General features: G+C 38.8%; 53 protein-coding genes, 4 tRNA genes and 1 pseudogene (2 of these 58 only partly in view). 36 read left to right on the top strand and 22 right to left on the bottom strand.

Annotated features, from left to right (window positions below; genetic code table 11):
• The 7 genes from QUE03_RS08585 to dnaQ form a co-directional block, all read right to left on the bottom strand.
• A protein-coding gene (locus QUE03_RS08585) for a transporter substrate-binding domain-containing protein (RefSeq protein ID WP_286267098.1) crosses the window boundary here: on the bottom strand, positions 1-1,917 show its beginning. It extends 4,023 nt beyond the left edge of the window; only the first 1,917 of its 5,940 coding nucleotides appear in the window; it begins with the start codon at positions 1,915-1,917; the stop codon falls past the left edge of the window.
• Positions 1,918-2,159: 242 nt separating this feature from the next.
• A tRNA-Asp gene (locus tag QUE03_RS08580) sits at positions 2,160-2,236 on the bottom strand.
• Positions 2,237-2,277: 41 nt separating this feature from the next.
• Positions 2,278-2,354 (bottom strand) — tRNA-Asp (locus QUE03_RS08575).
• Positions 2,355-2,400: 46 nt separating this feature from the next.
• Positions 2,401-2,477 (bottom strand) — tRNA-Asp (locus QUE03_RS08570).
• 27 nt (positions 2,478-2,504) lie between these two features.
• Positions 2,505-2,581 (bottom strand) — tRNA-Asp (locus QUE03_RS08565).
• Between the two features lie 170 nt (positions 2,582-2,751).
• On the bottom strand, positions 2,752-4,086 hold the full coding sequence (locus QUE03_RS08560) for a TIGR03503 family protein (protein WP_286267096.1): 1,335 nt from the start codon (positions 4,084-4,086) through the stop codon (positions 2,752-2,754).
• Positions 4,086-4,811, bottom strand: a complete 726-nt coding sequence (gene dnaQ / locus QUE03_RS08555; RefSeq protein ID WP_286267094.1) for a DNA polymerase III subunit epsilon — start codon at positions 4,809-4,811, stop codon at positions 4,086-4,088. Before dnaQ ends, QUE03_RS08560 begins: the two co-directional genes overlap by 1 nt.
• 155 nt (positions 4,812-4,966) lie before the next feature.
• Between dnaQ and rnhA the strand changes: the two genes are divergently transcribed.
• Both rnhA and QUE03_RS08545 read left to right on the top strand, forming a co-directional pair.
• A complete protein-coding gene (gene rnhA / locus QUE03_RS08550) occupies positions 4,967-5,434 on the top strand; it encodes a ribonuclease HI (protein WP_286267092.1) in 468 nt (155 codons plus the stop codon).
• 94 nt (positions 5,435-5,528) lie between these two features.
• Positions 5,529-6,401, top strand: coding sequence for an MBL fold metallo-hydrolase (locus QUE03_RS08545; RefSeq protein ID WP_286267089.1), 873 nt, complete (start codon positions 5,529-5,531; stop codon positions 6,399-6,401).
• A gap of 59 nt (positions 6,402-6,460) precedes the next feature.
• Here QUE03_RS08545 and QUE03_RS08540 read toward each other — a convergent pair whose 3' ends face one another.
• Together QUE03_RS08540 and QUE03_RS08535 are read right to left on the bottom strand one after the other, a co-directional pair.
• Positions 6,461-6,949 carry a DUF2919 family protein gene (locus QUE03_RS08540; RefSeq protein ID WP_286267087.1) on the bottom strand — a complete coding sequence of 163 codons (489 nt, stop codon included), beginning with the start codon at positions 6,947-6,949 and terminating at the stop codon, positions 6,461-6,463.
• Positions 6,950-6,953: 4 nt separating this feature from the next.
• Positions 6,954-7,673: a DUF599 domain-containing protein gene (locus QUE03_RS08535; protein ID WP_286267085.1), complete on the bottom strand. Its 720-nt coding sequence runs from the start codon at positions 7,671-7,673 to the stop codon at positions 6,954-6,956.
• A gap of 251 nt (positions 7,674-7,924) precedes the next feature.
• On the opposite strand from QUE03_RS08535, the gene QUE03_RS08530 reads away from it, so the two are divergent.
• From QUE03_RS08530 to QUE03_RS08520, 3 genes are all read left to right on the top strand, one after another.
• Complete coding sequence (locus QUE03_RS08530) at positions 7,925-10,309, top strand: carbohydrate binding family 9 domain-containing protein (RefSeq protein ID WP_286267083.1); 2,385 nt, start codon at positions 7,925-7,927, stop codon at positions 10,307-10,309.
• Between the two features lie 208 nt (positions 10,310-10,517).
• On the top strand, positions 10,518-12,800 hold the full coding sequence (locus tag QUE03_RS08525; RefSeq protein ID WP_286267080.1) for a carbohydrate binding family 9 domain-containing protein: 2,283 nt from the start codon (positions 10,518-10,520) through the stop codon (positions 12,798-12,800).
• Positions 12,801-12,892: 92 nt separating this feature from the next.
• The gene (locus tag QUE03_RS08520) at positions 12,893-14,065 is read left to right on the top strand and encodes a GGDEF domain-containing protein (protein WP_286267078.1); all 1,173 of its coding nucleotides are present in this window, start codon (positions 12,893-12,895) and stop codon (positions 14,063-14,065) included.
• 67 nt (positions 14,066-14,132) lie between these two features.
• Here the strand turns inward: QUE03_RS08520 and QUE03_RS08515 are convergent, their stop codons facing one another.
• The 4 genes from QUE03_RS08515 to QUE03_RS08500 form a co-directional block, all read right to left on the bottom strand.
• The gene (locus QUE03_RS08515; RefSeq protein WP_286267076.1) at positions 14,133-14,636 is read right to left on the bottom strand and encodes a hypothetical protein; all 504 of its coding nucleotides are present in this window, start codon (positions 14,634-14,636) and stop codon (positions 14,133-14,135) included.
• A gap of 49 nt (positions 14,637-14,685) precedes the next feature.
• Positions 14,686-15,969, bottom strand: coding sequence for an RDD family protein (locus tag QUE03_RS08510; protein WP_286267075.1), 1,284 nt, complete (start codon positions 15,967-15,969; stop codon positions 14,686-14,688).
• A 95-nt stretch (positions 15,970-16,064) separates the two neighbouring features.
• On the bottom strand, positions 16,065-17,237 hold the full coding sequence (locus tag QUE03_RS08505; RefSeq protein ID WP_286267073.1) for a vWA domain-containing protein: 1,173 nt from the start codon (positions 17,235-17,237) through the stop codon (positions 16,065-16,067).
• 9 nt (positions 17,238-17,246) lie between these two features.
• On the bottom strand, positions 17,247-18,092 hold the full coding sequence (locus tag QUE03_RS08500; RefSeq protein ID WP_286267071.1) for an AAA family ATPase: 846 nt from the start codon (positions 18,090-18,092) through the stop codon (positions 17,247-17,249).
• A gap of 165 nt (positions 18,093-18,257) precedes the next feature.
• Between QUE03_RS08500 and cysK the strand changes: the two genes are divergently transcribed.
• On the top strand, positions 18,258-19,226 hold the full coding sequence (cysK, locus tag QUE03_RS08495; protein ID WP_286267069.1) for a cysteine synthase A: 969 nt from the start codon (positions 18,258-18,260) through the stop codon (positions 19,224-19,226).
• Positions 19,227-19,382: 156 nt separating this feature from the next.
• Positions 19,383-19,811, top strand: a complete 429-nt coding sequence (locus QUE03_RS08490; RefSeq protein ID WP_286267067.1) for a hypothetical protein — start codon at positions 19,383-19,385, stop codon at positions 19,809-19,811.
• Between the two features lie 43 nt (positions 19,812-19,854).
• Here QUE03_RS08490 and QUE03_RS08485 read toward each other — a convergent pair whose 3' ends face one another.
• Positions 19,855-21,993: a winged helix-turn-helix domain-containing protein gene (locus tag QUE03_RS08485; RefSeq protein WP_286267065.1), complete on the bottom strand. Its 2,139-nt coding sequence runs from the start codon at positions 21,991-21,993 to the stop codon at positions 19,855-19,857.
• Positions 21,994-22,308: 315 nt separating this feature from the next.
• Between QUE03_RS08485 and QUE03_RS08480 the strand changes: the two genes are divergently transcribed.
• Together QUE03_RS08480 and QUE03_RS08475 are read left to right on the top strand one after the other, a co-directional pair.
• Positions 22,309-25,344, top strand: coding sequence for a TonB-dependent receptor domain-containing protein (locus QUE03_RS08480; protein WP_286267063.1), 3,036 nt, complete (start codon positions 22,309-22,311; stop codon positions 25,342-25,344).
• A gap of 127 nt (positions 25,345-25,471) precedes the next feature.
• Positions 25,472-26,551 carry a metallophosphoesterase gene (locus tag QUE03_RS08475; protein ID WP_286267061.1) on the top strand — a complete coding sequence of 360 codons (1,080 nt, stop codon included), beginning with the start codon at positions 25,472-25,474 and terminating at the stop codon, positions 26,549-26,551.
• 72 nt (positions 26,552-26,623) lie between these two features.
• Here QUE03_RS08475 and ggt read toward each other — a convergent pair whose 3' ends face one another.
• Positions 26,624-28,411 carry a gamma-glutamyltransferase gene (ggt, locus tag QUE03_RS08470; protein WP_286267059.1) on the bottom strand — a complete coding sequence of 596 codons (1,788 nt, stop codon included), beginning with the start codon at positions 28,409-28,411 and terminating at the stop codon, positions 26,624-26,626.
• Positions 28,412-28,420: 9 nt separating this feature from the next.
• Entirely contained in the window at positions 28,421-29,032 is a 612-nt protein-coding gene (locus QUE03_RS08465; protein WP_286267057.1) for a tRNA-uridine aminocarboxypropyltransferase, read from the bottom strand.
• A gap of 108 nt (positions 29,033-29,140) precedes the next feature.
• Here QUE03_RS08465 and rrtA point away from each other — a divergent pair, with 108 nt between their 5' ends.
• The 3 genes from rrtA to QUE03_RS08450 all read left to right on the top strand — a co-directional run bounded on the left by rrtA (position 29,141) and on the right by QUE03_RS08450 (position 31,459).
• Complete coding sequence (rrtA, locus tag QUE03_RS08460) at positions 29,141-29,704, top strand: rhombosortase (protein WP_286267055.1); 564 nt, start codon at positions 29,141-29,143, stop codon at positions 29,702-29,704.
• A gap of 108 nt (positions 29,705-29,812) precedes the next feature.
• Positions 29,813-30,595, top strand: coding sequence for a substrate-binding periplasmic protein (locus tag QUE03_RS08455; protein ID WP_286267054.1), 783 nt, complete (start codon positions 29,813-29,815; stop codon positions 30,593-30,595).
• A 114-nt stretch (positions 30,596-30,709) separates the two neighbouring features.
• The gene (locus QUE03_RS08450; protein WP_286267052.1) at positions 30,710-31,459 is read left to right on the top strand and encodes a substrate-binding periplasmic protein; all 750 of its coding nucleotides are present in this window, start codon (positions 30,710-30,712) and stop codon (positions 31,457-31,459) included.
• A 19-nt stretch (positions 31,460-31,478) separates the two neighbouring features.
• On the opposite strand, the gene QUE03_RS08445 is transcribed toward QUE03_RS08450, so the two are convergent.
• The 4 genes from QUE03_RS08445 to QUE03_RS08430 form a co-directional block, all read right to left on the bottom strand.
• A complete protein-coding gene (locus QUE03_RS08445) occupies positions 31,479-32,180 on the bottom strand; it encodes an LrgB family protein (protein WP_286267050.1) in 702 nt (233 codons plus the stop codon).
• A gap of 1 nt (position 32,181) precedes the next feature.
• A complete protein-coding gene (locus QUE03_RS08440; protein WP_286267048.1) occupies positions 32,182-32,556 on the bottom strand; it encodes a CidA/LrgA family protein in 375 nt (124 codons plus the stop codon).
• A gap of 174 nt (positions 32,557-32,730) precedes the next feature.
• On the bottom strand, positions 32,731-35,199 hold the full coding sequence (locus QUE03_RS08435) for a S9 family peptidase (protein WP_286267046.1): 2,469 nt from the start codon (positions 35,197-35,199) through the stop codon (positions 32,731-32,733).
• A gap of 156 nt (positions 35,200-35,355) precedes the next feature.
• Positions 35,356-36,576, bottom strand: a complete 1,221-nt coding sequence (locus QUE03_RS08430) for an EAL and HDOD domain-containing protein (RefSeq protein ID WP_286267044.1) — start codon at positions 36,574-36,576, stop codon at positions 35,356-35,358.
• Positions 36,577-36,828: 252 nt separating this feature from the next.
• Here QUE03_RS08430 and QUE03_RS08425 point away from each other — a divergent pair, with 252 nt between their 5' ends.
• Positions 36,829-39,102, top strand: coding sequence for a YgiQ family radical SAM protein (locus tag QUE03_RS08425; protein WP_286267042.1), 2,274 nt, complete (start codon positions 36,829-36,831; stop codon positions 39,100-39,102).
• A 77-nt stretch (positions 39,103-39,179) separates the two neighbouring features.
• Here QUE03_RS08425 and QUE03_RS08420 read toward each other — a convergent pair.
• A pseudogene (locus QUE03_RS08420) lies at positions 39,180-39,287 on the bottom strand (short chain dehydrogenase); the annotation flags it as partial.
• A gap of 289 nt (positions 39,288-39,576) precedes the next feature.
• Here QUE03_RS08420 and bla point away from each other — a divergent pair.
• The 5 genes from bla (at position 39,577) to QUE03_RS08395 (ending at position 43,348) form a co-directional block, all read left to right on the top strand.
• On the top strand, positions 39,577-40,290 hold the full coding sequence (gene bla, locus QUE03_RS08415) for a subclass B1 metallo-beta-lactamase (protein ID WP_286267041.1): 714 nt from the start codon (positions 39,577-39,579) through the stop codon (positions 40,288-40,290).
• Positions 40,291-40,344: 54 nt separating this feature from the next.
• A complete protein-coding gene (locus QUE03_RS08410) occupies positions 40,345-40,803 on the top strand; it encodes a nuclear transport factor 2 family protein (RefSeq protein ID WP_286267039.1) in 459 nt (152 codons plus the stop codon).
• A gap of 70 nt (positions 40,804-40,873) precedes the next feature.
• Positions 40,874-41,065: a hypothetical protein gene (locus QUE03_RS08405; protein WP_286267037.1), complete on the top strand. Its 192-nt coding sequence runs from the start codon at positions 40,874-40,876 to the stop codon at positions 41,063-41,065.
• Between the two features lie 40 nt (positions 41,066-41,105).
• Positions 41,106-41,660, top strand: a complete 555-nt coding sequence (locus QUE03_RS08400) for a GNAT family N-acetyltransferase (RefSeq protein ID WP_286267035.1) — start codon at positions 41,106-41,108, stop codon at positions 41,658-41,660.
• 101 nt (positions 41,661-41,761) lie between these two features.
• The gene (locus QUE03_RS08395) at positions 41,762-43,348 is read left to right on the top strand and encodes an ABC-F family ATPase (RefSeq protein WP_286267033.1); all 1,587 of its coding nucleotides are present in this window, start codon (positions 41,762-41,764) and stop codon (positions 43,346-43,348) included.
• Positions 43,349-43,419: 71 nt separating this feature from the next.
• Here QUE03_RS08395 and QUE03_RS08390 read toward each other — a convergent pair whose 3' ends face one another.
• On the bottom strand, positions 43,420-44,382 hold the full coding sequence (locus QUE03_RS08390; protein ID WP_286267031.1) for an integron integrase: 963 nt from the start codon (positions 44,380-44,382) through the stop codon (positions 43,420-43,422).
• A 259-nt stretch (positions 44,383-44,641) separates the two neighbouring features.
• On the opposite strand from QUE03_RS08390, the gene QUE03_RS08385 reads away from it, so the two are divergent.
• The 18 genes from QUE03_RS08385 to QUE03_RS08300 form a co-directional block, all read left to right on the top strand.
• Positions 44,642-45,172 (top strand): hypothetical protein, encoded by a 531-nt coding sequence (locus QUE03_RS08385; protein ID WP_286267024.1) that lies wholly within the window; start codon positions 44,642-44,644, stop codon positions 45,170-45,172.
• A 1,048-nt stretch (positions 45,173-46,220) separates the two neighbouring features.
• Positions 46,221-46,535, top strand: coding sequence for a hypothetical protein (locus QUE03_RS08380; RefSeq protein WP_286267029.1), 315 nt, complete (start codon positions 46,221-46,223; stop codon positions 46,533-46,535).
• A gap of 141 nt (positions 46,536-46,676) precedes the next feature.
• A complete protein-coding gene (locus QUE03_RS08375; protein ID WP_286262024.1) occupies positions 46,677-47,270 on the top strand; it encodes a hypothetical protein in 594 nt (197 codons plus the stop codon).
• Positions 47,271-47,376: 106 nt separating this feature from the next.
• The gene (locus tag QUE03_RS08370; protein WP_286267027.1) at positions 47,377-48,117 is read left to right on the top strand and encodes a DUF2335 domain-containing protein; all 741 of its coding nucleotides are present in this window, start codon (positions 47,377-47,379) and stop codon (positions 48,115-48,117) included.
• Positions 48,110-48,469, top strand: coding sequence for a hypothetical protein (locus QUE03_RS08365; RefSeq protein ID WP_286267026.1), 360 nt, complete (start codon positions 48,110-48,112; stop codon positions 48,467-48,469). The genes QUE03_RS08370 and QUE03_RS08365 overlap by 8 nt, the downstream gene beginning before the upstream one ends.
• 118 nt (positions 48,470-48,587) lie before the next feature.
• On the top strand, positions 48,588-49,118 hold the full coding sequence (locus tag QUE03_RS08360; RefSeq protein ID WP_286267024.1) for a hypothetical protein: 531 nt from the start codon (positions 48,588-48,590) through the stop codon (positions 49,116-49,118).
• 124 nt (positions 49,119-49,242) lie between these two features.
• Positions 49,243-49,797, top strand: a complete 555-nt coding sequence (locus tag QUE03_RS08355; RefSeq protein WP_286267022.1) for a nucleoside/nucleotide kinase family protein — start codon at positions 49,243-49,245, stop codon at positions 49,795-49,797.
• Between the two features lie 105 nt (positions 49,798-49,902).
• Complete coding sequence (locus QUE03_RS08350) at positions 49,903-50,277, top strand: hypothetical protein (protein ID WP_286267019.1); 375 nt, start codon at positions 49,903-49,905, stop codon at positions 50,275-50,277.
• 119 nt (positions 50,278-50,396) lie between these two features.
• Entirely contained in the window at positions 50,397-50,750 is a 354-nt protein-coding gene (locus QUE03_RS08345; protein WP_286267017.1) for a 2OG-Fe(II) oxygenase, read from the top strand.
• A gap of 116 nt (positions 50,751-50,866) precedes the next feature.
• Complete coding sequence (locus QUE03_RS08340) at positions 50,867-51,475, top strand: hypothetical protein (RefSeq protein ID WP_286267015.1); 609 nt, start codon at positions 50,867-50,869, stop codon at positions 51,473-51,475.
• A 95-nt stretch (positions 51,476-51,570) separates the two neighbouring features.
• Positions 51,571-52,266, top strand: coding sequence for a hypothetical protein (locus tag QUE03_RS08335; protein ID WP_286267013.1), 696 nt, complete (start codon positions 51,571-51,573; stop codon positions 52,264-52,266).
• Between the two features lie 113 nt (positions 52,267-52,379).
• Positions 52,380-52,751: a hypothetical protein gene (locus tag QUE03_RS08330; protein ID WP_286267011.1), complete on the top strand. Its 372-nt coding sequence runs from the start codon at positions 52,380-52,382 to the stop codon at positions 52,749-52,751.
• A gap of 169 nt (positions 52,752-52,920) precedes the next feature.
• Entirely contained in the window at positions 52,921-53,907 is a 987-nt protein-coding gene (locus QUE03_RS08325; RefSeq protein WP_286267009.1) for a HEPN domain-containing protein, read from the top strand.
• A gap of 98 nt (positions 53,908-54,005) precedes the next feature.
• A complete protein-coding gene (locus QUE03_RS08320) occupies positions 54,006-54,416 on the top strand; it encodes a hypothetical protein (protein WP_286267006.1) in 411 nt (136 codons plus the stop codon).
• Positions 54,417-55,342: 926 nt separating this feature from the next.
• The gene (locus tag QUE03_RS08315; protein ID WP_286267004.1) at positions 55,343-55,777 is read left to right on the top strand and encodes a hypothetical protein; all 435 of its coding nucleotides are present in this window, start codon (positions 55,343-55,345) and stop codon (positions 55,775-55,777) included.
• A gap of 114 nt (positions 55,778-55,891) precedes the next feature.
• A complete protein-coding gene (locus QUE03_RS08310) occupies positions 55,892-56,236 on the top strand; it encodes a hypothetical protein (RefSeq protein ID WP_286267002.1) in 345 nt (114 codons plus the stop codon).
• 778 nt (positions 56,237-57,014) lie between these two features.
• Complete coding sequence (locus tag QUE03_RS08305) at positions 57,015-57,347, top strand: hypothetical protein (protein WP_286267000.1); 333 nt, start codon at positions 57,015-57,017, stop codon at positions 57,345-57,347.
• A 118-nt stretch (positions 57,348-57,465) separates the two neighbouring features.
• Positions 57,466-57,671 carry the 5' portion of a hypothetical protein gene (locus QUE03_RS08300; protein WP_286266997.1) on the top strand. It continues 88 nt past the right edge of the window, so 206 of the gene's 294 nt are visible here — the first part of the coding sequence; its start codon is at positions 57,466-57,468; the stop codon falls past the right edge of the window.

The raw sequence follows: 57,671 nt of genomic DNA, 5'->3' as shown, positions 1-57,671 counted from the left end.
CGTAAAGCGGAGGCCGGTCAATCTAGTTATCTCATCCAATAAATCTTTGGTAGCTCCTTTATATTCGCCAGATGTCGTTGCATATAACAGAGGAAATTGCTCACCAGTAACTCCTAACGTTATTTCTGGATGTTCGGTGATAAAAATGTTTTCAGCGTCACTTAACGTTAAGGTTTTTACCGTTTGGTTGTCATTGAAATTGAACCATTTACTTTGTAAAGACAGCATTTTGTACTCGGGGATATAGTTAACCGCTTTGTCTAAAATACTATGTAATATGATGTTATCTTTATGGGTGGCCAAGCTACTGTGGTTTTCAGGTAAGTGGGTAGTGTTTGCAATAACCGAGGTATTTAGGTTGGTTAGTAACGTTTTTTTAATTAAATAATTACTCGAAGGAAGATCACCGATAAACGCGTCCAGTTGCCCGTTAGAAACACGAAATAATGCGTCAAGTTGCTCGGCAATATAGACAAATTGAATGTCCGGATAGTAAGACTTCAAATATTTTTCTAAAAAATAGCCTTTAAAAATACCAACCTTTTTAAACGATAGTTGCTCCAACGAACTTAACTTTTGCGAATCATGAGAAACAATGGAAGAGAATGTTTGTATAAACGGAGAAGTGAAAAGAAAATGCTTGTCTCGTTCTTTTGTTTTGACAACATTAGCCATCATATCAATTTCTTTATTTTTTAATTTCTCTAAATATTCCAACCACCTATAGCCAACCACGTATTCAACTTCAACACCTAGTAGCTCAGAGATTAATGCTAAATATTCCACGAGTAACCCTGTTGGTTTACTATTATCTATATAGTGAAAAGGTGGGTAGCTGTCTTCGTGTTGGACTGTAATAGAGGCTTTATCAAGGAGGAACTGGCGTTCTTTTTCACTAAGTATGGCTAAAAAGTGTTTATCACCCGCTTTATCGGCTTTTGTAACTGCATGTCCATTTTGAAAAATGTATTGCTTTAATGGCCTAAGTCGCTCAATGCTGCCTGTTGACATCATCATCTCAGACATCGACTTCAATTGTGCGGAATCAATTTGACCGACAGGATACATATTAGCCAAAAATTGTGCTTTGACTGCATGATATTCATACCGAAGCGCCTGTTCCGACTTATGCTGGGTATTATATTTATCCATAATAATCCCAATCATTTCATCACCATGAGTTAACGCATATTGCCAGCCTTTAATACTTGCTTCGACAAAGTCATTTACAAGCTGATGATTCTCGCGTTCAAATGCTAAGGACGTAAACAAATTGAGGTTATTAGTGACTATTCCGTATTGGTTGGGGCTAAACAGCTTGTACTTAAGTTTATCCCGCTCAAGATAAAATGGTTCATTTGTCGAATGGGCAATAAAGGCTGTAAGTTCGCCTTGGCTAAATCGTTCAATAACATTGTTTGAATGAACAATATTGATAGAAGAAATATCGACTTGGTGCCGTCTTAGCATTACTCCGATATTGCCGTCCTTCAGCGCAGACTCTAGCATTACAGCAACACTCTTTCCTTCTAATTGCTTTAAGTTGTCAATGTTAGGTTGAGTGATGAGTACCAAAGGAGATTGCTTAAAGAAGTTAGCAAGCAGCCGAATATCTGCGCCTTTATGAAAATGTTCAACTAGTTCACTGCCATAAACACCAAACTGAGATTTTCCTGAAAGCACCCGTTTCAATAGGCCATTGGTACCACTTGCCTCATTAAACTTAACATCAAGACCAGCAGCACGATAGAAACCTTTCTCCTTTGCGGCATAAAACCCAGCGAAAGTGAATTGATGCTGCCAATACAAGTCAAGTTCTACGCTTTTAAGTGGAGTACTGCCACTTAAGGCAGGATAAATAACCAATAAACACGTGATAACTACTCGCATTACCCGTGGTAACAGTTTGCGGATCACCCTGTAACACTCCCTACAAAATTTTTCGGTAGGTAGTTCAAAATGAAACAGAGTTATGTCAAGAGTTATTGAATCTACACTAACGGTATATTCAACTGTAGATCAGTAATTTAATATTACCAGTAGATAAGACTTTGATTATCAGTCGAATAGATTCAAGTTAACTAGCATTGACTGAAATAAAAAGCTCAGGAGAAATAGCAGGTATTTAAAAGAGGAAGTAATAAATCTGAAAAGTAAATTGGCGGAGTGGACGGGACTCGAACCCGCGACCCCCGGCGTGACAGGCCGGTATTCTAACCAACTGAACTACCACTCCGCGCTATACTCTTCGACGACTGAATTGATTGATATAATAAGTGGCGGAGTGGACGGGACTCGAACCCGCGACCCCCGGCGTGACAGGCCGGTATTCTAACCAACTGAACTACCACTCCGCAGTATTAGCGATGCTAACTTCTTTATTATATCTTGTGTATATCGTGGCGGAGTGGACGGGACTCGAACCCGCGACCCCCGGCGTGACAGGCCGGTATTCTAACCAACTGAACTACCACTCCGCAGAGATACACATGAAACTTTTCGCTTGGCGGAGTGGACGGGACTCGAACCCGCGACCCCCGGCGTGACAGGCCGGTATTCTAACCAACTGAACTACCACTCCGCATCGCAAAACGCTTCAAATCAACAGTATGTCGTTGAATTCGGTGGGGATGATACGGGGATGATATCTTTCCGTCAACCCCTTTTTTAATATTCTTTTTCGACTGCGCAAATGCTGTACAAAGCGATGCGATAAACAACAGAAATTGCTGCTAATTTGATAAATACCGATTAGCTTTTCTTTTTGATTCGCCAGCGATAAAAGCCAAAACCAATAATGAAGACAAAAATAATCACACCATTTGCAATACCAATCGCTATATAGGTTTGTTTGTCTTCCTCTGCTTGCTCGATAGCTTGTTGTTCTAACAGTATTTCCAACTCTTCCTCTTTAGAAAGTTTCGGCAGCAAGGGCTGGTTACCCTCTTCTGTAGATAGCATCGATTCTGAGCCGTCAATTGCAGATTCAATATAAAGCGGGGTGAAACGATCTTCAACGTTAAAGGTAAATTCAGGCACCACTAACCTAAATTCTCGCCCATTGACGGTTTTCCCATAAGCACCAACCCTCACCCTAAAAATACCACCTTCAGTATTTTCTATTTCATGTTCACGTGTTAATCCACTCCCTTCCATAATAGAGAAGGGAATTTCTTGCTTGTCCGGGTAAGTCACCTTGCCTTGAAAAATTACACTGTCAGGATCGACAAACTCATTGGCAATATTAAAAACCGCATGGTGATTTTTTTTCGGGTTCTCACTGATATTCGCCTCAATTGTGATAGGGTTATGTCGAATAATGACTGGCTTTTGCTTTAATTCACGCTTTGCCATCGGTAGCTTGACGTAATAGGTAGGGATCCACTCTCCAGGTGCAAAATCTAGCGTGAATTCCCCAGTAAAAATCGAATCGCCACGATATTCATCCAGATCATATCCGTCATCGCGAAAGGTTGTCAGCTTAATAGGCTTTGCACCAAAATTATCGAAGGCGGTATTATTAGTACTAAAAAAATCGACATCTAAATTAACGACACCACGAAAAGCTGGTGCATCTATGGCATCTTCGCCGTTGAACAATTGGCCGGTAACTTTTAATGTCTCTCCGGCTAGTAAAACTTCAGGTAAAGGCTCGACTTCAATCCTGACTTCTGAAATTACCATAATACGGCTGTTAGGTTCTATCGCTCCAATAGCTTGCCAAGGTCCAGGCATTGGTTTTTTAATCTTTACCATGTCAAAAGTACGGTCGTCGTACCAAGACACTTTATCTTTTGGCAAGCTACCAATCTTAAGTTTACTGCCATCGGGGCGCACGAGAATAATCGGTGGTGTGCCTAATTTGCGATAAAACAATAATGTAATTTCATCTATATTAGCGTCAATCTTAAATCGATTGTCGAAATAAGGGATTTGATTAGCGACATTGCTATCTCGTGCATACTCTATTTCTGAACGCACTTCTTCAGGCATAGCTCTTGGCAGCACATTCTCCTGGGCAATACCGAGGGGTGCCATTATTAGGCTTGTAGCCATCACTAACCGCTTCATAGAGAACAGCGACATTATTTTCGCCAAAGTGGCACTCCTCCTTTTTGTTCAACAATAGCCAACCTTTCTTGATGGGCTAATATTTCATCGGCAGAGGCATGGATAATCTTTAGAGGTTCTCGGTCACTATTTATCCGACGTACCGCATTTGCATCGCCTGACTCATCACCATTACCTGCATTTAAATTGAATGTCGCCTGTTTACGGGTCATTTCAATATAAACATACGCAAGTAACTGCGCATCAATCAAAGCTCCGTGATAAGTACGATCTACCAAACCACTAACTCGATAATGCTTTGCTAAAAAGTCGAGTGTTTTAGGTGAGCCAAATTCATCTTTAGATACTTTAAGCGTATCGGTAACCGTACATATGTCAGCGGTCATTGGCAGGTTTTGTCTTGCCATTGCAAACTCATGATCCATAAAGCCAACATCAAACTTAGCATTATGGATTACAAGTTCTGCGCCTTGAATGAATTCAATAAATTCTTTTGCTACTTGTCCAAATAACGGTTTATCCGCCAGAAATTCATTGGTTAACCCGTGAACATTAATTACTTCTTGCTCCATTTGGAACAGCGGGTTGATATAAGCATGATAAGTGCGGCCAGTTAGTTGACGGTTAACCATCTCAACACAACCAATTTCAACAATACGGTGCCCTTCTCGTGGGTTAATACCCGTTGTTTCTGTATCAAGAATAATTAATCGTTCATCTTTTGTATTATTGGTAGTCAATCTAAAACCTTGCTGCCGACTTGAGATAATAGTGGCATTATAAAGAAAAATCGTAGGATAATGGAAAAGTTACACATAAATTTAGACCATGTCGAGTAACTAGGTTTAAATCCTTACGTTTTTTATAATGACAAATTAATTAGGGCAATACATTAATGCAAAAAGAAGTCATGATTTATACCGATGGGTCTTGTCTGGGTAACCCTGGACCCGGTGGATACGGTGCTGTGTTGAAGTACAAAGAGCATACCAAAGAGCTCGCTCAAGGTTATAAGCTCACAACAAATAACCGAATGGAGTTATTGGCCCCGATTAAAGCTTTGGCTTCTTTGAAAGAGCCTTGCAAAGTAACAATCACCACTGATAGCCAATACGTAAGGCAAGGCATAACAAAATGGATAGAAAATTGGCTCAAGAATAATTGGAAAACCGCAAATAAAAAGCCCGTTAAAAATGTTGATTTGTGGAAGCAACTTTATGAAGAAAACAAAAGACACCTAGTCACCTGGAAATGGGTTAAAGGTCACTCTGGGCACCCTGAGAATGAGCGTTGTGATGATCTTGCTAGAGAAGCAGCAATGGATAAAAAGCTGTTAGAAGATAAAGGCTACGAAGCTAACTAAAGGTTAATATTTAGGAAAACAGGCTGAAAACATTTGACTCCTAGTCATATATAATGAAAATGTAGGTCATTATTACTAAATGACATAAAAAAACATGCAGCCTGTTATTCAACATTTTTTCCATCCCGCCACATTTACCCTAACTTACGTAGTAAGCTGCCCCGAAACCCAAGCCTGTGTCATTATCGATCCCGTGCTAGATTTTGATATATCATCCGGCGAGATTGGCTGTGACTCCGCACAACAAATGCTTAGTTACATTAAGCAGCATAATCTTAAAGTCGTCTATAGCTTAGAAACCCATGCCCACGCAGATCACGTTACCGGTGCTTCATATTTACGAAAACACTTTAACTGTAAAATCGCTTGCAGTGAACAAATCATAAAAATTCAAACAGAGTTTAAGTCGTTATTCAATTTTGAGGAGTTTGCTGACAATGGCTGTCAATTTGATTTTCTGTTAAAAGACAACGATACGCTAGATGTAGGCAAGTTAACGATTAATGTAATGTCAACGCCAGGACATACACCCGATAGCATCACCTATGTTATAGGTGAACATGCCTTTATTGGTGATACCTTATTTATGCCTGACTCCGGCTCTGCAAGGTGTGACTTTCCAGGGGGCTCTGCAGCCCTTCTATACCAATCCATTCAGAAAATTTATGCCCTTGGAGATCATATAAAGTTATACATGTGTCATGATTACCAGCCAAAAGGTCGTGAATTAAGATACCAATGTACGGTTGAAGAACAAAAGTTATACAACATTCAAATTAGCCATCAAATTACAGAAACGGAATATATTGAGAAACGTGAACAACGAGACGCTGGTCTGTCTGTTCCACGCCTTATTTATCCATCATTACAGCTCAACATCAATGCTGGAGATTTGCCAGAAGCAGAATCGAATCAGCGAAGATACTTAAAACTCCCATTGTATCCGGCACAAGCGCTAATCAAGTAACAAGTAACATGTGCGAAGAGGAAACCTTTACCGATTAGGGGCATAACTTATCGGTAAAGTTATTTTTCGGGGATCGCTATTGGGAACTCAGCAAGATTTAATGATAGCCTTTTACTGCGATAACAAAATGTAATAATTAATAAGGTAACTGTCGCTTGAATAGCTAGATACTCAGCCGAAAACAAGGCTAGCGTTATGTAGCCATATGCGCTTACTAATAAATCAAAGCACAATGCAACCACAATAACCTCTCTGGACTTAGGCCAAAACCAAAGAACCCAACGAGGTGCTTCTGGTCTTCTCATGCTAAGAAGAAACAACAAGAAAATTCCTAGCATCCCTGACAGTAAATTTAGATAAAATAACTGCGGATCCGGGTATAAGAACTCTATAACTCCTACTCTATCCTGCATATTACTTACCGACATAACCCAAGCAATATAAGCTCGTAATAGGTAAATTAACGTAAAATAGAATACCTTAGATATCTTTACGCAGTCGTAGCGGTCAAAATCTGAAGGTAATAAATGTCGGTACTGCTCTGGCATGGATTTATTTTAACCTTGCTTCTCTTTCCTTGGTCAAAATATCCTGACCGGCAGTGATAGCGCGTACTGCCTTTGATGTAAATTCACGCTGATATAACGTAAACACCACCACGAGGGTTGCTACCACAAACATCAATGGGTGAAAAAACCAACCGATAACAGCAAGTGAAAAATAAAATGAACGCAGCCCATAGTTATAAGAATGTGCCGCTTGATCTTGCACAATCGCCATTTGTTTTGCGTATTTTTGTAAGTTCACATTCTTGCCTGAAGGATCAATGGGGGCCGCGCCAATCATGACATTCAAAAAACCATATTGTCGCATCGACCACGTCAATTGAAAGAAAGCCAAAATAAATATAAAGGCAAGTAAGCTGAGCTTTAGTTGAATAGCAAAATGATTAGGTTGCTCAGCAAATGGGAGCGAGCCAATCACTTCTTCAAGTTGTTCAACTTGAGCAAACAAGGTCAATACACCAGCTAAAACCAGTAAGGTTGTTGAGGCAAAAAACGCAATATTGCGCTCCAAGTTGGCCAGTAGAGCAGCCTCACCTACTCGAATATCGCGAGTAATTAACTCATACATCCAATGAATTCGATGCTGATGAAGACAACGAGCAATGCAGTTAGTGGTTTTCGCTTTTTTTCGGGCAAATGAAGTATAACCCATCCAAACAATGACAAAAAAGGCGATTGCAATAATGTCTAATAAAGAAAAAGGCATATTCACATGACTATAATTAGAAAGTTATCAATATTATGCCTAAGTTATTTTTTTTAAACTAGACAAAATGAATTACCAACAATTGTTAAACTAGTTAACCACCTATTAACAAGAAAACTTCACACAAAATATGCTTGTACAGCTTGTCTCAAAGTAATGGCTTTTGGTCGTAAATACTTTGACTGTCTATGCCACTTTGACAAAACTAAATGTAAATTTTTGTCACTAAATATAAAAACAATGGAAGTCGTATGTCCTTTTCAGAAAAAACGAATAACTCACTAATCAATACTTGTGTACTTGGCTTGAGTATCTGGGTGAGCTCGTTTTTCGTAACTGCCAAAGACAATATCGACACAAAGACAATTGATATACCTCATATTAGTGGTCAGATAGTTATCGATGCAAAGCTGAATGAACCGCAATGGCAACAGGCTACAAAAGTTGAGGTGAATAACGTAACTCGCCCTTATGATAATTTACCTAGCCCTATTTCCACACAAGCGTTATTGATGGAAGATGGGGGTACCTTTTACTTAGCCTTCATTGCCAAAGATCCTGACCCTAGCCAAATTAGAGCATATTTTAAAGACCGAGATAGATCATGGGGAGACGATTTAGTAGGTATTAAACTCGATACCTACAACGATCAACGTAGCGCTTATCGCTTTATGGTTAACCCACTTGGCGTGCAAATCGATGGTATTGAAAATGAAGTTACCCAAAGAGAAAGCGATTCTTGGGATGGCATTTGGGAAAGTAAAGGTGAAATAGTCGAAGACGGCTACATTGTTGAAATGGCACTACCATTACGTATGCTTAACTTTAATGAAGGCTTACATGAACAACGATGGGGCATTGAGCTGGTTCGCTTCTATCCGCGAGATCAGCGATTTCGTATTTCGAACATTCGACTCGAACGAGGCAATCGTTGCGAAATTTGCCAAATGATGCCGGCAGATGGTTTTTCAGGCGCTAAACAAGGTAATAACCTAACCGTTACCCCGTCGCTTGTTGTGGCTCAAAGTGAAGAACGCGATGATGACAACAAATGGCAGACTGAAGATGACATTGAACCAAGCCTCGATGTACGCTGGGGTATTACACCTGATATTCTACTCAATGCGACACTAAACCCTGATTTCTCAACCGTCGAAACTGACAATGCTCAACTGAACATTAACAACAATTTCGCATTATTTCTGCAAGAAAAAAGGCCCTTTTTTCTTGATAATGCCGACTACTTTGATACCAACTACAACTTAGTTTATACGCGAAATATCAACGCACCCAATTACGGCGCTAAACTGACGGGAAGACACAAAAATCATTCATTTGGCCTGTTTCTAACGGATGACGACTCTACCAATATACTTATTCCTGGCAACCGCCGAGCAAGTATTGCTGAAATCGATAGTGAGTCAACAGCTGCTGCATTCAGGTATAGAAATAACTTCAATAAAGATATTACCTTGGGTTGGATATCAACACTACGCAGTGCTGACGATTATCACAACATTGTACACGGTATAGATGCCCGTATTAGGCTGAGTCAATCTGACGTTATCAAAGCGCAACAATTGTACTCTAATACGGAATACCCCGAAGATTTGTACGAGCAATTTTGTGATGCTGATGATGTTGGCGACTGCAAATTATCCGAAACAGAGCCATGCAGCATTGAAAATTGCGATGTTAACGAGCTAGTTTTGCGCACACAAAAAGACGGCGATTTTAGCGGTAATGCGTTTAAAGCAGGCTACTATCACGACTCTCGAAATTGGCATTATCGAGCAACCTACCAGAAGCAAAATGCTGATTTTAGAGGTGATTTAGGCTTTATCTCACGAGTAGATCAAGAAAAGTTTGTTGTTGCACTCGAGCGTAAATGGTACGCAGAGCCTAATAAATGGTGGAACGAAGCGAGGGTTTATTCAGATTGGGACATTGCCCACAATGACGATGGCGAGTTGATCGAGAAAGAACTCGATATTGTGGCCAATGTATTTGCTCAATTAGGTTCACGAATTAGAGTGCAATACAGTAACCGAGATAAAGTCGGTAGCCGCAGAGATCAAAGCAGCTTGGCCATTGATGATAACACCACATTATTTAGTGAAAGTGAATGGAGTTTGTTCTCTGAAATAAAGCCGATTGCAGGTATTTATTTGAATACTAAGCTTGAATATGGGGATGATATTGACTTCTCAAACCACCGTTTAGGTACCAAGAAGTTATTCCGCCCCACATTTAACTGGAATGTAAACGAGCACCTGGAATTGAAAGTCAAACATACTTTTAAAGCGCTAGATGCAGACAACGACAATGTTTTTATTGCCCGATTAACGGACTTTAGAGCTACTTACCAGTTTAACGTTCAAAGCTTTATACGAATCAGTTTGATATACAACAATACTTCCAGAAATCCGAACAACTATCCATTAAGTTTGCCTGAAGATATTACCGCTCATTCAAGAGATGTATCAAGTGAGTTGCTGTATGCCTATAAAATTAACCCGCAAACCGTCTTTTACGCCGGGTACTCTGAGCACCGAGATACTGAAGGCAAATTCAGTGATTTAGAACAAGACTTCCGCAAAGTCTTTATGAAATTCAGTTATGCATGGCAGAAATAGTACTAATTAAATCCAGTTTCAACATAGGCGGGTTGAATATGTTTCAAACAGTCCTGTTTTAGCTATCATTATAATTTTTAAGCTTTAATTGTATTTACTGGCTAAATTTGGCACAATTTCACACTCAAGGAAGTCCTTAATAAATTTATAACAATACTAATATTTTTGGAGAATCGCCCTAATGCTAAGGAAAAGCAGTCTAGCATGCGTGTACGGTTTTTTATTGTCGTTGCCTTGCTTGCCAGCAATCGCACAGTCGAAGCCTGTATTAAATATACCTCATACGGATCAATCTATTGAGATTGATGGTGAGTTTGACGAAGCATTATGGCAAGATGCGCTGGATATCAGCCTAGACATTGTTAATAGTCCTTACGATAACAGCCCCGCTCCCGTTAAGACGATGGCAAAAATCATCGAAAATGGAAAATTTATCTATGTTGCATTTGATGCAAGAGATCCTAACCCTGAACTCATTCAGGCTGCGTTAGGTGATAGAGACACTAAATGGTTTGACGACTTAGTAGGCTTGCGTATCGATACGCTAAATAAACGCCGCAACAGTTATAATTTTTTCGTCAATGCCTTAGGTGTACAAAACGATGAAATTTATGATGAAATAAATCAAGAGCCTAATGACTTGTGGGATGGCATTTGGCATTCATATGGCAAAATCACTGAAAAAGGCTATCAAGTTGAAATTGCCATTCCCTTTAGTATTTTAAACTTTGAGCAAAGTAGTGACATCAAAACCTGGCCATTTGAATTAATGCGTTCATTTCCTCGAGATATAGGCCTTAGATTATCACATGTCCCATTAGATCGAGATAACAACTGTTGGGTGTGTCAATACCCCGCTGGTAGCGGCTTTAAAGAAGCCGAAATAGGCAAAAATATTACCTTGACTCCTGCGCTGGTTTTATCAAACGAGCAGCGTCGAGACATATATGACAGCCAAGACGACTGGCATAGCAACGAAGATTATCAGGCCAGTTTAGATTTACGTTGGGGAATAACGCCAAGCTCATTGCTTAATGTTACTATTAATCCAGATTTTTCAACGGTAGAGTCGGACGCCGGTCAACTCGATATTAATGAAACATTTTCATTATTTTATGATGAAAAGCGCCCTTTTTTTATTGAGAATTCTGAGTACTTTTCGTCACCATTAGATTTAGTGTATACCCGAAATATCGCCGATCCTGACTATGGTGCAAAAGTTACAGGCTCTCAAGGGCAACACAATTATGGTGTGTTTATCTCTCATGATAATCAGACAAATTTTATTCTCTCGGGAAATCTTAGCTCTAGAGTGGCGTCCATTGATGCACAAAGCCATTCCAGCGCATTGAGATATCGCTATGACGCAACCGATGAACTTACTGTCGGCGCTATATCAACCTTGAGAACTGCCGATGATTATCATAACTATGTATTTGGTGTGGATAGTAGCTATCGTTTTAGCACTTCAGATCTCATCACCGCACAATGGTTAGTGAGCGAGACACAATACCCTGACGATTTGTTTGAACAATTTTGTTCAACAGACTGTCAACTTAACGAGCAAGTGATACGTAGTAACAAGAAGGATGAATTCACGGATAATGCCTTTAATATAAATTACATTCGCGATACTGAGTATTGGCAATTCACCGCTAGTCACGAGTCATTTGGTGAGAACTTTAAAGCAGACCTAGGCTTTATCCCAAAAAGCGATTACACCAAAGACAGTGGTTCAATAAAGCGTCGTTTTTATAATGACGACTATTCAGGATTTTGGCAAGATATGGCCATTAGCGGTCACTGGAACATACAGCATAATGACAACGGCGAATTCATTGCCAAGGAAATATCGAGTAAGTTAGTGTTTGATGGACCATTGCTATCATTATTTGATCTCACCTACATGGTTGCTGAGCGTGTTGGACTAAGAAGTGATTCAACAACTCTTGCTATTGACGATAATACTGAGCGATTTACCGAGCATCAATTTAACCTGTATTCGAAATTCAGACCGACTAATAGGACGTTCTTTTCTCTTGACGCGACCCTTGGTGATAAAATCGATTATGACAATAACCGCTTAGGCGATTATTACAAAGTAACAGCTAATGCAACATGGAACATCACCAATCATATTGAGCTCGACATTTACCACACCATCAGTGAGCTAGACGCTGATAACGCGAGAGTTTACTTGGCTAACCTAACAGATTTACGGTTTACCTATCACTTTGATGTTTATAGCTACCTGAAACTGGGCATGGTATATAGCGATGTTGACAGGAATCCACATAATAACCCGAACGGTTTTTACACGGAGCAAGAGAAAGTTCTGGAAACTCAGTTGATATATGCCTACAAACTTAACCCGCAAACAGCACTTTATTTAGGCTACTCAGATAGTAGTTATCAAGACGATTATCTAGTTGATTTAGAACGAGAGAAACGAACATTTTTTGCAAAATTTAGTTACGCGTGGCAACCATAATATTCTGTCTTAAATATAGTTACCATTGATACTGATTAACCATTAAACATGACTATACTTATGTTAATGGATAGCTGAAAACGTACGTACATTTGGATTCTATTTCTTTATTGCAAACAAGCCATGTGATAATTGTGACGGCGCTGTGCCTAATTGCCGCAGCGCTTTTTCAATTTAACCCTGCACGAAAGCAACCTGATTTAACACACTCAATTAGTTACTTTTCCTGCTTTTTTATTTTTTGGTCACTCGCCTCTCTTTGTTTTAACCTTAGACATTGGCTTCCGGTATCATTTTCAGTCTTTACCACCAACTTATTCCTATTTATCGGCGTTTATAGCCTTTACTTGGGGTTTAAATGGCGCATAAGCAAAGCACGGCATTTATATCAATATCCTTTTATTGTTGCGCACATTATTATTTATACAGGCACCCAGACATTTTTCGCTATTAACGGTTACAACGATTTTATCGTCCGCGCATATTTTTACACTTTCAACTATGCTGTAGTGCTTGCCATATGTTTGCCTCAAGTGAATCAATCCGCCCGTAAGCATCATCATTACGGCGAAAAAGTTACCGCTATTATTATTAAAGCAACACTGCTAGTCCTAGCGATTAATGCAGCATGTATTCCCTATTTTTCAATTGAAGAGGCATTTCTTGCCATCTGGGCCATCAGTCTTATTGCAATAATGGCAATGATGGGGGCTATTCAAACTTTGCTCCTTGCAGATGAGACCGAACGGCATTATCAAAATTCAATAACGGACAGTTTAACGGGGTTATTCAATCGTCGGCACTTTCTGCAGTTACAAGATGTCACAATGAAGTCAGCAAACAGACATCACTTTCCATTTACCATCGTCATGTGTGATCTGGACCACTTTAAAAAGATTAATGATACGTATGGTCATCAATGTGGTGATCAACTACTTATCGAGTGCGCAAACGCATTACAGACGTTATGTCGTGATTCAGACATACTCGCACGCTACGGAGGTGAGGAGTTTATCATTTTGCTACCTCAAACAGACTCTAAAGGGGCACAAAATTTAGCTGAGCGTATGCGCTCAGCAATAGCAAACATTAATTTTGATTTTCAAGGTCATGAAATTTGCATGACTGCTAGTTTTGGCATTTCTTCACATGAACACTTCTCGGATCTCGATTTAGGCATAAAACAAGCGGATAAAGCCCTTTATCAAGCGAAAAAAGGCGGGCGAAACAATACTTGCACCTTTAATGAAAACTCTTCCGCCTAATAGCAATTAATTTATCTACATTGATGGCGGTTAATTAAAACATTAAGCTCTATGTCATTGACTAAGGCTATTTAAATACTACCTTGGCACTAGTTCTGCGATATACACGCTGCTCAGGTGTCGTCCATTGCCCATTTTTTAAGTAAGAAGTGGACACGTTCATCTTATCTTTTTGTAAAGTCGAAATTGATTTAACTTTCGTAATACCATCACTGTTGCCGGTGACATCTTCATAGGCAGCAAAAGATTTATCATCGATAACTTCAATAACGCCTTGAGTAAAAAACTCTGCGGTAGTGAAATAGTAAAATACGATTTTCTGTTTAGTTTTATCAAAGAAAATTAATGACTCGCCACCATATTCACCATCATTGATGGAGTGCAATGTCCGGAGTGCTTTTCCGTTTAACGCCCTTTCCCATTTCGATATATCAACGACACTTGGTTGGCCTTGAGCAACTTCAAATTCAGCTTTCCATGTACCTACATATGCAGAGAATAAACTGATTTCTTTAGCAAATTTTGTGCTTTGCGAAAATACGGTTTGGCTACAAAGTAATAATGTTGCCATGATTATCTTGAGATAACTGTTCATCATTGTTCTCTCTATCAAACTAAGTTTAGCTTTCATCATTGTTAGTATAATTCATGCCTGTTGTTGAGACGGCATCAACCACAACAGTTGCTGATATTTTGTCGTGGATCGCTTGACGATTTGGATCCCAAAATATCTGAGCAAAGCCCAATAGCCCTGTAGCAATACCAGCCCCATAACCACCATATCGCCCAAAAGAGTCCCACAGTGATAATGGCGTCCCATCCAATTGTAAAACTTTGATAGAAAACATTTTTTTACCAAGTGTCTGTCCCTTCCAAATCGACGTTAGTACGGTAAAATAAAATGCTGCCCAACCAAAACCCAAGCCCAAATCTTCTATTATTCCTTTCACGTATTCCATTATCGAATAAATTGGTTTGTCACTTTTTGTTGATTCTTGCTCATCTGTAGGAGGCACTTTGTTAAAATAAGCTTTGCCTTCGTTATAACCTTCCTTGTTTTTCGGAGTTTTGCTTTCTGATATTTTACTATTGATTTGAGCAATACCATCTTTTTCTAATGCCTTTGTACCCCTTGATAAATTCCCCGATGTTGTTAAGACTTCAGCTCTTGCCTCTTGATAACGATTGATAAGATAGCTAGCCAATTTGGTTTGCTGCTCTTGTGGTAACTCCGTTTCATCAACAATTTCTTTGATTGCATTTTCAGCAAATTCAGGTGTCAATTCTACTGAGATAAAAGGTTGTTGTGTAAGTGTTGGGGTAATTTTCCTCTGCCAACAATCCGTGTCCTGACAGTCACTCTCGCTCATCGATTGCGTCAATTCGATAACAGTTTTACTTAGAATAATGGTCGAAGCCAAGCCCAGTTCGCTTGGCGCAATAGCAATGCCGTCCTCACTGCCTAAAACACCATTGATTCCAGGACTTTCCGTCGACGAGCCATTGAAAATATCGTTGTTAAACATAGAGGGTAAAAAATCAACTAACATAATAAACACAATAAAGGCGCCAATAAAACGGGCCACAACTCGCCTTTTACTGCCTTTGACTTTCCCCATCGCTTGGGCTCTTTTACGACTCCCCAATCGAAAAAAAGTGATAGCTAAGACTATCGCCAATAACTCGCCAGGTGCGCCACTGAGTATCGCAATAGCCAATAAATCAACAAGCAGTGCAAAGCCTCTTTTATAAGGTGATGCTAGAGGAAAACCAAACAACGACTTATCTATTTCAAAGGCAAATGGAGTTAATATTTCACGGGTTTCTTCTCGCGACAACAGATGTGAAGACTGCGCTTCTCCTGACGCTTTTTGATCGGATGTAGGGGCTAAATGGTTATCCATAATATTTATTCGTTATTTCAATTTTAATCGTGATGATTCAATAATAGCGTTACCAACGTAACTTCCAGCTCATTTTCAAGGTTCAATGAAGTTTACTATAACAATTCTTTGATACCGTCACTTAATCCACTTAACGTCAAAGGGTACATTTTGTCCCCCACCACTTGGCGCATAATGTTGATCGAAGCATAATAATTCCAATGCACAAACTCTTGCGGATTGAGCCAAATGCATTTGTCAAAATGTCCTAAAATACGTTCCATCCATATATTACCGGGCTCTTCATTCCAGTGTTCAACACTTCCACCTGGATAAGTAATTTCATACGGCCCCATGGTCGCGTCACCAACAAAAATTACTTTATAGTCACGACCATAGGTATGCAATACGTCATAGATGTCTAGCTTTTGACTTTGACGACGTTCATTATTCTTCCAGACACTTTCATACACACAATTGTGAAAATAGAAAAACTCTAAGTGCTTGAATTCCGTATGAACGGCTGAAAACAACTGCTCACACACTTTGATATGGTCATCCATTGAACCACCAATATCAAAAAACATTAATACCTTAATGGCATTATGTCGTTCGGGCTTCATTTTAATGTCAAGATACCCAGCATTGCGTGCTGTTGCTGCAATAGTATCATCTAGATCCAGCTCTTCACCTGCCCCTGTGCGTGCAAACTGCCGCAGTTTTCTTAACGCAACTTTGATATTTCGCGTACCAATTTCCACTTGGCTATCAAGGTTACGATATTCGCGCTTGTCCCACACTTTAACCGCTTTACGTTGTCTGGATTCTTTTTGACCTATACGCACACCTTCTGGGTTATAGCCATACGCACCAAAAGGTGAAGTACCTCCTGTTCCTATCCACTTATTGCCGCCTTGATGCCTTTTTTCCTGTTCCTTCAGCCTTTCAGCTAAAGTCTCCATAATTTTTTCTAATCCGCCCAAGGCTTCAATCTGTGCTTTTTCCTCAGCCGTTAAGCTTTTCTCTAGCTGCTTTCTCAGCCAGTCTTCAGGAATTTGGCTCAAATCTAAATCAAGTGATTCCACGCCCCTAAAGTAATCAGCAAAAGCACGATCAAATTTATCAAAATGACTTTCATCTTTAACCAAGATCGCGCGACTTACCGCATAAAACTCATCAATATTGGCAAACACTACATGATGCTTTAATGCTCTGATCAAATCGAGTAATTCACGAATTGTGCAGGGCACTTTATATTCGCGAACTTTTAAGAAAAATCCAATTAGCATAGTCTTTGCTTATCTGCCTGAACGCTGCATAAACGCAAGCTTTTCAAATAAATGTACGTCTTGCTCATTTTTCAATAAAGCACCATGCAATGGTGGGATGACTCGTGCTTGTTTCGTTTCATGTAACACTTTCGGATCTATATCTTCAGCAAGTAACAGTTTTAACCAATCAATGAGCTCTGACGTTGATGGCTTTTTCTTTAAACCCGGAATTTCTCGTAAATCAAAAAACAGTGCTAACGCTTCATCAAGCAGTTCTTTCTTGATGTTTGGAAAATGCACATCAACAATTGACTGCATTTCATCTTTATCAGGAAAGTTAATGTAGTGGAAGAAACAGCGTCGTAAAAAGGCGTCAGGTAGCTCTTTTTCATTATTTGAAGTAATGATTACAATAGGACGTTGGGCTGCTACCACACGCTCTTGCGTTTCATAGACAAAAAACTCCATTTTATCTAACTCTAAAAGCAAATCATTAGGGAATTCGATGTCTGCTTTATCTATTTCATCAATCAATAATACTGGGCGCTTATCGGCAGCAAATGCCGTCCATAATTTACCTTTAACAATATAATTGCCAATATCCTTAACTTTTTCATCACCTAACTGACTATCTCGCAGACGTGAAACTGCGTCATATTCGTATAGCCCCTGCTGCGCTTTTGTTGTCGACTTAATGTGCCAGCTGATCAACTCTGTACCTAAACTTGCGGCCAATTCTTCCGCTAGCATCGTTTTACCCGTGCCTGGCTCACCTTTAATTAACAAAGGTCGCTCTAAGCTAATGGCTGCGTTGACGGCCAACTGTAGTTCTTTTGATGCAATGTAATCTGATGTACCCTTAAATGAAGACATGAATTTTCCACTATAATTTATAAAACAGACATTAAATTATTCCAGTTATATATATATGTTATAACTAAATGTCACTTCTTTTTATCGTATAAGTAGTTAATCTTAACGGGTATATTTAATCAATGCCAAGTAGTTTAGAACTTGGTGTGTTGATAGGAAAAAATTATGTCATCAATATTTCAAGATAACTCGACCTCAATTGGTCAAACTCCACTGGTAAAACTCAACCGCGTTACTGGTGGTAATGTATATGCCAAAATAGAGTCAAGAAACCCAAGTGCTAGCGTAAAATGCCGAATTGGTGCCAGCATGGTATGGGATGCAGAAGAAAAAGGATTATTAGGTGAAGGTAAGGAAATTATCGAGCCTACAAGTGGTAATACTGGAATCGCACTAGCATTTGTTGCTGCGGCGCGCGGTTACCCAATCACTTTAACCATGCCAAACACCATGAGCTTAGAGCGTCGCAAACTGCTTTCAGCACTGGGTGCTAATTTGGTTTTGACCGAAGGGGCAAAGGGCATGAAAGGCGCAATTGATAAAGCGCAGGAAATTCGTGACTCTGAGCCAAACAAATATGTACTTTTAGGACAATTTGATAATCCTGCAAACCCTAAAATCCACGAGGAAACTACGGGACCAGAGATTTGGAAAGACACTGACGGTAAAATCGATGTGCTGGTAGCCGGCGTAGGTACGGGCGGTACAATTACCGGTATTAGCCGTTACATTAAGCTAAAAGAAGGTAAGAAAATTACTTCTGTGGCGGTAGAGCCAGTTGATTCACCAGTCATTTCACAAACAATGGCGGGAAGCGAAATTCAGCCAGGACCACACAAAATTCAAGGCATTGGGGCAGGTTTTATTCCTGGCAACCTAGATATTGAAATGGTTGACGCTGTTGAACAGGTGTCTAATGAAGATGCCATGGCAATGGCACACCGATTAATGCAAGAAGAAGGCATTCTAGCGGGTATTTCTTCAGGCGCTGCGGTTGTTGCCGCTAAACGCATTGCAGAGAAACCAGAAAATGCAGACAAGAATATAGTCGTTATCTTACCTAGTTCGGCTGAGCGCTACTTGACTAGTCCATTATTTAGCGAAAGTTTTAGCGATAAAGAACTAGTACAGTAAATTTCATTTTCATGAAACTTGGTACCTCTGTGGTATAAGGCGCTTTTTGCGCCTTTTTTAATGGGCAAAATTTAATGGTGAATAGAAATTGGCTAGTAATTTGAAATAGATAGGCATAAAATCAAGTTAAAATGGATTTATGATCATTCAAACAATATGAAACTTTTCAAAACTATTGCCCTTGTCTCACTCATTTTGCTTACTGCATGCTCACAAGAAGAAGATATCGCAGAAATCGATAACCCTGAATTGGTCGCAGTGGCATTTTTCAATGCTCTATATAACGAAAAAGATGTTAAAAAGGCAGCTTCAGTATGCAGCCCAAAACTTGCACGCATTATTTTGCACTATAAGTCTCCCAATGCGGTAGCGAGGCACTTATTCAATATGTCTTATGATAGCGTCAACATTACCCCTGATGACAGTGGTGTAAAAGTCAGAGAGCAATTTAAAGACAATGCAAACATCACATTGTACTTCGACGGAATTTATCAAGAAGATAAAATGAAAAATGTTAAACGGATACGATTAATTCAAGTTGATGGAAGCTGGGTAATCGATAAAATACTCAAAGACCCTTTCTAAATAAAGCGGCATTAGCCGCTTTATTTTTATGAGTTACCTCAGTCTAATGAACTAACTCACTGACTTTGAGGTTTTCAATTATCTTGATGTCCGCTTGAGGGTAGGCACTCATGTTAAATAACAATGCATTATTTTCCACCATCACGCTCATACCACTACTGGAGGAAAAGCTTCGCTTTGGTAATTTTAATAGTTGTGTGACATTTTGATTGAACAAGTCGTATTTATTCAAATGATAACTGCCGGCTTTTTTATAGCTATAAAACACTTGGCTATCGAAATACCTCCAGCCGTAAATAGTATTAAATTTTGTAGCTGGAATAGCCATAATTCCGCTTTGTTTACTTGCAATTTCCTTACGCCAAAGCCCATTTTCAAGCTTCGTATAAAGCAATTCACCGTCTGATGTCACTATGCCATAGCGCGCGCTGTCAAAAGTTACCCGTTGAAAATTACCCGTTTCGATCTCAATTTGATACAAGTCAACGTGATCTTTCTGATAAACCGCACTAATCAAAGACTGATCATCGAGTGACCAAGTCGGTCGATTAAACTTTTCAAATGATGAAGGAACTTGTTCTACCCTCCCAGTTGCAACATCAAGCACGAACAGTTTTTCATCATTTTCATTGATTGACGGAGCCAAAAACGCCACCTTGTCTCCCTGGTGAGACCATTTAGGGTAACGAATAGTACGTTTTAAATTGGTTAGTTGCTTAGGATTACTGCCGTCTACACTCGCCGACCACAGTTCATAAAACCCTGTTTCATTAGACACATAAACAATCTTTTTATTGATAGCAGAATAATCGGGATAAACATGACTAAATGCTGATTGCATCAAAGGGACCGGCATACTTGCGATATCTGTTGCCAATGGATAGGTTGCAATCAAATAATTTTCTTTGCGCTGATGAAACAACACGCTATTTGTTTGAGTCGCAACACTTGGGTAGCTAAAGCCTTCAATATGTAGTTCACTCACAACTTTATCGTCAATATTGACGACATAACCATTTCTAACGTCTGCTCGTTGAGTAGCGTATACCAAGTGTTGCTGGTCTGCTAACCAATCCAGTCCAACAATATCTTCTTCGCCAAACGTCAATTGCTCAGCCGCTTTGGACTCTATATTGACCAAGAATATATTTTCATTGAAGCGGCTTACACGCCTCGTCACCGCAATAAATTGCCCATCGGGAGAAAACGCAAAATCTCTATCTTTGTAACCACAATTGGAGCGACAGGAAAACCTTACCGGTTCACTGTTTTCCTTAGTTAAATCAAGAAAGTAAATGCCGCTGTCATCTGCTTGGTCATCATTCCCATGGAACGCCAACATCGAATCATCCGAGGTAATATCAATATAATAATATCCTCCCGCGATAGGACAATTTGCTAAAATGGTCTCCTGATTCGTATTCACTTGCAGGCTCACTACTTTACAACTATTTTTAGTACCGTCCTTTCTGGCAAAAAACAAAACATCACCTGTGCTATTCCACACCGAATGCCCCTCTTTCGCGCTATCAAACGTAAGCTGTCTTGCGTCTAAATTTGGTTGAGCAGTATCTTTGAGGTATAAATTACTGTCTCCTTGATTTGGTGACCATTGGTAAGCTAACCAACGCCCATCAGCAGAGATAGAAGGAAACATTTCAGTTCCCGGCTTAGTAGTTACTTGAGCTGCACGTTTAAATGGTGCTTGTGTTGGCTCTGTCTTAAACTGTTGCCACAAAATAATAACAATACAGCTGATAAAAAATAACGTAATAATTTTGGGGTAAAGGCCCAACCAAACAGAGGTTGAATTTGTATTATCAGTTTCCGACTGGAAATGTGAAGTACATTGCTGGTGCCATGTAGGGGCAATTAACAAGCGATAACCCACCTTTCTTATGGTTTCTATCACCTCTTCTTGCTCAACTTCACACGCTAGCTTTTGACGCAAGTGCCAAATGGCGTTGGTTAATGCTTTTTCCCCAACATATTCATTTTCATTCCATATGTGCTTGATCAATTCATCTCGAGGGATAACGCGAGGATATTCTTTGGCTAAGTACGCAAGTACCTCAAGGAATTTGGGTTGAACCGATTGTTTGTCTTGCTGGTCAATTTGAATCGCGGCTTCATCCATCAAAATATGGTTTTTACCAATAGAAAATGATTGGTGGATTTCCATCTAACCGTAATGCCCAACGTTTTATAAAATATCATTTATATTAACTACTAATTGACGATTTGTTAATGAATTTCAGAAAAAATAAAACGTGCCTCATACAGCTATTCTTAATTAAAACAAACAAATGATAATCACATAACAATTTGATAATAAAGGAATAGACATTAAATAGATGTTTAAACGAGACACAGCAGATTGTAGTTGACCTTCAGATTATTTAGAAAACCCTTGAGAGACATCATCAGTGATGTTCTTGGTTTTGCCAACAAACACAAAAGCTAATGGCAAAACGGATAAAGTCAAAAGGGAGAAAAGATGAATAAGAATTTAATCACGTTGGCAATACTGAGTACTTCAAGTCTATTTAGTACTCAGTCATGGGCTAATGCCGCCATAGAAAAAGAAATTAACACTAATCAAAGTAATGTAGAGCCGTCTGTGGAAAAGGACGAAACTGAAAAAATTATTATTACCGGCTCACGCCTACGCCGAGACAGTTTCAGTGTCGCAACACCACTGGTAACCGTAAACAACGAAGCTATTGAAGATGCTGGTTTAGGTTCTTTGGCTGCTGTACTTGTTGAAGAGATCCCCGCCCTGTCTGAGTATACCAGTAATACCAACAGCCAATCAGCGGTGTCTGCAACTGGCTTATCAACAATTAATTTACGTAACTTAGGCGCAGATCGCACATTAACGTTAATTGATGGTCGCCGTGTTGTATCAAACAGCTATAGCGGTAATTACGTCAGTTTATCAACGATACCGTCAGGTATGGTTAAAAAAGTCGAGGTGATCAGTGGCGGCGCATCTGCAACTTATGGCTCTGATGCCATTGCCGGTGTTGTAAACATCATCACGCAGCAAGATAAAGAAGGGTTTGAATTTAAAGTTCGCGGCGGGGAAACCACCAATGGCGGCGGCGAGGAATTCACGTTGGATCTAAACTATGGCTCAGAATTTGATGATGGCAGAGGCTATTTCTATTTCAGTAGCACATATGATGAGCAAAAAGAAATTGCTTTTAACGATCGCGATCGAGCCTTATTAGAAACTGATTTCGATTATGACGACGAGCTGATGTGCAATACCAATGGCACCATGAGTGGCGACCAATGTGTTCGAGATATCACCACCGATGACTGGCGATATCGTTCAGACGGAACCTTAGGTGGTGTATTTGTTGAAACCAGTAGTACTAAACCAGACTCTGGTTTTTGGTATGACGGTCAAACATTAAGAGATGATTGGCACGAAGAGCGTTACGGGATTAACTCCAGACAATGGGATAAATTACGTGTACCTGAAGATTCGCTGTCTACAGCATTTAAAGTAAACTACGAATTGGCAGATAACCTTGATGCAAGTTTTCAAATTCAATATTCAAATAACCAATCTGAAAACATAAAATCTCCAGAAGATGAATATGAAGGCACAGTTGTCTTGGTCATTGACCCTGTGACGGGGGAAACCAGCCGCGTTAAGAGCAGTAAAATTCCGATTGAGAATCCATTTGTTCCTGCAGAAATTTTGGCAGCAACATCCAGTGATATTAAGTGGGATAGACGCATGGGTGAAGTGGGTAATGTGATAACCGATAACGAGCGGGAAACCATCCGAACATGGGCCGGCTTGCAAGGTACTTTGTTTGACGATGAGTGGGACTGGGATTTATCAGTAGGTTACGGAAAATTTACCCAAGACCAAACCCGTAAAAATGAAATCAATGTGCTTAAGTTAAAGCAGGCATTAAACGCAGAATATGCCGCAGACGGAACAACGATACAATGTGCCGATGCAGAAGCGCGTGCCGATGGCTGTGTTCCTATCAACTTGTTTGGCCAAGGCTCGATCACCGATGACATGGCAGGCTATATTCGTTCAAATCCAACCATCAATACTGAGATTGAACAAATCAATGTGCTCGGTTATATCGCTGGCGATCTATTTACCATGCCTGCAGGACCTGTAGCCGCCGTATTCGGTGCCGAATACCGCAAAGATAAACAAAATTTATCAGTCAGCGATGAACAACAATACGGTGGAATAACCTTTAATTTAGTACCGGCATTCAAAGGTGAGATCGACGTAAAAGAAGTGTTTGCAGAATTTGCCTTTCCACTACTTGTAGACGCGCCAATGGCAAAATCTCTTGTTGCAGAAGCGTCTTTGCGCTTAGCGGATTACAGCCACGAAAATATTGATATCATGGAAAGTTATAAAATAGGCCTGATCTGGCAACCTGTCGAAGGTTATATGTTTCGTGCAAACTACGCGCGAGCTCAAAGAGCTCCAAATATTACCGAGCTATTATCGCCACCACGTGGCGACTATGACTCGTTCAATGATATTTGTGCGGGTGTAAGCGCAACATCGACTGCAGAAGGACATGATAACTGTCGCCTCGAGCCGACGATTGCTGCGTTAATAAATGCTGACGGTAATTTTGTTTTCGAGGATGAGAATAACGGATACGGACCTAATGCAGGTAATGATCAGTTAAAAGAAGAAACCGGTGATACTTACACCTTCGGTATTACCATGGCACCGAGTTTTATTGATGGCTTACAAATAGCAATTGATTATTACGACATTACCGTAGAAGGCGCTATTGAAGAAATTGATAATCCAGAAATTATCAATCAATGTTATAACTCTTCAAGCCCTTGGGGCGCAGGAAATGAGTTCTGTGAAGTGATCACGCGTGATGATGAAGGTCAAATTATTGAAATCATGCAACGTCTATACAACGTTGGTGAGCTTGCGACAAGTGGTTACGATATTGCCATCGCTTACAGTCACGATCTTGGTGATTACGGTAACTTAGCCTTCAAAGCGGACATGACTCACGTAATTGAACACACCAAAACGTATACAGGCAACGACGGAGAAGAAACCTTAGATTATAACGGTGAGCTTGACGGTGGCACATTTGAAGATACTGCCTCAGCATCAATCGTATGGTCGACGGACGCGTGGCGCGTGAGGTGGAGTACAAAATACAAGAGTGAAATTGTTGACAGCCATGAGCGCGTTGCCGAGCACAAAGAAATGTTTGCCGACAATGCCGCACGCTGCGCCGCAGGAAAAGCGAGTTGTGTTAGCGATCCTGAAACACCAAATTACTTATACTACGGCTCTTACATCAAGCATAACGTTTCCGCATCCTACTCTATGGATTGGAACGACAGCGAAATCCGATTCTTCGGTGGTGTCAATAACGTCTTTGATCAAGACAAATTTGTGCCTAGAACAGGGAACGTAGCTGAAAAAGGTATAGGTAACTATGACAGTAAATATGGCGGTGGTGTAGGCCGTTTTGTTTATGTAGGTACTGAAGTCAAGTTCTAAACCAAGTTGATACTTAGGCATAAGGACGTGCCCTTTTACACAAATTAATAGATGCTTTTTTCACTATTTTTTAGCATGCTTGTATTAGTTGTTTCTCACAAGGACGTGAGCATTTTAGAGGTAATCTATGAATCTAATTACATGGCCAAAAGTGGTCATTGCTGTTGTCATTTTGTCACTGCAATTAACTATTAAGGCAGAAGGTGACTTTCAGTTACTCGTTGATGATGGTCCCTATATCGACATTCAGCAAACGCAATATGTTGCCCACTGGTTGTGCAAAAACAAACGATACACTCAGCCTTTTTCAGTCAATGAATCAATAACCTCAAAGCACTGTTCACTGCCAAGCGTTAATGTCCACTCATTAATGCAAAACAACATCAGCTATTCAGGCGATTTTAGCGTCGCAGCCATGAGCGACTTTCATGGGCAGTACCAACTGACCTTAGATATTTTACGTAACAGTAATATTATTGATCAAAATAATAACTGGGCCTTTGGCAACGGACATTTTGTAATTACTGGAGATATTTTTGATCGCGGCGATAAAGTAACGGAATTACTGTGGTTTGTTTACCACTTAGAAAAACAAGCAGAGCTGGCGGGAGGCAAAGTACATTTATTACTGGGCAATCATGAAGTCATGGTACTCAACGGTGATTTACGTTATTTGCATCCAAAATATCAAAAAGTCAGTGAGTTACTGAACCGTCCTTTTGAGCAATTATTTACTCCCAATACCGTACTCGGACAATGGCTTAGAAATAAGCCCGTGCTCGTGAAAATTAACGACATGTTGTTTGCACACGGAGGATTTCATCCCAATCTTGCAAAGGAAGCTCGTTCATTAGAAGACATCAACAACGTGTTTAAGCAATCATTAGTTAAACGCGAGCTTGCAACCCCTAGAAGTGGCTGGGCTAAACAGTTGCACGAGACCAATGGACCTATTTGGTATCGCGGATACTTTAAAGATAATGGTGCAAACGAGCAGGAAATAGACTTATTGCTCAAGCATTTTGACATCGACCACATTATTGTTGGACATACCTCGTTTGCTCAAATAGAAACTCGATTCCAAGGAAAAGTCATCGCCATTGACTCGAGCATCAAAAAAGGTAAATACGGTGAACTATTACTCATTGATAACAGACAAATGTACAGAATAACCAAGGCGGGCCAGAGGCAACCTTTGCAGCAGTGATTTATTTGACTACCTAAAAAAAAGGAGCTTACGCTAATAAGTTCCTTTTTTGTGAATGAAAAACAAGCCTGATTACTTAGCTAGCACTTGCCCTTCTCTTCGTGGATCTGCGCCGCCGAATAACATGCCATTTTCTATTTCAATCGCATGTACACCACTGTTTAGATCCCTAATTATCACTTGATGCCCTTTAGCTTCAAGTGCTGATTTTAACCCCGTAATCGACGTGCCTTTTTCCAATGTTGTAACATTGTTTCGATTAGTCACTTTAGGTAAGTTAATCGCCTGCTGCGGATTCAAATTATGATCAAGCACTGCCAACATAGTTTGCGCCACATAATTAATAATCCTTGAGCCGCCCGGAGATCCAACGACCAATTTAAGACTACCATCGTCATTAAAAACCATCATCGGCGCCATTGAACTTCTTGGACGTTTAAATGGTTCAACACGATTAGCCACATCGTGACCATTTCGTTTTGGTGCTAAAGAAAAATCAGTCAATTGATTATTTAGAATGAAGCCATTAACCATAACGGCAGAGCCAAACGCCATTTCAACACTCGTGGTCATCGAGATAGCATTTCCTTCACTATCAACAATAGAAATATGACTGGTTGACGGAAGTTCAAAAGCATTGTCATCCGCATATGCAATCTGCCCTACTTGACCAGCTTGCGCTTTGCCCATGTCGGTTTTGAGATTAATAAGCTGCGATCTTTGATTTAGATAACTTGAACTAAGCAAGCCATCGGTAGGCACGGTAACAAAGTCACTGTCTGCAATATAACGGTTACGATCAGCAAAAGCTAAACGTGAGCTTTGGGTAAATAAATGAACTGTTTCAAGGTCGCTTGGCCCGTACTGTCCTATATTGAATCGTTCAAGCTGCGCCAACATTTGTACAACAGCAACGCCACCAGAGCTAGGCGGCGCCATGCCACAAACATTATACTTTTTATAAGGACCACAAACTGGATCACGTTGACGTGTGTGGTAGTTAGCCATATCTTCAAGCGATAATTTACCTGGTTCAATTGAGGCATTTTGTACGGCATTGACAATATCTTTCGCTATCCAACCTTTGTAAAAAGCGTCAACCCCATCGGTAGCTATACTGCGATACACTCTAGCAAGATCTTTATTAACTAGCTTTTCGCCAGCTTTAATTGCCTGTCCATTGGGAAAAAAGTAATTTGCTATTGTCGGTAGCTGGCTAATGCCGGGGTTAAATTTCATCCCAACAAGTTTTTCTAAACGTGGAGATACAATAAAGCCTTGATCCGCCAACTTGATGGCATCTTCAAACAGCACTGCCCATGGCAATTTACCGTATTTATCATGCACCGTTTTAAAGGCATGCAACACGCCCGGTACACCAACTGAACGCCCCCCCACAACAGCGTCAATCCAGCGCACAGGTTTTTTATTATCATCTAAAAACATCTCTGAGGTAGCGGCCTTGGGTGCAGTCTCTCGGCCATCAAAGGTTTCCAGTAACTGCTTTTTTTCATTCCAATGCAGAATAAAAGCGCCACCACCAATACCAGAAGATTGAGGCTCAACCAGCGTTAATACCAGTTGCACAGCAATCGCGGCGTCAATTGCACTGCCACCTTGTTGGAGCATATTAAAACCCGCGGCACTGGCGTATGGATTGGCCGCTGCCACCATGTATTCTTCACCCGTAACTACTTGCTTGCGGTTAAAACCTGTTGCCGCTTCTGGTTCTCTGGTTTCTCTAACAATACTGTTTTTTTTGTTATTTTCTTGCGCTGAATTTGTTGGCAAGGCCAATGAAAGTGGCGCGACCGCCATAAGTGAAACTACGATGACACCTTGCTTTAATATACTTAGCATGACCTTCCTTTATTTCGATGATGAGTCATTATCATTTGATGGTCTAAACGATAACTGAAATTGATTAAATTGCACGAAGTTATTTAGCAGCGAGCAGTATTTTTCTGGCTGATTTTCCAGCAAACTTAACCCATGACAACAGGCTTCAAGGGTTGATAATGCGTTAGACTTTTTGGTCTTCCTGATTTCATACAAGCTCGAAAACCCATCAGGCAACTTCAGGTGCGGTAGGTTTTTAAGTTTATTAGACAACTGATATATTTTGTATGCTTTTTTCCATGTGGCATCAAGTAAAATTAAGCACTTAATATCAATAGGTTGAGACACACCGAAATTTTCATGTATCTGCGAGGCGTCTTCACTCGGATACAGCACAAAAGTGGATGATGGATAGGCATTAAGGATACTCAAAAACTCCTCATTGTCATCAAATGACTCACCAATGATAACCTGACACTTGGACAAGGATTTTTCAAGTAACGGTAAACTGCCTTTCGTGTGGTTGACTTCTTTAGGGTGTTGAAGCACAACCACCCGTATATCGTTATCTATCGCCGCAATAAATGAACATATACAAGCCGAGCTTGGTCGCGAACAGTGGGAACAAACATTACGAGCCACAAATAAACTCTTTATTTAACGTTGAATTAAAAATAAACTGCGTCCTAAATCTATACACCTGAAGATATCGCTATTTTACACATCTCAAAAAAATTTATTAACGGTTTTATGCAACACAAGTCTCCGTTATTGGTTTTAGCTTTAGCATTTGGGGCCTATTTTGGTGCCGCTGGCGTACATTGGTTCGAGTTTAACCGAGATGCATTGAATGATTTTCAGTTATGGCGGCTGTTAACCAGTCATTTCTATCATACAAACTTAACGCATTTGCTACTCAATTGCTTTGCCGTTATCTTGCTGTGGACAATGCACGGTCATTTCTATCGCGCTAAAACGTTTATATTGCTATTTTTAACTTGCGCTCTTTGTACTGGCGTAGGTTTATTATTGTTTTCTTCATTAAACTACTACGTTGGATTGTCCGGTGTGTTGCACGGGATCTTTTTATGGGGAACGTTAAAAGATATTTATGCCCATGAAAAAACGGGGTATCTATTGCTCATCGGTGTAGTGATAAAATTAATTCATGAACAAGTTTATGGCGCCAGTGAAAGTATCGCACAAATGATAGAAGCTAATGTTGCAGTAGATGCACATCTGTATGGCGCAATAGGTGGTTTAAGCTTTTTCATCATTCAAAAATTCTACAATACAGTACAAACTGAAAATTAAACCATTTCAATTGCACCAAAAGCAATAAACAGTGCCAATAAACAGAGAGTATGGCATCAAACTGCAATTGACGATAATATCTACTACAGCCTAGTAGGAGTAACGAAATTGCCATTTAGAATTATATTATCGGTCTTGATGACATTACTTTCTTTTAACGCTGTTGCTATAGCTGAAGAATTTCCCTTAGTGACATTAGTCACTGAAAACTTACCTCCACTACAATATCGCAACCAAAACCAAGAGCTGGATGGTTATTCTTTCGACTTGATCACCGCAGCAATGGCGAAAAGTAAATTGCCTTACAAGCTTGATGTATACCCTTGGGCACGCAGTTATAATTTAACTAAGAACAAGCAAGATGTATGTATATTCTCTATTGCACGCATTCCTGAACGTGAAACTATGTTTCACTGGGTTGCACGGCTCGCCGAGACCAACACAGTGATATATGGCTTGAGAAAAAGTCGGTTAAACATAAAAACTCTGGACGATGCTAAAAACTACAATGTCGCAGTTATACGTGATGATGCTACCCACCTTTTACTACTAAAATATGGGTTTGAAGAAAAAAAGAACCTCTATATCGTCAACAACACCGAATCATTACTAAAATTGGTTTACACAAAACCAGAAATAGACCTTATTGTTGCTGACGATGTAACCATAAGATATCGGGCGAAAAATGCAGGTATCGCTATGAGTGAGTTTGAGTCGTTAGTGGTCATCGAAAACACATCACTAAACTTTCATTTAGCCTGCAATTTATCTACTCAATCGATAATTTTGGAACGTCTTAAACACGGATTTTCGGCGATTAAAAAAGATGGAACACTTGAACAAATTAACAACAAATGGCACGATGATGTAGGTGATGCATATGTGCAATAACAACGTGGTTTTTTATTAAAAATCGAAGAAAAATAAAACCTTTAAACAACACCCTAAACAATAACCTATTACACTTTCATTTTGCTATTTAGATGGAACAAAAAGAGCATAGTAATGATGTTAATTCGCAGTATAGTTTCGTTAATAGCAGCAATATATTCATTGGTTGCACAAGCGTCCCCTCCTACTTTACATATTCTGACGGAACACCTTCCTCCGTATCAAATGACCGTTGATGGAAAAGTGAAAGGCTTTGCCACTGAAGTGATAAGAAGCGCTTTGTCCCATACAAATATTGATTATTCAATCAAAATTTATCCATGGACAAGGGCCTATCATATGGCGATCAATAACAAAAATAGTTGTATTTATTCAATAGCTAGAACACCCGAAAGAGAAAACCTATTTCAATGGACGCAAGCCATTGCGACCACTGACTCAACATTGATTGGTTTACGTGACAACAGTGGCATTGAGATCAGCACACTTGAGCAAGCTAAACAGTATAAAATCGCTGTTATTCGTGATGATGTCACCCATCAACTGCTTATAGAGAAAGGCTTTAAAGAAGGCGAAAACCTGTATATTGTCAATAATTCAAGCTCTTTGCTGAGGTTGTTGGCTGAGAGAAAAGCCATTGATTTGATTTTTGCGGATATCATGACGGTTAAATATCGTGCTTTACACGACAATATTGACCCGAGTATTTTCACGCCTTACCTGAATTTAAATGACAAACCGCTAAATTTTTATTTGGCCTGTAGCTTGTCAACGCCAAAAGAGATCGTCAATCAACTAAATCAAGCAATTACCACAATCAAATCTAAAGGTCAGCATCAAGCCATAATAGAACAGTGGCAATAGCAAATACCCCCACTCTAACTTAGGCCAATAAATTTAAAATAATGGGAATTAGGAGAGGGCTAGCGATGGCCGTTATCACTGCTGATAAAATTAGCGCTAAAGATGAATATGCACCGTGATTACTACTTACCGGGGTGATAGTTGCTGTGCCTAATGCATGACTGGCACACCCTATTGCCAAGCCTTGTGCCTTAGGGCAATGAATTCCAGTTAGATGAAGAAAGCGCAACCCAAACACACCACCAACAATGCCTGCTATGATGATGCCAACAGCCGTAATAGCAGCGATACCACCAATATCTTCGGTTAGTTCAAGTCCTATCGGTGTAGTGACCGACTTCAGCGCTAATGAAACCGCAACTTCTTGTGTATTTAAAATTAACACTGCTAAGGTAACATTTACTATCAGCATTATTGAAATAGCTAAACAAAGTGTTTGAATAATAACTTTAGCATTCGATTTTATCGTTTGTAATTGCTGATACAGCGGGAAGCCTAATGCGACAATAGCCGGTTCTAACAAATGGCTAAATATTTGAGTGTGCTGATAATATTGCTTAAACGATATTTCATTGGCGATTAAAAGTGGGATAATCACAAGCATGCTCAACATCATTGGGTTTAGCCAAATCTTACCCAGTTTTTTTTGCACAAAAACAAATGCCTGATAGATCACAATGGTCATCATACAATAGAAAATAAACTGCCCGATAAATACCATATCACTGACCTTTCAATGTGTGTCGCTGATAAAGCCAGCCAACAATAAACATCAGCAATAAAGTGGAGCTGATCGCCAGTAACAACATAACAGGACCATCGTGTTTTAACAGATTAAAATGCTCCATCACCCCCACGCCGGCAGGTACAAAACAAACACCCATGTGCTTTATTATCCAAGCAATAGTTGCTTTCAGCTTTTCAGCATCGATCCAATTAAGCTTAAGCCCTGTTGCCAATACAATCATGCCAATGAGACTTGGCGGTATTAACGTGACAATCATATTAATACCATACCCCACAGCTAAGCTCCCTCCTATAGCAAAGACACTATAAAGATGGTTAACAATGTTCGATAATGACCAAGGTCTATTCATTTTATCCACTGGAGTTAATTGGTGAAAAAAGCAATATTTTATGCGTTGAATATATACACAAAACCCAAAGGCTAGCGCATCTGTTTAGAGTATTTATACCATAAAAAAAGGCAATAGTTATATTGCCTTTTAAATTTCGAATGATAAATTCACAATTGAATTTCAATTTTTAAATTACAAGTTTGTTTCAAACAACTTATAAATTCTTCGATATTCATCTAACCAAGAACTCGGCTGTACAAAACCGTGTGGTTCAACTGGGTAAATTGCCGTTTCAAAATTTTGCTTTTCAAGCTCAATCAAACGTTGTACTAAACGCACTGTATCTTGGAAAAATACATTGTCATCAACCATAGGTGCGTTGATTAATAATGGTTTATTCAATCCTTCCGCAAAATAAATAGGAGAGCTGCGTTCATAAGCTATTTTATCATCCTCAGGCGTATTCAATATGTTAGAGGTATATCCGTGATTGTAATACGCCCAGTCTGAAACTAAACGTAGTGCAGAGCCTGATTGAAAAACCTCAGGTTCTTTAAATAATGCCATCAGGGTCAAAAAACCGCCGTAAGAGCCACCGTAAGTACCAATACGATTTTCATCTACATTTGCTTCATTGACTAACCATTGCACGCCATCAAGCATATCTTGCACTTCCGGCTCACCCATATGACGATATATTGCCGTGCGCCAGTCTCTGCCATAACCTTTAGACGCGCGATAGTCCATGTCAATAACCACGTACCCTTGTTGGGCGAGCATGTTATGGAACATAAATTCTCTAAAATAACCCGACCAACCTAAATGAGAGTTTTGTAAATAACCCGCGCCGTGGTTAAACATAACCGCGCGATATTTCTCTCCGTCCTTTTTATGTTCTTTAGGTAAATAAACACGAGAATACACGGGTAACTCTTGATGGCTTGAAGGTACAGGCACCACATTAGGAGCAGTCCACGGCATTGCCAAAAACTCATCTGACACCGTAAAAGTCAGTCGTGTTGGCGTTTGCCCTGCTTGAGCTCGCTGAACATAAAGCTCTGGCGGCATGGTGAGCGATGAGTACTCTAGTAAAAGTGTTGACTCGTCTGGGCTTAATTTAAAATCAACCATGCCATCCAAATCGGTTAATGCCGTAAATTGCTCGCCATCAACATTGACTGAATATACTTCATAAATACCGGGATGCTTCATGTTGGCTTTAAAGAAAAATTGACTCGCATCTTTTGACAGTATGACATCACTGATTTCATACTCGCCCGATGTAACTTTTTTGGCCTTACCCACTAAGGATTTGGTATAAAGCTGTGAATAACCTGACTCTTCCGATAAATAAAACAAATGATTGGTATTACCCAGCCAACCAAATTCATTAAACCGATTATTCACCCAAGCATCGTCATGTAACCTGTGCTGTGATACCAGTTTATTCTCGAATAAATTTACAGACGTTAACCAGCGATCTTTGTTGTCCCACGCTTCAAGCAAAATGGCAACTTGCTGTCCGTCTTCACGCCACTGAATTGGATTTCTGGCACGCATCACATGAATATTACGCGGGGTATTTTTAACTTGGTAGCTCTTTCCTTCACGGGCATAATTTTCTTTGCGAACGTCAGCTAAAACATCTTCGTCAAAACCAGGAAGTTGCTGATACGAGAGCGGAAATTTTTGACCTGACTTTAAATCAAGAAGAAACAGAGATTCTTGATATTTACGATTATCCGCAACCCTCGCTCTGACTCGTTTTGCGTGAATATTGCCATCATCTGAAATATAGTTAGGCATAATGTCTGTTTGACTACGACTAGACTTGCTACTCGCAACACTGACAATCATTTTATCGCCGCGGGGAGATAGGCTGGCATGCACAACTCTATTGCCTGCACCTAGGTAAAACTCAGTTTGCGTTATGGTCGAGTTTCGCGATTTTATTCGCTCTTTTTGCTCATTTTTTAATGCTTTATTACGCTGTTGTAGAGCAACATAATCAATTAGAACGTGTTGTTCTTTGGCAATATAACTGCGTGTACTCTGGCTTTCCGTATTATCCGCACTCATCACCAAGCTAGCAAGTTCTCGCACACGGCTCGTTGCTAAATCATGCTCAAAAAACTTATTCTTAACTCGATAAGCGACATTACCATTGACTAGAAATACTGGAGTTTTTTCAATAGCCGACGTATACGTCAATTGAAGCGTGGCTTGAGTCGCAAGCTCTTTAAGGAAAACATTACCTTCATAAATATAAACGGCATGAGTACCAGCATTATTCAGCTGTGAACTTGTGTCAGCTTTAACATGTAGCTGCGCAAGTTTGACTCTTTCTGAAGCAGTTTGTGTGGTAGCCGCAGTTGAAAATAAGTCATAAACGGGGCTGCCTACTCTTTTTTGCTTATAATAAATGGTTTTACTGTCGTCCCCCCAATACCAATCTTTTGGAGAGCGTGCGATCCAATCAGGATCTGACATAATTTTCTCTAAAGTAATTTCAGTGTTGTTGGAAACTTCGGTGTTATTTGCGAGTACCGTTTGAGCTTCACCATCAACAATTTCAGGAGATGAACTGGGGGCACTTGCCATATTTGATGCGCAAGCACTTAATGACAGCGTTATCGCTAGGGGGATCAGTAGTGTTTTCATAAGCCTTTATTAATATTCACGTTTATACAATTAATATTATTCTAAAGGCATCTCAAAAAAAATGCGGCGTTTTACGACCAGAAGCAATTAGCAGTCGACCAATTACACGCTGTTAACCATTTAAAGATAAAAACAGCGTGACAACAAACTCATTGCTTATGAAAATGATCCATTTATATCACTACACCAACGACAAGCATCTACAAATGCCGAATGAACTTGTCCACCTTCTAAATTATTAGACTGAAGCTTTTCGTTAATGGTTTCATCATCGCCGTTTACATAGTTTTGAATTAATGAGAGGAAAATACCTAATTTTCCAGTACCATGTAAAAGTGCCTCTTTAATGGGCTGCGCTACAGGCATGGTTGCCAAAATTTCGTTTAAGGGCATTTTAAGTATTGCTTCAATTGAGCTTAATAGCCCCGTTATGAACGCATACTCAAGCACATCTTTAAAGCTGCTTTTTCGAGCTATTTCATGCATGAGTTTACCAATAATCAAGGCTTGTTTAGCGGCTTCTTCTGTTTGCTCTGACGACAATTTTGACAACGCTAAAATAGAAACAAACTGTTTTAGTTTTTCTTCACCTAAATAGGTTGCAGCTTGCTTTATGGAAGTTAATTCAACCTGTGTGCCAGTTGCCACGTTATTAACCATTTTTAACAAGCCAATACTTAAATTTACGTCGTGGCTGATAATTTCGGCAATCGCTTCAAAGTTCAATGGTGTCTTAAAGGTTTCACTCATCAAATTCAGCATTTGCGTCTTAAATGGTGCTAAAGTTTTTCCTTCAATCATTTCAGGTCGATGATAGAAAAAACCCTGATAAAAATTAAAACCAATCTCAGCCAACGACTGTAACTGCAAATTAGTTTCAACCTTTTCTGCCACCAACTTAATGCCATGCGCTTTAGTGCGCATCATCACTTGCTTTAAACGTTTAGGGTTAATTTTCTCAATATCAACCTTAATCAGACTAATGAACGGGAACAGCACGTCCCACTGTTCATCCAAGTTATATTCCGTTAGTGCGACCTTATAACCTTTCTCATGATAAAATTTTGTGATTTTAAGAAGGCGCTCTGACGTTGTGGTGTGCCCTACCAACTCAATCACAATACTGGAAGGATCAAACATCAAAGGATATTTATTAATTAAACATTTTTCGGTGAAATTAATAAAAGCGAGCTTATTCATGCTAATTGCAAGAATATCCCCATGAATGTGATTTTCAACAATGAGTTTAGAACTCGCAATATCAGGATCTATCTCAGGAAATTCGTTATTTTGGCTATCTCTGAATAGTAGCTCGTAGCCAATCGTTTTGGCATTACGATCTAATATGGCTTGCCTTGCAATATAGGTATTATACATTTGTTTATTTTAAGTTATTAATCATTAAGTATTTTAAGTACGCACTGTATCAGCATAACAAAGTATACTGAAAAGTGAATAACACGTTACATAATTGTAACCAACTAGCAGTATTTAATTGCGTAAGTGGTAAGAAATACAAAAAAATACGTACTAAAGGGTTAAATTTGCTATAATCGCGCGCCCGATTTCGAATGTTTGGCTTAACTATACTAAGAATTCTCGGGAAGTGTTAAATTTTAAGGTGAGTAGATGATCCCATTACCGAAAACAGCATTGTTTGACTATCCAAAATATTGGGCTGAGTGTTACGACGCAGCGCCATTCTTCCCTATGTCTCGTCAAGAAATGGACGAATTAGGATGGGATAGTTGTGACATTATTTTAGTCACCGGCGATGCCTATGTTGACCACCCGAGTTTCGGCATGGCGATCATTGGTCGAATGCTTGAAGCACAAGGCTTCAGAGTTGGCATGATCGCACAGCCTGATTGGCAGTCGAAAGATGAATTCATGAAACTGGGTAAGCCCAATTTATATTTTGGTGTAACCGCCGGCAACATGGACTCAATGATCAATCGCTACACCGCTGAACGCCGTATCCGTCATGACGATGCCTACACACCTAATAATGAAGGTGGCAAACGACCTGATCGCGCTGTTTTAGTGTATTCCCAACGTTGTAAAGAAGCCTACAAAGACGTACCTGTTGTTATAGGTGGTATTGAAGCATCGTTGCGACGAATAGCACATTTTGACTACTGGTCTGAAAAAGTCAGACGCTCTATTTTATTCGATGCCAAAGCTGATATTTTGGTTTACGGTAATGCCGAACGTCCGTTGGTTGAAGTCAGCCATCGTATCGCTAACGGTGAAGATATCTCAACGATCACCGATGTTAGAGGCACAGCTTTTTTAACAAAGCAGGCACTACCTGGCTGGAAAGGCATTGATTCAAGATCAATCGACAAGCCCGGTAAAATTGACCCAATTTTAAGCCCTTACACTGACACAACAAAAACTAGTGAATGTGACAGCCAGCAAAATAAGGCCGTTACTGTCGACCCAAGTGAAGATGTGACTAAGTCAGCTCAGCCTATTGAATTGACCGAGTATCGAAACAAAACATGGAAAAACAAAAGCAAACCTTGGGAAACAACGTACATTAATTTGCCAACGTTTGAGCAAGTTAAAGAAAACAAAGTACTGTACGCACATGCGTCTCGTATTTTTCACCAAGAAGTAAACCCTGGCTCTGCTAAACCGTTAGTTCAACGCCACGGTGATAGAATCATCTGGTTAAACCCGCCAGCCTACCCGCTCAGTGAAGAAGAAATGGACGGTGTATTCGGATTACCATACAAACGTGTGCCTCATCCTGCCTATGGCGACGCTAAAATCCCAGCATATGACATGATAAAAACGTCAATTAATATCATGCGTGGTTGTTTTGGTGGCTGTACTTTCTGTTCAATTACAGAACATGAAGGTCGAATTATTCAAAGTCGCTCAGAAGAATCCATACTCAATGAAATTGAGGACATCAAAGAAAAAGTGCCTGGATTTACGGGTGTAATTTCTGACTTAGGTGGCCCAACGGCAAACATGTACAAGCTCAATTGTATGAGCAAAAAAGCGGAAGCAACCTGTCGTAAACCGTCTTGTGTTTGGCCAACCATTTGTGGTCATTTAGATACAGATCATACACCAACGATTAACTTGTATCGCAAAGCAAGAAAAATTAAAGGCATTAAAAAAATTCTTATTGCGTCAGGTGTCCGTTATGACTTAGCAGTAAAAGATCCTGAGTACGTTAAGGAGCTTGCAACTCACCATGTTGGTGGCTATTTAAAAATTGCCCCAGAGCATACCGAGGAAGGACCTTTGAACAAAATGATGAAGCCTGGCATGGGCAGCTATCATGAGTTTAAGCAAATGTTTGACAAGTTTTCAAAACAAGCAGGCAAAAAGCAGTTCTTGATCCCGTATTTCATCTCTGCACATCCGGGCACAACTGAAATGGACATGATCAATTTAGCTCTTTGGCTAAAAGAGAATGACTTTAAGCTAGACCAAGTTCAGAACTTTTACCCGTCGCCATTAGCCAACGCGACAACTATGTATCATACCGAGCTAAATTCGCTTAAAAACATCAAGAAAGCGAATGAAGCGGTTCCAATCCCTAAAGGGACAAGACAGCGTCGATTACATAAAGCTATTTTGCGTTACCATGATCCGGCTAACTGGCCCATTATTCGTGAAGCAGTCACTAAAATGGGACTAGCTCGTAAACTCATTGGCAATAAACCTGGCTGTTTAGTGCCAGCTGAAACACGCGGCGAACAAAACCACCAGCATTATAAAAAAGGCGGTAAAGGCAAAAATAATGCCCAAGGTTTTAAACGTTCAGAAGGTGTCAGTGGTCACAGTAAACCTAAGTCACGTAACGGCAAACAAGGATTAACACGGTTCTCAGATAATCAATTTGACGATCGTAAGCCTAAGGCGCCAAAAAAGCGAAGATAATCGAAAAAATCAAAAAGCGTTAGCTCTGTAGTGAGCTAACGCTTGCTGGTTTCACAAACTGTTGATTACGCTACGCATCAACAAAAAAGTACTTCACCCGTTATAAAACCGTCCACTGAACGTTCGAACGCTTTTCCACCCAATGCTGACGGTAGCGGCTCAAATCCTGGCATCATTTCACCGTAAGTTCTCACGCTACACTTTAGAAGCTCAGCGCAAATGGGTCATCTCAAAGTTACAAGCTAGCTAAGACTAGTTGTTAAGTTAAATATAACGAATGGACTAACGTAAATTGTAAAAGTGTATGTGTATACAACAATTGCACTGTTTATCAGTGAATAACTCGGTTACTTTATACCCATACTGAATGCATCTTTTGAAAAATGAATACAAACTTAACGTTAACATCTATTTCACCTCTGGCACGTACCAGCAATCTTTTAACAATCATTAACGAGTAGAGCCGTTTCACATATGAAATTTATAGTTTTATTTCTGTCAGTACTTTCTTGGTTAAGCATGGCAGCAAGTGAAGCATCTAATCTAAAAATGGTGCAGCTTACAGACAACGTATATCAGCATATCTCATACAAGGAGGTAGCTCCGTGGGGCTTGGTTGGCGCGTCAGGGTTGGTGGTTATTGACGGAGAAAACGCGCACATAATTGACACCCCATGGACAGTGGCTGAAACCAAACAACTTCTGCAATGGATAAAGTCAAAAAACCTTACCGTGAAATCCAGTGTTGTTACTCATTTTCATGAAGATGCCAGCGGCGGCATGTCGCTTCTAAACGAATTAAATATCAAAACGTATGCCACTGAGCTAACAAACACGTTACTGAGTGAAAATGAAAAAGAACCTTCAAACCACGTTATTACTAAAAACACTTTTGAGCTTGTTCCCGACTCTATTGAAGTGTTCTACCCCGGCGCTGGCCACTCACAAGATAATATCGTGGTATGGCTACCACAATCCAATATGCTGTTTGGTGGTTGCTTTATTAAGAGTCTGGGGAGTAAAAGCTTAGGATACACGGGTGATGCGTCAATACCTGATTGGCCAAAGTCGATTAGCAATGTCATTAACAAGTATCCAAACATCAAAACGGTAGTACCAGGACATGGTAAAGTCGGCAATAAAGCATTGCTGCATCACACCGCGCAAATGACGTTAAAAAAAATCTAACAAATAGCGCCAAATAACAACGCAAACCATCGCAAAACAACTAAGGACAGCTTTATGTATCGCACCATTACCCTACTGTTATCAATGCTATTGTCCAGCCACGTAATTGCTGTTCAGGTATCCGATTCCGATAAAGTTAAAAGAGCCGTGCTTGATTATATTGAGTCTCAGCACAAGGTAGCCCCTGAGATGATGAAAAAAGGGCTGGATAAAAAATTAGCTAAAAGAACGTATTGGCAAACAAAAGATGGCGCGGAAACCATCATGGAAACCGACTTTGACACTATGGTGTGGGTGGCGGATAACTATAATAAAAATGGTGACAAGTTCCCTGCACAGCCAAAAATTGATATTAAAATATTCGACATAGATAACCGCGTAGCGTCAGTAAAACTAACGGCTGACGAATGGATTGACTACATGCATCTAGTTAAAAATGACAACGGGGAATGGAAAATACTGAATGTACTTTGGCAATATCACGATGATCAAAGACATAAAAGTAAGAAATAAGCTGTCATAATAAATAACAAGCAACAACCTACCCTTTAATTAGATAGATTTAACTCATGAAACGGAGTACATGATGAGAATTAGTTTCGCGATATTGTGTATATTATTATTGTCGTCGTGTGTTTACTATGGCACATCAAGAGACGTTGATTTAAGCAATAACAACAGCGCAACGTGCACCAAAGGTTCAACTAAACAGAACAAAGAATGCCACGCTGAATTAAGAAAGCTCGAAGAAGCTATCAAAGAGCGCACCAAGTAACATATGTCATATTGCCCTGCTAATCACTGGTTAACAAATCATGACAACAGTTACTGAACCTACCCTAACCTTCGAGACACTCTCACTCAAGCACCTTGATTTACTGCTTCAATTTGAATCAGAAAACAAAGCTTGGTTTGAGTCATTGATCACACCAAGACCTGCAAGTTTTTACAGCACAAGCGGCATAGAACAACATATCATTCAAGCCGAAAAAAACATGAAACGTGGCAGCCACTATTCAGGAGTGTTAATTCATCAAGGTTTTATTGTTGCGCGCGGCAATTTAAAAGATATTGAAACGCAAAATCATATCTGCAGTGTAGGCTACCGTGTTGCAGAGCATAGCATTAACAAAGGGTATGCAAGTTACTGCCTAAAAGCACTGCTTGAGCGCGCTAGGACTACTTATTCAACTCGAACGATACACGCACAAGTACTTGAAAATAATCCCGCTTCAATCGCTGTATTAAAAAAGCTAGATTTCACCCCCTATTCCTTTGAGCCAAATTTTATTACGTTAAATGGCAAGGCATTGGGCTGCACAACCTTTACCTGCCGATTGCTGCCAGTAACAGCCCATTCGAATTATTAGCAAAAATTAATCATTTTGCTCTACTTTATCTTCATCAAGCATGACTTCAGCTTGTAGTGTCTGTATAATCGCGCGCATTATTTTTATTGGTAGATTTATACATGCTTATAGCAAACAACATCACGCAACAATTCGGCGCTAAGCCATTGTTTGAAAACATTTCACAAAAGTTTGGCAATGGAAACCGATACGGTTTAATTGGTGCGAATGGTTGTGGTAAATCAACCTTCATGAAAATTCTAGGTTACGATTTAGACCCTACCAGCGGTAATATCTCACTTGATCAAAATGATCGCGTCGGTAAACTTCGCCAAGACCAGTTTGCCTTTGAACAATACAGTGTTGTTGACACGGTTATCATGGGCCATACCGAACTATGGGCGGTAAAGGAAGAACGTGATCGCATTTACGCTTTACCAGAAATGAGCGAAGAAGATGGCATGCGCGTTGGTGACTTAGAGTCAGAATACGCTGAAATGGATGGCTACAGTGCAGAAAGCCGCGCTGGTGAATTATTAATGGGTGTAGGTATTCCCGTTGAACAGCATTACGGCTTAATGAGTGAAGTGGCTCCTGGTTGGAAGCTTCGTGTACTGCTGGCACAAGCACTGTTTGCTGATCCAGACATTTTATTACTGGATGAGCCAACCAACAACTTGGACATTCACACCATTCAGTGGTTAGAAGACACGTTGAACGAACGTGAATCGACCATGATTATTATTTCGCATGACCGTCACTTCTTAAACTCTGTGTGTACACACATGGCCGATTTAGACTACGGTGAATTACGTGTATTCCCAGGAAACTATGACGAATATATGTTGGCATCAACCCAAGCACGCCAACAACTTATTGCCGACAATGCCAAGAAAAAAGCCCAAATTGGTGAGCTTCAAGCCTTTGTTGCACGTTTCTCAGCGAACGCGTCAAAAGCGAAGCAAGCCACTTCTCGCGCTAAACAAATTGATAAAATTCAATTGGCGGAAGTTAAAGCCTCAAGCCGTGTAAACCCATTCATTCGTTTCACGCAGGAAAAGCAATTATTCCGTAACGTATTAGAAGTAGAACACCTAAACAAAAGTTTTGACGACAACCACGTACTAAAAGACATTAACTTCATGGCTGAAGTGGGCGAACGTATCGCGGTAATTGGTGAAAATGGTGCGGGTAAAACCACGTTCTTAAGAACGTTAATGAGCGAATACGAACCAACGTCAGGTAGCTTCAAGTGGTCTGAAAACCACAGCATCGGCTATTACGCGCAAGATCACGCACATGAATTCGAAGAAGACATGACGGTATTTGAATGGATGAGCCAATGGCGTAGCGCTGAAGACGACGAACAAAGCATTCGTGGTTACTTAGGGCGTTTATTGTTCTCTGCTGACGACATTAAAAAGTCAGTTAAAGTACTATCAGGTGGTGAACAAGGTCGCATGTTGTTTGGTAAGTTAATGATGCAAAAACCAAACATCTTATTAATGGACGAGCCAACCAACCACTTGGATATGGAATCTATTGAGTCACTAAACATGGCACTAGAACAGTTTGAAGGCTCTATCGTATTTGTATCACACGACCGTGAGTTTGTATCAAGCCTTGCAACCCGTATTATTGAATTAAAAGAAGACGGTTACGTTGATTTTGCAGGTACTTACGAAGAGTACTTAGCGTCTCAAGAGTAACTTAAGCGCATAACTAGCCTAATAGAAAACGCCCTACTTTGGGCGTTTTTTTATGTCACTGTAAAACCGCGTTATAAATCATCCAAGGGGCTTTTTACACCGTTAGCTCCTTGTTCTATTACATGAGTGTATATCTGTGTTGTACGAATGTCCGTATGACCAAGCTGTTCTTGTATGGTTCTGATATCTGTACCACGTTGAAGCAAATGTGTAGCAAATGAATGTCGCAAAGTATGACAGGTCACCTGTTTATTCAAACCTGAGGCAATTCTTGCCGATTTAATCGATTTTCGTAATACGGTGTGATCAATATGATGACGCCTGATCTCTCCAGTTTCAGGATCAGCACTTAACCTTGTAGACGGAAACAAGTAATGCCACCCAAATTCAAATCTAGCGGTAGGGTTTTTTCTTCCGTATCCATACGGCAAATATACGCCCGCGTATTCCTGTTTTGAAATATCCTTATTGAAATGCACTTTTGCTAATTCTATTTGTGTTTTTAATTCGCTTACAAGATCTTTTGCCAATGTTACTCTTCTGTTTTTCCCTCCTTTGCCTTGCCAAACACATAGAGAATGGTAATCAAAATCAATATCTTGCACACGTAGCCTTACTACTTCCATAAGCCGTAAGCCACTGCCATACATTAATTTACAGGGTAGTTGATAAGCACTATTAATTTGATCTAGTAATGTCGCAACTTCAATTTTTGTAAGTACAACAGGTAACTTTTGCTGATTTTTGGTTCGATTAAAACTTAAAGATAAAGTTAATGGGTTACCAACAACAAACTTATATAAATACACTAATGCATTTAACGCTAAAGCTTGAGTTCTTGGGGCCACATTCAACTGATTACTTAGAAAGCTTAAAAATGCCTCAACTTCGTGGTTATGACAATCGTTAGGATGCTTTTTATGATTAAAATTAATAAAACCTTTTATCCAGTAGGTATACGCTTCTATTGTACGCTTCGCATACCTTCGCGCCCTCATTTGCTCCTCCACAAAACGTAAATAAGGTGATTTCATTTATTTTTCTCTGCTCACAAAAACAACTGTATATAAATACAGTTTAGCATAAATCCTTCTTTCCGCGATGAAAGCGCGCATTTTGCGCGCTTTCACTCAACGAATCACTACAAAAAACAATTTAACTGTATGACTAGCAAAGAAAAGCTGATTAAGCTAAATTATTAAGTAATTAATAAATCAAGGAAGATAAATTGTAGAAAGCGCGCAATTTGCCTTCTAATAAGCTGTTATAAGCCACAGGAAGTTTTGCGTTAACATGGTCGTTTCGAGAATCCTAAAATTAGAAAATCGTCAAGTGAACCTCTGGGCTTTAGTGGCGTTTTTCGTTATCGGTGTTTTAATCGAACTGGGTTTGGGTGTTCATTCATTTATCTATCTTTGCTTACTCGCTAGTTTTGTATTTTCTGAAAAACTAGATCAACAATACTTCCAAGATCCCAATGATTTGGGTGAGTACTCTACTGAGTATTTACCTTCTTTATATCGTGCATTCATGGCTATCTCCTTTGTCGTTTTAGCTTATTCGCACTCAGCTCAAATCACATTGGATATTGCATTTTTTATTCTGTGGTCTTTGGGTTATTCATTGCTTGGTTTTACCTCCACTTTTGTTCCTAAAAACGGTTTCAAAATTGGCGGTAATTACAAAGTAGCTCAGGTTTACTTTTTTATATTCTTATTAATTAATATAGTGTTAATCTATTGGTTAATTAAAAATTTCTCTGGTTTTAATTGGTTAAGTTCAGTAATTACAAAACCGTTAAGCTTGGTAGCAAGTGGCTTATAACAAGTCATTAAAGCAGGACAAAAAACAGTTGGTTTTTGCTCCTTCGTCGCTTATTTTAACCAACTATTTTTTGCCTCTTAATGAGGCGTTAGGTTTTCAAGGAAGAGTAGTGAAGATTCTCAAAAATATTTTAAATGTCATAATCACAGCTTTGGTCATGTGGTTTGGACTTTTAACTTTTATATCTCTTATAAGTACCTATGAAGGTGATAATCAAATGGGTTGGCTACCGTTAGCATTGCTCACAGGTATTTTGATCTTCTCTTACTTTCTAAATAAACCAAATGGAAATAAAATTCAGCTAAGCTTTTGGCAAGCCAAATGGAAGCTTTCTACTTTCGTGTTGGTATATTTCTTATTTCTCGCGAGCTTATACTCTGTTCCAACCCTTGAAGCATTTTTTCACTCGGGGTTAATGTTAGGGCCAGTTCACATTTCCGTTGGTATGTGGAGTACCGTAATACCAACAGTTATCATTGTAAGGTTTGTACTAAGTAAAATATGGTGCTGCCCCGCTTGTTATGTGCAATTACCATTTCTAGCACTAAGTAATAGTAAAAAGGCTGGCTTTTCAATGCAATCATGTCCTCATTGTAGTGAGGAGCTAGTAAAAACCTAACAAGGCGCTCAAGAACGGACAAAAAACAGTTGGCTTTTGTTCACTACGTTCACTATTTTAGCCAACTACTTTTCGCCGCTTAGCGTGGCGTTAGCAGTCTTTATCTTTAAGTGTAAAAACATGGATTAGTTTTTAACGAATAAAATGGATTTTCATATCATGCAATTCCTCGTTCAAATCAATCTTTTTACATTTATCTTAAGTCGCCCTATTCTTAGCGCTTCTTTTTAATTAAGGTAAAGTCATTAAATTAATCAGTAGCTTATAAATAGTTTAAGCGGTAAACCGCTCAAGTTTATTTGTAAACTGCTAACAAGGCATTCAATCGGACAATTTACAGTTGGCTTTTGTTCGTGCCTCACATATTTTAGCCAACTATAAATAGCCGCTTAATGCGGCGTTATGTTTTTCTCAAGTGTTGTGGAATAAATGGATTTAGCAAAATATCAAAAAGTAGAAATAGCTGTATTAGGTTTAATAGCACCGTTATCACTACTCACGTACACTATTCTATTGCTGCTATCCGGCGAGGCTGTTTTCTGGGGGCGTAATGCTACCATCATTTACCATTCTAACGATGCATATTTTGTATCACTACTCTGGTTTGGTGTCGTTGGTTGTATGTTCAGTCATTTTTTCCTGCGTCCATTAAAACTTATCCAATATAAACTTAGAAAATTAATTCTATATTTTTCAATGGTGTTAGTTTGTTCTGGTTTGTTGTCGGCAATAGTTTTAGTATAAAAAACATAACAAGAACTTAAAGAGGGACAAAATAAAGTTGGCTGTTTTGTTCACTCCGTTCACTTATTTTAGCCAACTCTATTTTGCCCCTTAAGTGGGCGTTATGCTTTTCTCGAAGTTTGGTGTAAGGAATTAGTTTAAGTGAGCAATATTTTTAATGATGTTTCCGATTTTGAATCACGACTTAATTTACCAAAAGACTTTTATCGAGACTTACTAAAAGAAGATGATTGGTCATTTATTATCAAAGTTAGTGCTTTATTTGAAGCTGCCACAACTCACTTATTAGCTATTCGTTTTAGAGCACCTGAAATTGAAACTGAATTAGCATTCTTAGAGCAAGCTAATCCACGCAACGGGAAAATTGTACTTCTTGAAAAAATGGACGCTATATATAAAGAACAGGCTGGTTTTTTAACAAAACTAGCTAATTTGAGAAACCAATTAGCTCACAAAATTGAAAATGTAAATTTTAGCTTTAATGATTACCTAACCAAAATGGATAAAAATCAAGCTAGCGCTTTTGTTAAATGGGCTGGTCACGGAGTGGTAGAAACTGCCGAATACAATGGCTCTCATATCACTAGACACGACTTCGTGACTAGTAACCCAAAGATTTCTATTTGGTTAACAGCGGCAGAAGTTTTGGCTTGTATGAATATAGATATTCAAGGTGTAGAGGCAAGAATTAAAATAGAAGCGTTTGGGTGGTATAAAAGCATAACAAGTCATTAAAGCAGGACAAAAAACAGTTGGTTTTTGCTCCTTCGTCGCTTATTTTAACCAACTATTTTTAGCCTCTTAATGAGGCGTTAGGGGTATTAGCCAATATTGGAGTCATATGGATATATTTTTAAGTTATACACATTCTAATTCAGAATATGCTAAAAAAATCACACAAGATTTGTCTAATGCTGGGCTTTCTGTATGGTTCGACAAAGAGCAGTTAGGAGTAGGTGAAAATTTAACCGACTCAATCACAAAAGCTATTAGAGAAGCCTCTACTTATTTGGTGCTAGTATCTACTGATACTGTAACTAGTCCTTGGTTTTCAACTGAACTTGCGACAGCACTAGCAACAAAGGAGCATTTTCCTGAGCGAAAAATTATTCCTGTAATTACAGATGCTGATGTTGAATTGCCTCCATTTCTTAGCCAATTTTTGGCAATTGACCTATCATCTGAAGAAAAGTATAAGCATTACCTACCAAAGCTACTTGAGGCTCTAAAAAGGGAATCTGGTCCTATCCCTCCCCCTAATATATTGAAAGAGTACGAAAATATTGTGCCTGGTATGGCTGAGCGGATGCTTTTAATGGCTGAAAAAGAGCAACTTAATCGTTGGGAGAAAGCAAAAGTAGAGAAACATGGGAAAGCTTTTAGTCTCTCTTTGCTTGCTGCACTATTAGGCGTTGTATTTATTGCTGCAATGACGGCATTTGGTCAAAATATTTTCTCTGATGATATATTCAAGTACTTCACGGGCATTCTTATTGGTGCATTAATCCCTAGTGTTTTTGGTTATTTAATCGATAAACCAGAAAGCAAACCGAAATCACTTCAAGGAGATAAGCATGACTGATATAACAGCCAATACAATCGCCTTAGAAAGTGCAATTGAGCGACTAAGGCAAGAAAGAGAAACGTTTAATCATCAACTCGCTCAAAGTGATCGATGGTTTATTCTTCGTTTAATAATGGGGTATGTTGCTGTTATATTATTACCTACAGTTGCAGCAATTTGTGGGTACATGATACTAAATCCTACAGAGTATTCATCAACGTCAATTACAGCTGCATCGGGAGCATTATTCGTAGATGTATTAGGTCTGCTAGGCGCGGTATGGAAGGTCGTATTAAATCCAGAGTCTGTATCTAAAATATCACCTGTTTCATCAAGCAAACCGATAGATAAATTTGTTGATAATAATTAATCCCCCTAACAAGTTGCTTAAACGGAAAAATAACAGTTGGCTTTCGCTTCGCGATTATAGCCATCTATTATTTTCCGCTTAGCAAGGCGTTATAAGCCACAGGAAGTTTTGCGTTAACATGGTCGTTTCGAGAATCCTAAAATTAGAAAATCGTCAAGTGAACCTCTGGGCTTTAGTGGCGTTTTTCGTTATCGGTGTTTTAATCGAACTGGGTTTGGGTGTTCATTCATTTATCTATCTTTGCTTACTCGCTAGTTTTGTATTTTCTGAAAAACTAGATCAACAATACTTCCAAGATCCCAATGATTTGGGTGAGTACTCTACTGAGTATTTACCTTCTTTATATCGTGCATTCATGGCTATCTCCTTTGTCGTTTTAGCTTATTCGCACTCAGCTCAAATCACATTGGATATTGCATTTTTTATTCTGTGGTCTTTGGGTTATTCATTGCTTGGTTTTACCTCCACTTTTGTTCCTAAAAACGGTTTCAAAATTGGCGGTAATTACAAAGTAGCTCAGGTTTACTTTTTTATATTCTTATTAATTAATATAGTGTTAATCTATTGGTTAATTAAAAATTTCTCTGGTTTTAATTGGTTAAGTTCAGTAATTACAAAACCGTTAAGCTTGGTAGCAAGTGGCTTATAACAAGTCATTAAAGCAGGACAAAAAACAGTTGGTTTTTGCTCCTTCGTCGCTTATTTTAACCAACTATTTTTTGCCTCTTAATGAGGCGTTAGTTTGCAATCGGGTTCTGCCACACTAGGATAGTATGAATAACACAAAAGTAGTTGCGGTCAGTGGAGCATCTGGCGCAGGAAAAACCACCATTGTTAAACAACTAGCTAATGAGTTTGATTGCCCATTTTTACTTTTTGATGATCACACTGATAAAAGTACATACCCTCAAAATATGAAAAAATGGCTAAAAAATGGAGCAAACGTTTCTCTAATTAAAACGCCAAAATTTGTCACTTCATTGGAAAACTTAATTTCAAAAAATTGCAGTCGTTATATTTTTATTGAAGAGCCATTTGGTAAAGAGCGTGACTCTATGTCGTCTTTAATCGATTACGTTGTTTTGTTAGATCAACCTATGGAATTGTGTTTAGCCAGGATTATCAGAAGACACACAGAGAGCCCGAGTGAATATTCAATAAATTCAATATCAAATTACTTAAATAAATACGTAGAATACTTTAGAGAAATCTACGTAGACGCTACAAACCAAGTTAGAAGAAACTCTGATTTAATATTTCAAGATGTAGTTTCAATTAAAGACACAACCAATTATATTAGTAACTGGTTGAAAAGTAATGCAAACTAACAAGGCATTCAAACGGACTTTTAACAGTTGGCTGTTTTCACTCCGTTCAACATTTTAGCCAACAATTAAAAGCCGCTTAATGTGGCGTTATATGTTGCGAGAGTTATGAGTACTTGGCGAAGGAAAGCATTAGAATTCTTACCTCAATTTCGAATTGAAATTGAAGGTGCAGATACTGTTGGTTATCTTTGGGTAGAAATATCTAGTAGCTTCTATCATGCAGTAGAAAGTGGAGAGCAAAACTTCATTGATGGTACTTTAAAATATTTGATTTGGTCTCTTAGCGATAATTCTGGAGAGGAAGCAAAACAAGCGGTTAGTTGTGGCTTTCTTGAAGACATAACTTCAAATAGAAAACACTGGCAGTATTTTTCAAGTTGGTTTACAAAAGCACAGTTCGAGCAATATAAAGGTTCATTTATGTATGCTCTCTCAGATAAAGAGTTAAAAGAACTTACCGATGTGTTTTATGCTCGGTAAATCAACATATAACAAGCTAATAAATAAGGACAAAAAACAGTTTGCTGTTTTCGTCCCTCAACATTTTAGCAAACAATTTTTTGCCCATTATTAGGGCGTTAGGTGTTTCGAGAGTCTGTATGTCTTTTCTGAGTAAATTATTCCGTTGGGAACGAGGCAGGCAAAAATCGGGTTACGATAAGATGCTACTTTGCGGAGCAATGTGGCCTATAAAATTTGATACTTATTTGCTTAAATTCCCTGAAGGAAGTGAAATATCTCCGCATACGGATAAAGTTGTATCAGGTAAACATTATCGATTAAATATCGTATTAAAAAACGCAGATGAAGGCGGTGAGTTTATTTGCTCTAATCCCATTTACGAAACAAAACGGATTAAATTTTTTCGTCCTGATGTAAGCGAACATCAAGTTTCAAAAATTGTAAAAGGTAACAGGTATTTACTTAGTATTGGTTGGGTAAAAAACACCTAACAAGCTGTTCAAGCGGGACAAAAAACAGTTGGCTGTTTTCGTTCCTCAACATTTTAGCCAACTAAATTTTGCCCCTTAACAGGGCGTTAGGTTTACTTCGGGGTTGGATATAAATTTTGAGTATTGTGTTAATAGTTTTTATTACTCTCTTAATTCTTTATATGCTTAATCAAGCAATAAATTTGGGAAATTTAAAACATAAACTTATATTAAAGGTTTTCTCTATTGGTTGTATTATTTGTGGTGCTGGTGCACTGTTAACAACAATAATATACTTCAGCATGCAGTCTACTCCCATAGATGTTGAGTGGCCTATTGAACATTCTGAAAATGCTATAACGTTAAAGAACGATCTAATTATAGTGCCCCATAGCTACTTCCCTCGTGTTCAGGTTTACAATAAGTCATTAGAGTACATTAGAGGTTGGCGTATTACTTCTGGAAATACATTCTGGTTGATTCCCGCTAGTGATGATACTTTTTATGTTCAAACAGCTAGAGGAAACCACCAGTACCTATTTAATGTAAATGGTAAGTTGATTTCTTCTGAAACTTATATTGAGGAACGTTCTGCTCCAGAAGCACTGCGATCAAATATTAGTTTATCTGTACCAGTGTATTTAACTCTATTTATGAACCCATTTTACATGGTAGGGTTGTTTGCGTTTGGGATGTTTGTTTTTGTAAGCTTACGTGTATGTAAACCTAACAAGAAAATAAACTAGGACACGTAACAGTTGGCTACGTTTCGCTTCGCTACACAATTTTAGCCAACCATTACTTAGCCTGTTATTTGGGCGTTAGCTATAAGGAGTTCTAGTTGGGCATTCGCATCATGGATTTTATTGAGAAATCTAACAAGGTACTGCTATTTATCGCAGCGATAATTGTAATTATTGCAGTTGGCAAAAGTATTATTAGTGACTTTTTTAGAAAGGATTACTCTGAACCTAAAGTTCAAGTTATAGATCAGAGTGATGCTGATAAAGAAGAGCAAAAGCCTAAGCTAGAAAAAAGGTATGTTGGTAAAATTAAAGATGTTCATATCTTAGAAATAACTTCGGACAAAATAATAGAAGAACAATCTTATAGTTCAAATGCTGAGATGATGATCGTTTCGTCGTCATTAAATTTAAGTAGTAATGCTGTCAATTTGATGTTTACTAAAGCAGGTGAAAAGAACCATCTTTTATTCGAGAACAATGCACTTATTGTTGAGTTTTCACCAATCCAATTAAAAGAAACCGAATATCGTAATATTTTAAGTAAAAACATCTATTCTGTAGCAAAAAAAGATACGAACAAGGATGGTTTTCTAAACCAAAATGACAAGAAAGAGTTGTTGGTTTCAGAATACGATGGTTCGCACTTAAAGTCTGTCATGGATAACATTGAAGGTTATCAAATAATTAGCAATGATATGGTTTTGGTTTATACCAAGGAGTCAAGTGATACGATCTATTACACTTTTAATGTTTTAACTAGTGAGTTAACCAAGCTTGATACAAACTTATAGCTAACAAGTTACTCAAAAGGACGCAAAAAGCTTGGCTTGCGCTCCTTCGTCGCCAATTATAGCCAAGCATTTATGCGCCCATTAGTAAGGCGTTAGCACTCAAAGGAGTTAATTTGAATTCTCAGCATGAACTAAGTGAAATGAAAAGTGAATCACTGGCAACTAAATTTGTTAGAAGTACTTATGTAGCCCGTTACGTTACCGTTTTGATAGGCTTTGTTCTATCTATTACTCTAATATGGCTTGGGTATACATTGACGCAACAAGAGCTTGATATTAAAACTATTAACTCTGCTACTGAAAGTGAAATATCGTTGGATTTTAAAGCAACCAAATTTGCGTTAAAAAATACAGCACCTGGCTTATTGTTGATAATATGCGGTACTGTTATAGCCCTAACTACGATCCGAAAAACCACATGGGTTAAATCCCAGTGGTCAGACAAAGAGAATGCTATACCAGGTTATACAGAATCAAAAGGCTAAGTGCTAACAAGTCACTCAAAAGGACAAATAACAGTTGGTTTTTACTCCTTCGTCGCTTATTTTAACCAACTATTATTTGCCTCTTAGTGAGGCGTTATGTTTCTAATTGGAAACTTCATCTACCGTTCAGGTATGTTAGTTTTATGAAAGTATTTTGGAGTAACCTTCTGTGTTTAAAGAATCATGGTTAGGGTATGTTTTTGTTGAAGTTGATGATTCTTTTTTCATCGATGACATTGTACTGTGTGAAGGCGTTTCCCTAAGAAAAGCAAGACTTGAAGAGTTAAATTTGCATCTGGATCATCATTTAGATGGATGGTGGAAATTACGTGGTGGAAATGCAAAATGCTTCGCATATTCAAGGACAATTACCGAAGGGAATCATACAAAGCCGTTATATGACAAAAAGCAGTGGAAACAACTGGTCGTTGAGTGTACCAATACCAATATTACCCCTTCTCAATTAAACTATGTTTTTTCTTTGTCAAAAGCGGATTTGAGAATCGGATATGTTTGTTTTGACAAAAAGTCGCACTCAAATCCATGGACTAGCTGGCCTCAACTTGGAAAATGGAGTGAAAATGATCCTTTCACAACAAAAGAAAAAATCAGAATTGAGGATTTAGAAGAGTTAAAGATAAACATCAATGCCTTTGTCAATTTAAACCTTCAAGATGACATGCACCAAAAACATTTAAGATTGGTACATATGTTTAACTACTTGGATAATATGGTTGACTCAAGTCCATTCAAGTATCTCGGTTACTTTTCTATAATTGAAGGCATTCTGACTCATAAGCCATCTGGAAGTGATAATGTTGACTCAATCCAGAAACAATTAATTCGAAATGTAAAACTGATAAATAACAGAATAGTTTGTTCTGGCCGCTTAGGTATTAATTATGAGTTGTTTAATACACCTAAAGCAAAAACAATTTTTAGTAAACTATATTCGCTACGAAGTTCAATAGCACATGGGAGCGACTATGAAAAATCAATCGGTGATATATTAAAGATCCAAACTATTAAACATGATAATAAATACGGGGCGACTAGGCCTCTATTCTATTGGATACGTGATTTAGCAAAGTCACTTTTAATGTACTCATTTATAGAGCCACAGCTTTACTTAGACTTAACTGATGATGGCAAATAGAATCTAGACGAAACATAACAAGGCATTTAAACGGAACTAAAACAGTGGGTTACGTTCCGCTTCGCTCCACAGTATAACCCACAATTTTAGTCCGCTTAATGCGGCGTTATATTGCTAATGGAGTCAGCATCAAATTGATACACTTTTCCTTTATTTCATTAGAAGATTTAAATTCAACGGTTTTAAACTCACTAGAAGATCGCTATGAACTAGAATATGTTTTGACTTTCGAGACAGTTGAGGAACTTAAAACATTCGTCGAACTTTTAGGTGCTGAGCTTGTAGAAAGCCCATTTCTAAACCACCAAGACGTAGACTCATCCTGGTTAATTAACGGTGTTCTTAAATCATTTAGCGAACCTGAATTTGAATCCTTTTATCAAAAATGGATAGCTTTAACTGGTCGCGATAATAATATGGATGAGTATGGGCAATTAATATGTTTTAATAGTTCCGTTAGTAAATTAAACAAAGAAACTCATAGGGTTGTGTTGCAAAACGCAATATAACAAGTCATTCAAAAGGACAAATAACAGTTGGCTATTTGCTCCTTCGTCGCCTATTTTAGCCAACTATTATTTGCCTCTTAATGAGGCGTTATGCGTCAGCCGCGAATTCGATTTTAATTGTTTTTCACGGTTCGTATTTTACAAAGAACATCGCACTTGTTGCCTTTTCTTTGTTTTGGTTATTTACGTGCCAAATAACTCTGTTTCAGCTTTTGGCCAAACAGTTTTTCGCCAAGGTAAGTTTGGTTATAAACGTCACTTTATTTAAGTGGCTCAAAATTCACGGTTTGGTGTGTCGCGCTGCGTGGGAGTGTTTTACTTCTACGGTCGGGTTGCCACGAAACCTTATATAAATTGCGTTGTTTGTGGTAATCACAACCAGCGCATAACAAGGCGCTCAAACGGAAAAATTACAGTTGGCTGCGCTCGTGCCTCGCACATTTTAGCCAACCGCATTTTTCCGCTTAGCTTGGCGTTAGTTGCCCCCTAAATTCTTACTTTACTATTTTAGCTTTGTTAATTTCAGTCAGCTTTTCGCGCGTAATTCTTTGGCGTGGAAGATATTGTGGCTATCAGTTAATTAGTTGTAGGATTCCCCAGTTTTCGCTAGTAAGTTTTGTGGGTAACGCTAAGTGGCGAATAACCTTTTCGGCGTTTCTTCACTTATTTCTAGCGCCAAATGCTTAGCTCTTTACACCAAGCGTTAAGCTCAAAGGTAAAGTTGGTTTGTTATGGCGGGGATGTTTTTTGTTTTACTTCAGTTAATCAATAAATTACAGTTGGCCACTGGTTTGGCGGTTGCAGTTTACTAAACAACTAACAAGCCAATTAAGTGGGAAAATTTACAGTTGGCTTTTTTCGCTTCGCTCAACATTTTAGCCAACTTATAAATTTCCCCTTATTGGGGCGTTATAACTACTTTGAAAATGGAGCTTCAAATTAAAGCCTGGATTTCTTCAATAATATTTCTTGTTGTGGGTGTAATTATTGGCTCGCAGCTTAGATTTGAAACTACAAATAATAATCTTGTTGTACCATACATTGTGCAGCCTGAATGTGAGACTGTATTATCGGACATCCTTTCAAAACAGGCACAAATGTATAATGCATCATCTGTTTTAGACTTTTCTCCTGATATTAAAAAAGTCATTATTTTTACTGGTACAGAGGCTCAATATGAGCGTTGGATTAACTTAGCTAATGAAAAGTCTAATAGTTGTAATCGCAATGTATTTACCAGCTTTGACATTAAGCAGCATTTAAGCTCAGAGCTACAGGAAACTCTTTCTAAATCCAGAGCTAAAAATATATTCATTGACGGTGAACGTATCAATGTTTACTTTAGCGATGGTGCTAGGTAGTTATAACAAGCTGTTTAACAAGGACAAAATACAGTTGGCTTTTGCTCCTTCGTCGCTTAATTTTAGCCAACTATATTTTGCCCATTAACAGGGCGTTATGTTTTTAGGATACTAATGAGTAAATATCTTCTATTGGCGTTTCTTATCGCTTTCCCTAGCATAGCTTGTAAAAAGGGAGTTGAGGGTATTACAACCGTAGAGTATTTCCCTATCCCTAAGTTTAACTCTAGTGTTAAGGTTTCTGGTACAGAAGCAACCCTTAAAGCTATTGTTTCTACGGATTCTAAGGGTAAGATAACGGAGTATAAAATATTAGAAGTGGTTCCATCTTTGCCCTTATCACCAATTGAGAACGCATTAAAAAAGGCTGTTTTAACTCCATACAGAAGTGATGTTAAAGTTCAAATTACCTTTGATTTAATCATTCCAAATAAGATACTTCCAATTATTGAGCTGTAAAAACATAACAAGAATTTCAAGCGGGACTGCTAACAGTTTGCTCAGTTTCGCTTCGCTATACAATTTTAGCAAACTATTATCAGCCCCTTAAATGGGCGTTAGCAATACCGGAGAGTTCGCATCAATATCTACGATATCAGAGATGAAAGTTTTCTGTTTTATCCCCATTTCCCAATTCTTTGGCATAGCGGAATATTTATTGTTGTTGCTTTATTCTTAATAGCCTCAAAAATAAAAGATTTTAAAAGTGGTAAAAATAAAAAAATTTTTGATTTTAAAGCTTTCTGGGCTATAGGTGCTTTATTTTTCGCTACCACAAATAGCTTTCATTTTATTTCCACAAAATTAGAACTAGAGAAAACGCTTTTATCAGGTAAATCATCAGAAGTACAAGGAGTTATAAGTAATTATAAAATACTTAGGCAGGACACTGGCCGAGTAACTTTTACAATTAATAATATTCAGTTTACTACCGGTGAAAGTTATGGTTTTCATGAATCAAAATATTTAAGTAGTTCATTAAAAGATGGCTACAGTACAAAAATATTTTATCATCCTCACAATAAAGTTATTCTTAGAGTCGAACTCGCGGAGAAGGATTTTGAAAAATATATAGTGCTAAAGTCAGAAGCTAGAAAGCGCTGCATCAACGATGGGATTTGTGAATGATATTGCTAACAAGTCATTTCAGCAGGACAAAAAACAGTTGGTTTTTGCTCGTGCCTCGCTTATTTTAACCAACTATTTTATTGCCTCTGAATGAGGCGTTAGGTAGCCAATGGAATTGCTCAGCATAACGATAGTCATATTATTATATTTGAACGCATCAGCAATTTATTATGTTGTAGTTTCAGGTATGTTTTCAAAGCAGCAGTTAATTGCACAATCCATTTTCGTTTTTCTCGTTCCATTTTTAGGTGCAATACTAGTATTGGTGTTTTCTATCTCACAAATTGATAGAACTGGTTTTAAACCATCAATAGATAAGCCAAAAATTAGATTGCTAAGCTTTATATTTTTAACATTTTTGGTTAGTAAAAACTCATCTGATAGTATCGCTAATGATTCTAATCCTACTGATTTTGGTGGTTCCGATGGTGGTGGTGATTAAGGCTACCTAACAAGGCAATCAAGTGGGAAAATTTACAGTTGGCTTTTTCTCACTTCGTTCGTTATTTTAGCCAACTAATAAATTTCCCCTTATTGGGGCGTTATGTATATAGGGAAATATGAGTCAATCTACACTTAAAGATGTAATAATCGAATCATTAAAAGAGCTTGAAGCTGATGGTGATATTGTAATATCTACAACCACACCTAGCACTGTAATTGATAAATTAGTTCATGCGGTTACTAAAGTGTATCCAACTACTTTAACAAAGGATGAGTTGGCCGCTATTAAAAATTCAGTTAACGTTACTTGTGAAGGTTTTAA

Source organism: Thalassotalea atypica (genome assembly GCF_030295975.1).
Lineage (GTDB): Bacteria > Pseudomonadota > Gammaproteobacteria > Enterobacterales > Alteromonadaceae > Thalassotalea_F > Thalassotalea_F atypica.
Note: the sequence above shows the minus strand (reverse complement) of the source record. Positions and strands in the feature narration are given on the sequence as shown.

Excerpts from the sequence above, each read along its gene's own strand:
- QUE03_RS08305 (WP_286267000.1), top strand. The coding sequence starts at position 57,015 with ATGGAATTGCTCAGCATAACGATAGTCATATTATTATATTTGAACGCA.
- QUE03_RS08515 (WP_286267076.1), bottom strand. The coding sequence starts at position 14,636 with ATGGCAACATTATTACTTTGTAGCCAAACCGTATTTTCGCAAAGCACA.
- QUE03_RS08360 (WP_286267024.1), top strand. The coding sequence starts at position 48,588 with ATGGTCGTTTCGAGAATCCTAAAATTAGAAAATCGTCAAGTGAACCTC.
- QUE03_RS08485 (WP_286267065.1), bottom strand. The coding sequence starts at position 21,993 with ATGGAAATCCACCAATCATTTTCTATTGGTAAAAACCATATTTTGATG.
- QUE03_RS08370 (WP_286267027.1), top strand. The coding sequence starts at position 47,377 with ATGGATATATTTTTAAGTTATACACATTCTAATTCAGAATATGCTAAA.
- QUE03_RS08440 (WP_286267048.1), bottom strand. The coding sequence starts at position 32,556 with ATGAATAGACCTTGGTCATTATCGAACATTGTTAACCATCTTTATAGT.
- QUE03_RS08405 (WP_286267037.1), top strand. The coding sequence starts at position 40,874 with ATGATGAGAATTAGTTTCGCGATATTGTGTATATTATTATTGTCGTCG.
- QUE03_RS08355 (WP_286267022.1), top strand. The coding sequence starts at position 49,243 with ATGAATAACACAAAAGTAGTTGCGGTCAGTGGAGCATCTGGCGCAGGA.
- QUE03_RS08510 (WP_286267075.1), bottom strand. The coding sequence starts at position 15,969 with ATGGATAACCATTTAGCCCCTACATCCGATCAAAAAGCGTCAGGAGAA.
- QUE03_RS08505 (WP_286267073.1), bottom strand. The coding sequence starts at position 17,237 with ATGCTAATTGGATTTTTCTTAAAAGTTCGCGAATATAAAGTGCCCTGC.
- QUE03_RS08540 (WP_286267087.1), bottom strand. The coding sequence starts at position 6,949 with ATGCCAGAGCAGTACCGACATTTATTACCTTCAGATTTTGACCGCTAC.
- QUE03_RS08410 (WP_286267039.1), top strand. The coding sequence starts at position 40,345 with ATGTATCGCACCATTACCCTACTGTTATCAATGCTATTGTCCAGCCAC.
- QUE03_RS08445 (WP_286267050.1), bottom strand. The coding sequence starts at position 32,180 with ATGGTATTTATCGGGCAGTTTATTTTCTATTGTATGATGACCATTGTG.
- QUE03_RS08530 (WP_286267083.1), top strand. The coding sequence starts at position 7,925 with ATGTCCTTTTCAGAAAAAACGAATAACTCACTAATCAATACTTGTGTA.
- QUE03_RS08500 (WP_286267071.1), bottom strand. The coding sequence starts at position 18,092 with ATGTCTTCATTTAAGGGTACATCAGATTACATTGCATCAAAAGAACTA.
- QUE03_RS08545 (WP_286267089.1), top strand. The coding sequence starts at position 5,529 with ATGCAGCCTGTTATTCAACATTTTTTCCATCCCGCCACATTTACCCTA.
- rrtA (WP_286267055.1), top strand. The coding sequence starts at position 29,141 with ATGCAACACAAGTCTCCGTTATTGGTTTTAGCTTTAGCATTTGGGGCC.
- QUE03_RS08430 (WP_286267044.1), bottom strand. The coding sequence starts at position 36,576 with ATGTATAATACCTATATTGCAAGGCAAGCCATATTAGATCGTAATGCC.
- QUE03_RS08490 (WP_286267067.1), top strand. The coding sequence starts at position 19,383 with ATGAAACTTTTCAAAACTATTGCCCTTGTCTCACTCATTTTGCTTACT.
- QUE03_RS08365 (WP_286267026.1), top strand. The coding sequence starts at position 48,110 with ATGACTGATATAACAGCCAATACAATCGCCTTAGAAAGTGCAATTGAG.
- QUE03_RS08310 (WP_286267002.1), top strand. The coding sequence starts at position 55,892 with ATGAGTAAATATCTTCTATTGGCGTTTCTTATCGCTTTCCCTAGCATA.
- QUE03_RS08475 (WP_286267061.1), top strand. The coding sequence starts at position 25,472 with ATGAATCTAATTACATGGCCAAAAGTGGTCATTGCTGTTGTCATTTTG.
- QUE03_RS08425 (WP_286267042.1), top strand. The coding sequence starts at position 36,829 with ATGATCCCATTACCGAAAACAGCATTGTTTGACTATCCAAAATATTGG.
- QUE03_RS08560 (WP_286267096.1), bottom strand. The coding sequence starts at position 4,086 with ATGTCGCTGTTCTCTATGAAGCGGTTAGTGATGGCTACAAGCCTAATA.
- QUE03_RS08450 (WP_286267052.1), top strand. The coding sequence starts at position 30,710 with ATGATGTTAATTCGCAGTATAGTTTCGTTAATAGCAGCAATATATTCA.
- QUE03_RS08395 (WP_286267033.1), top strand. The coding sequence starts at position 41,762 with ATGCTTATAGCAAACAACATCACGCAACAATTCGGCGCTAAGCCATTG.
- bla (WP_286267041.1), top strand. The coding sequence starts at position 39,577 with ATGAAATTTATAGTTTTATTTCTGTCAGTACTTTCTTGGTTAAGCATG.
- QUE03_RS08315 (WP_286267004.1), top strand. The coding sequence starts at position 55,343 with ATGGAGCTTCAAATTAAAGCCTGGATTTCTTCAATAATATTTCTTGTT.
- QUE03_RS08320 (WP_286267006.1), top strand. The coding sequence starts at position 54,006 with ATGCGGCGTTATATTGCTAATGGAGTCAGCATCAAATTGATACACTTT.
- ggt (WP_286267059.1), bottom strand. The coding sequence starts at position 28,411 with ATGCTAAGTATATTAAAGCAAGGTGTCATCGTAGTTTCACTTATGGCG.
- QUE03_RS08400 (WP_286267035.1), top strand. The coding sequence starts at position 41,106 with ATGACAACAGTTACTGAACCTACCCTAACCTTCGAGACACTCTCACTC.
- QUE03_RS08480 (WP_286267063.1), top strand. The coding sequence starts at position 22,309 with ATGAATAAGAATTTAATCACGTTGGCAATACTGAGTACTTCAAGTCTA.
- QUE03_RS08350 (WP_286267019.1), top strand. The coding sequence starts at position 49,903 with ATGAGTACTTGGCGAAGGAAAGCATTAGAATTCTTACCTCAATTTCGA.
- QUE03_RS08385 (WP_286267024.1), top strand. The coding sequence starts at position 44,642 with ATGGTCGTTTCGAGAATCCTAAAATTAGAAAATCGTCAAGTGAACCTC.
- rnhA (WP_286267092.1), top strand. The coding sequence starts at position 4,967 with ATGCAAAAAGAAGTCATGATTTATACCGATGGGTCTTGTCTGGGTAAC.
- QUE03_RS08390 (WP_286267031.1), bottom strand. The coding sequence starts at position 44,382 with ATGAAATCACCTTATTTACGTTTTGTGGAGGAGCAAATGAGGGCGCGA.
- QUE03_RS08380 (WP_286267029.1), top strand. The coding sequence starts at position 46,221 with ATGGATTTAGCAAAATATCAAAAAGTAGAAATAGCTGTATTAGGTTTA.
- QUE03_RS08345 (WP_286267017.1), top strand. The coding sequence starts at position 50,397 with ATGTCTTTTCTGAGTAAATTATTCCGTTGGGAACGAGGCAGGCAAAAA.
- cysK (WP_286267069.1), top strand. The coding sequence starts at position 18,258 with ATGTCATCAATATTTCAAGATAACTCGACCTCAATTGGTCAAACTCCA.
- QUE03_RS08535 (WP_286267085.1), bottom strand. The coding sequence starts at position 7,673 with ATGCCTTTTTCTTTATTAGACATTATTGCAATCGCCTTTTTTGTCATT.
- QUE03_RS08435 (WP_286267046.1), bottom strand. The coding sequence starts at position 35,199 with ATGAAAACACTACTGATCCCCCTAGCGATAACGCTGTCATTAAGTGCT.